Origin of the sequence: Corynebacterium aurimucosum (assembly GCF_030408555.1) — a bacterium.
Lineage (GTDB): Bacteria > Actinomycetota > Actinomycetes > Mycobacteriales > Mycobacteriaceae > Corynebacterium > Corynebacterium aurimucosum.
In genome coordinates this window covers 227,246-284,916 of record NZ_CP047048.1, presented here as the reverse complement: position 1 = coordinate 284,916, position 57,671 = coordinate 227,246, and the positions used below count along the sequence as shown (strand labels likewise).

Sequence of the window (57,671 nt, the reverse complement as noted above, 5' to 3'; positions counted from 1 at the left end):
TCAACGTTACGGGACACGCCGCAACCCCAGTAGAGGATGTCACCCAGCTGGCGGTGGTAGTACGCCGGGCCGTGCGGGTCCTGGCCCTGGATGGACATGAGGCGGTCGATGCGAGCCTGAGCGCGAGCGACAGTCTCGTTGGCCTCAGCAGAATCCTCAGCCAGCTTGGCCTCACCCAGGTGGTGTGCCAGGTAGTTCGGGATGGTGAACGGAAGGGTGAACCAGCCATCGACGGAAGCGGACAGCAGGGAGTTAGCACCCAGGCGGTTTGCACCGTGGTAGGTCCAGGAGCACTCACCGGCGGCGAAGAGACCGTCGATGGTGGTCATCTCGTTGAAGTCCGTCCACAGACCACCCATGGTGAAGTGGCAGGTCGGAGCGATACGCATTGGGGTCTCATAAGCGGACTCACCAATGGCCTCTTCGTACATTTCGATGAGGTTGGAGTAACGCTCGCGGATCTTGTCCTTGCCCAGACGCTCGATGGCGTCGCGGAAGTCCAGGTACACAGAGTTGTGCAGCGGTCCAACACCCAGGCCCTTGTTGATCTGCTGGGAGATGGCACGGGACGCCACGTCACGCGGGACGAGGTTACCGAAGGCCGGGTAGCGGCGCTCCAGGAAGTAGTCGCGCTCCTCTTCCGGAATCTCGTTGGCAGGACGGTCATCCTTCTCCTTGATCGGAGACCAAATGCGGCCGTCGTTACGCAGCGACTCGGACATGAGGATGGTCTTGGACTGCCACTCGGAGTTCACCGGCAGGCCAGTCGGGTGGAACTGGATGAATGCCGGGGAAGCTAGGTAAGCACCGTTCTCGTACGCACGCATCATGGCGCCGGCGTTAGAGTTCTTAGCCAGCGTGGACATGTGGTAGACGTTGCCGTAACCACCAGTACCGAGGATGACTGCGTGGCCGGTGAAAGCCTTCAGCTCGCCGGTGATGAGGTTACGGGTCACGATGCCGCCGGCGCGCTTCTTGCCACCGTCGGTGTAGGTGATGATGTCCTGCAGGTCGTGGTGAGCGAAGAGCTCCACGTTGCCCAGACCAATCTGGCGGTAGAGCGCAGACGTGGTGGACAGCTGCAGCTGCTGGCCTGTTTGGCCACGGGTGTAGTAGGTGCGGGAGACCTGCACGCCACCGAAGGAACGGGTAGCCAGGGTGCCGCCGTACTCGCGAGCGAACGGAGCGCCGATGGCGTTCATGTGGTCGATGACGCGGATGGACTCATAAGCCAAGCGCCAGCAGTCGGACTCGCGGCAGCGGTAGTCGCCACCCTTGACGGTGTCCTTGGTGTGGCGGTAAGCGGAGTCGTTATCCACCTTCTTGTGGCGGGAAGAGTTAACACCACCCTGCGCAGCAATGGAGTGCGCACGGCGCGGGGAGTCGTGGTAGGTGAAGACCTTTACCTTGTAGCCCAGCTCGCCGAGGGCAGCCGCAGCGGAACCAGCAGCCAGGCCGGTACCGACGACGATGATTTCAAACTTGCGGCGGTTCAGCGGGGAGACCAGCTCCATGTGGTCCTTCTGGTAGCTCCACATGTCCTTCATCGGGACGCCGTGCGGCTCGTGGGACTCCAGAATGCGGCCCGGCTTAACACCCGGGACGACGGACTGCGGGTGCGAGAAGTTCGGGTGCTCGCGCTTGAGTTCAGTGTTCGCGTTCGACACAGGATTCGCGTTAGTCATGGGTTCAAAACTCCTTTAGCTGACCCAGCCCAGGGCGACGGACAACGGCATGACGATGTTTGCCAGGCACACGACGGCCGGGACAACGTACGCCAGGATGACAAATACCTCGCGCCACTTAGCACCGGTAATACCCAGGTCGGAAGCCGCAAGGCGGATGCCGTGGGTCAGGTGCAGGAAGAGGCAGAGCATGGCGACGATGTAAATGATGGTCACCGGCCAGCGGGAGAAGGTAGCGATCATGTTGGCCTTCACGGCACCATGAGCGAAAGCCTCCGGAGCGATTGGCTGAACACCCATCGTCAGATCCAGGATGTGGAAGACGATGAACAGGAGCAGCACGACGCCGGTCACCAGCATGGTCTTCGTCGCGAAGGAATCCATACCGCCCATCAGGTTGGTGCGCTTGAACTTACCGCGGGACGCCTTGGAGCGAGCGGTCAGCGCGAAGGCACCGTAAATGTGGGCGATCACGCACGCCAGCAAAACGATGCGGATGATCCACAGAAGGTGACCGCTCGGAATCAGCGGATCACCCATGCTGCGCAGGAATGCGCCGTAGGCATCGAGGGCTTCCTGGCCGTCATGAGCCGGCAGGTAAAGCTTCAAGTTTCCGGCCATGTGTCCCACAACGAAGAGTGCGAAGAACAGACCGGTAATTGCCATCGTCAGTTTCAAAGCCCAGGACGGAATTCCTGGCTTAGGACGAATCGTTTCATTAGTAATACGGCCGTGAGCGAGGGCTTCACGGTCAGGATTTTTTACAGACATGACACCTCCATAGTCGTCCTTACCTTACGCAGAACTTCACGCTGACCACTAGTTATCTCTTTGCTTTGCAGGCCCCTTGCCCCTCCTCCAGCCCACCGAAAGATTTAAGATAAGGCAAGGGTTGCCTTAAGTACCCTACCCCTTTTGCCGCTCTACCTTGATCACTTCCCTTTACGCAATATTGACCTTGCGAAAACATTTCACGGATGAGACTTTTGTCACAGGGTGTGGCGCGAGTGACGACCCTACCCCTTTAGGCGTCAAACTTTCGCTTGGTATCCACCCCCTCATTGCCCGCCCAGCACCTTGCCAACACCCCCACTTCACAGCGGAGTTAAAATACTTCACACATTCCTTGCAAAAATATTGTTACGAGTGAAAGGCACTAGGTAACCTAGCTCACATGAGCAAGACATACGTGGGTTCGCGCCTGCGCCAGCTGCGCCGCGAACGTGATCTCAGCCAAGCCTCCCTCGCCGCTACGCTGGGGCTTTCAGCGAGCTACGTCAACCAGATTGAGCATGACGTGCGCCCGCTTACCGTCCCGGTCTTGCTGAAAATCACTGAAGCATTTGGCGTTGATGCCACGTTCTTCTCCCGCGATGACGACTCACGCCTGCTGGCAGAAATCCAGGATGTCGTACAAGACCAGGAAATCTGCCCCTCCCCCGTGGAGCTTCAGGAATTGTCCGAGTTGGTTTATAACCACCCCACCGTTGCCCGCACGCTCGTGGATATCCACCGTCGCTACCGCAACATTCGCGACAAGCTTTCGCTTGCCACCGATACCCGCCGCTCGGATGGCAGCCAGGCGCTATCCATGCCTCACGACGAGGTGCGGGACTTCTTCTATGCCCGGCAGAATTACCTCGATGAATTGGAGATTCATGCGGAGGGAATCGCCGCGGAGCTCGGCGTCACCCCCTTCCACATCCGCGATATCGAGCAGGCTCTAAATGACAGGCTCACATCCCAGCACGGCGTGGAGATTCTCACCACCGATCGCATGGATGGCACACTGCATCGCTTTGACAAGAACACCGGCACCCTTCGCCTAGCCAGCCGCCTGAGCGTGGGCCAGCGCGCCTTCCGCATGGCGGCGGAGCTGGGGTTCCTGGAAGCGGGTGAGCTTATTAACCGCCTCGTGGACGAAGAACCCTTCACCTCGGATGCCTCGATCAACTTGGCCAAGCGGGGAATCGCCAACTACTACGCTGCAGCCACCCTTTTGCCCTATAACCTCATCCATAGTGAGGCCGAGCAATCCGGGTATGACGTGGAGTACCTTTGCAATGTTTTCGGCGTGGGCTATGAAACCATTGCTTCCCGCCTTTCCACGCTGCAGCGGCCCAACAAGCGCGGCATCCCCTTTACCTTTGTACGGGTGGACCGCGCCGGCAACATGTCCAAGCGCCAATCAGCCACGGGCGTGCACTTTTCCAACTCCGGCGGCACCTGCCCGCTGTGGAATGTCTACGAGTCCTTCTCACGCCCCAACACCATTTCCCGGCAGCTGGCGCAGATGCCGGATGGGCGCAATTACCTCTGGGTTTCGCGCACGGTGAGCTACCCGCAAGGCCGTTTCGGGGATACCAACAAGCTCTTCTCCATCGGCTTGGGCTGCGAGGCCCGCCACGCCAACCGCACTGTCTACGCCCAGGGCCTGAACCTCGATGCCCTTTCTTCCGCGACCCCGATTGGCGCTGGCTGCCGCACCTGCCCACGCCAGAACTGTTCGCAGCGAGCTTTCCCCGCTATCAACGAGCAGTTAGTCATTGATGCCCACCGCTCCGCGGTTGCGCCGTACTAACCAGATCTCGCGACACGTGCAGTAGGGACTAGCCAAAAGGAACGCTTTTACACCACAAATAACGTTTTATTGTCTTTTATGGGGAGCGCTCTCCAGAGTCGGGATGAATTTTTCCGGGGACAGATCCGCCCCCAGGAATCCTGTTATACATCTTGAACTGCCAATTTAAGCTTCCGCCAGCCCATATACATTTCCCTTAAACAGCTTTCTCATGATTTTGCCTATCAAAATACATAGATTTTCCGGGGTCGAATTTCTTATAATGGAACATGACCGATATCCCCTATCGAAAGGATCACTATCATGAGCAGCTTTGCTAACGGTTTCCTTGGCCAGATTCAGGGCCTTCTCGTAACCATCGTTAATGCACCGTTCGTTCTGTCCTCCAAGCTCTTCGGCTAAAGGCAGGCGCGCTACGGCGCTAAAACCAACTCTCCCCCTCAAACCCTTTCTGGGTTTGAGGGGGAGAGTTCTTGCTTTGGCTTCTTGCCGTGACCTTAGAGGTTGATCATGTGGCCGCCGATACCCTCGGCTGCTTCCTTCATAGCCTCAGACAGAGTCGGGTGTGTGTGAACGTTACGTCCGATCTCCTCAGCGGTGAGATCAAAGCGCTGCGCTAGGGTCAGCTCCGGCAGCAGCTCGGAAACGTTGGAGCCCACCATGTGGCCACCGATGAGCTCACCGAACTCGCTGTCAGCGACGAGCTTGACGAAGCCCGCGGTCTCGTTCAGACCAGCTGCCTTACCGTTAGCGGAGAACGGGAAGGTAGCAACCTTGATGTCGCGGTCAGCGAACTTCTCACGAGCCTGCTCCTCAGTGTAACCGAAGGAGGCAACCTGCGGGTTGCAGAAGGTAGCGCGCGGCATATTCATGTAGTCACCCAGCAGCTGGGTCTCAGCGCCGGCGATGACCTCAGCGGCCACGACACCCTGCGCCTCAGCCACGTGTGCAAGCTGCAGCTTCGCGGTGACGTCACCGATGGCGTAAATGCCCTCAACGTTGGTGCGCATGTAATCATCGATAGCGATGGCGCCGCGCTCGGTGAGCTCGACACCGGTGTTCTCCAGGCCGTAGCCCTCGGTGCGCGGGGCAAAGCCGATGGAGACCATGCAGCGGTCCACGGTCAGCGTATCGGTCTTGGAGCCGTCCTTGGACTCGACCTCAACGGTGACATTGTCGCCGTTGTCCTTGATGGCGGTGGTCTTGTAACCGGTCAGGAGCTTCACTCCAAGCTTCTTGTATTCCTTGGCAATAGCCTTGGAAACATCCTTATCCTCGTTTGGCAGGACGCGGTCCATAAACTCCACGATGGTCACGTCCACGCCGTAGTTGGCCAGAACGTAAGCAAACTCCATACCGATGGCGCCTGCGCCAACGATCACCATGGAATCCGGGGCATCATCGTTAAGGATCTGCTCCTCGTAGGACACGATGTTGCCGCCGATTTCCACGCCCGGAAGGGAACGGACAACGGAGCCGGTGGCGATAATGCAGTTATCAAAGGTAACGGTCTTACCCTTGTCATCGCCCTCGGTAATCTCGATGGTCTTGGCGTCCTTGAAGGAGCCGAGACCATTGATCTCCGTAATCTTGTTCTTCTTCATCAGGTAGTGCACACCCTTGACGATGCCCTCCGAAACCTTGCGGGAGCGCTTGTGCGCAACACCGAAGTCGAAAGAAACATCGCCGGAAATACCAAAGGCCTTTGCCTCATGGTTGAAGGTGTGTGCAACCTCAGCGTTCTTAAGAAGAGCCTTGGACGGGATGCAGCCCACGTTGAGGCAGACACCGCCCCAGTACTGCTTCTCAATAACGGCAACCTTCTTGCCCAGCTGGGCAGCGCGGATGGCGGACACGTAGCCGCCGGGGCCCGCGCCGAGTACTACAACGTCAAAATGTTCATTAGTCACGCTCTATAGGATACGTAACTTTAGGCTCGCTGTCCCACCACCCCCGAGCATGTACCCACTGGACGTTCATAGCCGTCCCGATGCAGGCCTAACGCGCGGGATGCAAACTGGCACAAATAAACCCCCAACCCCCAATGAAGGGGATTAGGGGAAGGAAAGCGGGGCACTACCCCCTGCAGATTTCTTAGAACAGACCCCAGTCCAGGGCAGCCTTCGAGGACGTGGAGGAGCCGAAGTGAGCGATCTGGCCCAGCACCTGGTTGATGGAAACGAGGATGGTGTCAAAAAAGTTCATTCTTCTTCTTTCTGTTGGTATTTGAGCGGCGTGCGCGACTTTACGCGGCACCCCTCCCGCGAGGTCACAGCGATGCAGGCGGCCGCCGCCGGAGGCGGTCTCGGTACCTAGCTCCACTAACGAACGAGACTGTCGTTGCGTTACATAACCCAGGAATAGGCGCGGAAAGATTATGACACGGTTTCAACTTCAATACCACCATTCACTCTAATAACTTGGTATGTTTAATCTCGCTACCCTTATCTTCGGGGGTACTGAATCACCCGTCTATCAGTACTTTTGCCCATTTCAAGGGTGGTTTGTCCGGAGCATCTTTTAAACTTGCCCCTACACTTCCGCTCATCATCAAGAAAGCGAGATTCCATGAAGATTGCGCGCTCTCTCACGACGCTGGCAGCGGCATCAGCCTTAGCCCTCGGCGCCGTTGTATCCCCTATCGCCAGCGCATCCGACATTGACCCGGATGAAATCCGCGGTAACGCTGAAAAATCCCAGATTTCCGATATCGACCTTTACGACGAGCTCGAGGAGTACCTGCCCAAGGATGAGGCCGGCAACCCGTCGCCGTCTCGAGAGGAATATGAGGCTGCCCTTAACGACAGAAACACCAATTTCAGCGAGCCCAAGATCAACAAGCTTCCGGAAAAAAAGAAGTGGATGGGCTACGTCTTCAGGTACGGGGAATACCGTCAATTGGTGAAGCCCCTTAAGGCCACCGCACCCGCAATGGACCGCGACGTCCCCCTTGCAGTACTCACCCCAGACGGCACCTTTGATGCCTCCCGCCCCACCATTTACTTGCTCAACGGTGCCGGCGGCGCCGAGCAAGGAATGGACTGGATTAGTTCCACCTTTGGCAAGGATCTCGATCCGAAGGCAAAAGGTGTGCAGCACCTGCCGTACTTCTACGCCAACCGCAACGTGAACGTTGTCATCCCGCAGGCGGGCGCTTTCTCCTACTACACCGACTGGCTGAGCACCCCGGACCGCGGCTACCTCAAGGGCCCACAGAAGTGGGAGACCTTCCTGACCAAGGAGCTGCCGGGACCGCTGGAGAAGCGCATTAACGGCAACGGCAAGCGCGGCATCGCCGGCATGTCCATGTCCGCAACCTCCTCGCTCGTGCTGGCCCAGCACAACCCGAACTTCTACGATGCCATCGGCTCCTACTCCGGTTGCGCTGCTACCTCGACCCCGCTGCCGAACTTCTACGCGCAGCTCACCGTGAACCGCGGTGGCGGAAGCACCGAGCAGATGTGGGGCGCGAAGGGCGGAGACTACAACCGCTACAACGATGGCCTCATCAACGCCACCAAGAACAACATGGGCAATTCCAAGGTCTATGTTTCCGCCAACTCCGGTTTGGCTGGGGCAACAGACTTGGGCTCGTCCAAGATTGATGCCTCGGGCTCATCCCAGGCCTTCAAGTCTTCCTCCACCCTCGTGGTTGAGGGCGGCGTCATCGAGGCAGCCATGAACGCCTGCACGCATGACCTGAAGGCAAAGATGGAGCGCGAGGGCGTTAAAGACGCAGTCTTCAACCTGCGCAACACCGGTACCCACTCTTGGCCGGGTTGGTATGACGACATCAACTCCTCGTGGCCGACATTCGCCAGCGCCTTCTTTCCCGAGGATCCTTCCGCGCCGGTAGCGGCAACTTATGCAGCAAATGAGGACGCGAGCGCTAACGAAATGGATGCCGAGGCCGATAGTCAGGATGCGAAACTGGATGAGGCAGAGGCAGACACCGAGGCCCCCGCTGATTCCCTGCCAGTAGATACTGAGGCGACCGAGCACTAAGCTCTATTCGCCGTACCAATTATTGAATAAGGAACGTTATGAAGCGTCTTAGCTCTCTCCTCACCGCCGGCGCGCTGTGTGCCGCCGCGCTGGTCAGCCCCGTTGCGGGTGCTGCCACCCTCACCGCGCAGCAGGTTGCGGGTGACACTGCCCTATCCACCATCTCGGACCTGCAGGTCACCCCGGAGGTGGAGAGCCAGAAGTGGTATGACCACTACAAGGATGACGCCCGCGTTCTCAAGCTGCAGGCTACCTCGCCGGCGATGAACGGCCGCGCCATTCCGCTTGCTGTCATCCCGGCCAAGAACCCGGACCGCCCGACGGTCTACCTGCTCAACGGCGCTGGTTCCGCCGAGCAGGATTCCGACTGGTTGTACATGTCGGATGTCGTGGACTTCTACGCTGAGAAGGACGTCAACGTGGTGGTTCCGCAGGCAGGCGCTTTCTCCTACTACACCGACTGGCTGGAGGAGCCCAACGGCAAGTACCTCAAGGGCCCGCAGAAGTGGGAGACCTTCCTGACCAAGGAGCTGCCGGGACCGCTGGAGGAGCGTCTGAACGCAAGCAATAAGCGCGCCGTCGCCGGCATGTCCATGTCCGCGACGTCGTCATTGCTGTTTGCTCAGCACAACCAAGGCTTCTATGACGCAGTTGGTTCCTTCGCCGGCTGTGCTGCGACCGCCTACCCCACCGAGTACGAGTTCCTGCGCCTCACTGTGAACCGCGGTGGCGGCCAGCCGGAGCAGATGTGGGGACCGATGGGCTCTGCCTACAACCGCTACAACGACGCCCTGATGAACTCTGAGAAGCTGCGCGGCACCAAGCTGTACATCTCCTCCGCATCGGGCTTCGCCGGTGAGCAGGATACCCCGTCCTACTACATCAACAAGGGTTACAGCCCGTTGACGGCCTACCTGGGCTCGGCGCAGCTGCAGGTGGAAGGCGGCGTCATCGAGGCTGCCGTTAACCACTGCACCCACATGCTCAAGGCAAAGCTGGATAAGCAGAACATTCCGGCAACTTACAACCTCCGCAATGTGGGCACGCACTCCTGGCCGGGCTGGCGCGAGGACCTGGTGAAGTCCTGGCCTACCTTTGAGGAAGCCTTCAACTCCTAAACAGTGGGCTAAGCATGTCGTGGTTCGGCATGCCTGCTCCCCTGGCTTCGGATAAGTCAAACAGGGCGGTAGGATAGCGGCATTATGAAGCTGCTTTCTACCGCCCTTTCGCATATCTCGTCCGCCCGCGGCCACGCCGCACCTACTCGGGATAGCTATACCGGGGTGGATTTCAACCTCGGCTTCGAAATCACCCACTATGACTTGGACCTGGCCTACCGCGTGGAACCCAACATGCTCCAAGGCGAAGCTGTGCTCCATATTCGCGCGTTGGGGGACTTGGACAAGCTCACCCTCGACCTCGGCGGCGCCATGGTCGCTCGTCGCATCACGGCGAAGCATGCACCGCGCGTGGCCAAGTTCCGCCTATCCGGTGGGAAGCTGCGCTTGAACTTCGCCGACACAATCGTGGAAGGCCAAGAGTTTGAACTGCTGATCCGCTATGGCGGCTCACCCCGCCCGCTGCGCACGCCATGGGGTGAGATCGGCTGGGAGGAGACGGATTCTGGCTCTTTGGTAGCTAGCCAGCCCAATGGCGCGCCCAGTTGGTTCCCGTGCGATGACACCCCGTCCGCAAAGGCCACCTACGATATTCGAATTACCGCCGACGATCCTTTCGTGGTCATCTCCAACGGCAAGCTGGTCTCCCGCCGCAGCGCGGGTGGTTCCATGACGCGCTGGCACTACCGCGTCAAGCACCCCATGGCCACCTACCTCGCCACGGTCCAAGTTGGTGAGTACATCGAGATCCCACTTGGGGCCAACGTCCGCGCGTGGGCACCGGCCCGCCTCAAGCCGGTGGTGCTCGAAGAATTTGCCCAGCAGCAGGAGATGGTGGACTTCTACTCCACACTCTTTGGCCACTATCCTTTCGCCGATTACCAGGTAGTCATCACCGATGATGAGCTAGAAATCCCGCTCGAAGCCCAGGGCCTGTCTATCTTTGGCTCCAACCACGTCAAGGGTGATCATGTCTTCGAGCGGCTCATCGCGCACGAGCTCTCCCACCAGTGGTTCGGCAACTCCGTGGGCCTGATGGAGTGGAAGGATATCTGGCTCAACGAAGGTTTTGCCTGCTACTGCGAGTGGCTGTGGTTTGAGCACGCACATGGCCGCCCGGCACATGAATCAGCGCGCTCGCATTATCAGGTGCTGGCCCGCAAGAAGCAGGACATTCTGCTCAGCGATCCTGGTACGCGCGATATGTTCGATGACCGCGTCTACAAGCGCGGTGCGCTGACCGTCCACTCGCTGCGCCGCCTCGTGGGTGATGAGGCCTTCTTCCGCACGGTGCGGGAGTACCTCACCGCAGCGCAGCACTCGGTGGTGACCCCGGAGGATCTCATCAGCCGCATGCGCGAGGCAGCGGAGAACCCGGGTGACGTCGACCAGCTCCTAGCCCAGTGGTTGGATAAGCCGGAGCTGCCGCGCTTCCCGCTATAAAAATCGGCCGCTTCATCCCGGCAGTACCATGAGCAATACATGCTCTAAACTGGGAAACCATGCGCAAACTGCTTGTTACCGGCGGCGCCGGCTTTATTGGTGCAAACTTCGTGCGGCTCGTGGCCGAGCAGCGCCCGGAGGTGGAAATCACCGTCCTGGACAAACTCACCTACGCGGGCAATCGCGCCAATCTCGACGGCGTGGACGCCGAGCTCGTGGTGGGGGACGTGGCGGATGAGGGGGTCGTCGACAAGCTCGTGTCCCAGGCGGATACCGTGGTGCACTTCGCAGCGGAATCCCACAATGACAACTCTTTGCGGGATCCTTCGCCCTTCCTCCACACCAACATCATGGGCACCTTCGTGCTGCTGGAGGCCTGCCGCCGCCACGATGTGCGCCTCCACCACGTCTCCACCGATGAGGTCTTTGGTGATTTGGACATTGGCGCCGATACCTACTTCACGGAGTCGACTCCTTATAACCCTTCTTCGCCCTATTCGGCCACGAAAGCCGGCTCGGATCACCTGGTGCGCGCGTGGGTGCGCAGTTTTGGGCTGCGGGCAACCATTTCGAATTGCTCCAATAACTACGGCCCCTACCAACACATTGAGAAGTTCATTCCGCGACAGATCACCAACCTGCTTCTAGGCCAGCCCGCCAAGCTTTATGGCACCGGCGAACAGGTGCGGGATTGGATTCACGTGGATGATCACAATGAGGCCGTACTCGCCATCCTGGACCGCGGGCGCATCGGTGAGACCTATAACATCGGCGCCGATCAGGAGGATACGAATAACCGCCAGGTCATCGAGATGATCTGTGAGCTCATGGGCGCGACAGATGACGGCCAGGCGCGTTTCGAGCACGTGGCGGACCGCCCAGGCCATGACCAGCGCTATGCCATGGATGCCAACAAACTGCGCCGCGAGCTGGGCTGGAGCCCGCGCTACACGGATCTGCGCGAAGGCCTGGCCGCCACCATTGAGTGGTACCGCGCACACGAGGACTGGTGGCGTGCGGGCAAGGAAGAAGTTGAAGCCAACTACGCGAAGCAAGGACAGTAAAGAAACCATGAAGGTGCAGTCAACGGCCATTGAGGGCCTGCTCATTGTGGAGCTCGACGTCCACGGGGATAACCGCGGCTGGTTCAAAGAGAACTGGCAGCGTGAGAAGATGGTGGCGGCAGGTTTGCCTGACTTCCAACCGGTGCAAAACAACGTTTCCTTCAATGCGGAGAAGGGGGTTACGCGCGGGTTGCACGCGGAGCCCTGGGACAAGCTGGTCTCGGTGGCCTCCGGCCGGGCCTTCGGCGCGTGGTGCGATCTGCGTGAGGGCTCTTCTACCTTTGGCCAACTGGTAACCCACGAGCTGCGCGAGGACGTGGCGGTCTTCGTGCCGCGCGGTGTGGCCAACGGTTTCCAGGCGCTGGAGGCCTGCGCCTACTCCTACCTGGTCAATGACCACTGGTCCCCGGATGCGGAGTACACCTGCGTCAACCTGGACATGGTGGACTGGCCGCTGGAACCGACGGAGATCTCCGACAAAGACAAGGAGCACCCCGCGCTTGCCGCCGTTACCCCCATGCCACCTCGCCGCATCCTAGTCACCGGCGCCAACGGGCAGCTGGGTCGCGCATTAAAGAAGTTCTTGCCCTCCGCTGGCTTGGGCGCGGTGGAGTTCTGTGGGCACTTAGACTTCGACATCACCACCCCGCCTGCCCGCCCGTGGAAGCAGTACTCCGCCATCATCAACTGCGCGGCCTATAACGATGTCAACGGCGCGGAGGACGATCGCGCCGCAGCCTGGGCCGTCAACGCTTCCGCCCCGGCGAAGCTCGCGCGCATTGCGGCGGAGAATAGCCTGACCTTAGTGCACGTTTCCAGCGACTATATCTTCGACGGCTCTAACGAGGTTCACTCCGAGGAGGAAATGCCTTCCCCACTGTCGGCCTACGGGGCGTCGAAAGCCGCGGGCGATACCGCCGCGCAAACCGCGCCGCGCCACTATGTCATCCGTACCTCGTGGGTATTCGGCGACGGTGCCAACTTCATGGCCACGATGCGCTCGCTGGCGACTAAGGGAGTCAAGCCCTCCGTCATCCACGATCAACGCGGACGCCCCACCTTTGCCGAGGATCTGGCCAAGGGCATCATCCACCTGCTCAAGACCGAATCCGACTACGGCGTGTACAACATCTCTAACTCGGGCGATGTGGTGGGCCGCGATGAGATCGCCATGGCCGTCTTCACCGGTGTGGGCCAGGATCCCGCCGATGTCACGCCGGTCAGCACCGAGCAGTACCGCGAAATTGCCGGGCCCGAGGCTCCTCGCCCGAAGGAGTCCACCTTCGACCTGTCCAAGATTGAAGCCACCGGCTTCAAACCCATGAATTGGCGGGCCGCGTTGGCGCTTTACCTGGGCCTTTATCCGGCATAACACTTAACTTCCCACTTAACATAACACCTGGGAAGTTAAGTGGTATGTTGAGTGTTATGTTAGGGCGCACCAAGAGAAAGGCCTGCTCATGACCCCTACAACACTCTCCGAACTGATCGCACAGCTCCGCGTCATTGGAAGCGATAAACAGTCTGTAGAGGTCAAATCTTCTGTCGGCAAAGAAGTACTCTCCACCCTCAGCGCCTTCGCAAACGGAAACGGCGGGACCCTTATCATCGGCCTGTCAGAGCAGGACGGCTTCACTCCGATTAAGAAATTCTCCGCCTCCACCGCCCAAGACCAATTGGAAACACGCTGCCAACAGCTCATCCCTCCGGTCCGCCCGCGGATCGACGTCATCGAGTTTGAAAGCAGCCACATACTCGTCGCAGAGATCGATGAGTTTCCCGCACGCGATAAGCCCTGCTATATGGCCGAAAGGGGACTATACAAAGGGAGCTACATTCGCACCGGTGATGGTGATACACGTCTGTCCCAGTACGAGGTTAATCGACTCGTTGAAGAGCACGCACAACCGACCTGGGATGAAGATGCCATCCCGGATGCCACATTGGAAGACATTGAGGGCGCCACTCTTGATGACTTCCTCCAAGTGCAGAAAGAGCGCCGCCCCAAGACCTTTGCGAATGGACAGGACACGGCACTCAAACGCCTGCGAGTCCTCAAGGACGGCCATCCCACGTTGGCCTCACTTCTTGTCATGGGTGACTATCCGCAGGAATTCTTCCCCCGATTAACGGTCACCTTCGCTCTCTTCCCTGGTACGTCGAAAGGTGATGTCACCACGGGTATTCGTCTCCTCGACAGCGCTACCCTTCACGGGACGATTCCGGAACTAGTGAGCGAAGGCATCGATATTGTAAAGAAGAACATGCGCACCGCCGGCTTTATCGGCGACAAATCCCGGACCGCGCTTCCAGATTACCCCCTCGTCGCTGTCCGTGAAGCATTAGTGAATGCGCTCATGCACCGCGACTACTCCCCGACAGCTCGCGGCAGCCAAGTTCAGATCAACATGTTTGTTGACCGCTTGGAAATCACTAACCCCGGCGGCCTTTATGGCGGGGTTACGCTCCGTAATCTTGGAGAAGCTGGCGTCAGCTCTACCCGCAATCAGCGCCTTGCCACGTTTCTCGAGGACATTCCCTTGCCTGAAGGCGGCGTTGCCGCAGAGAACCGCGGCACGGGCATCGCCACCATCCACCAGGCCTTGGCTGATGCACTCATGCCTAAGCCAGAAATGATCAATCGGCTCGACAGCTTTACCATCATTTTCCACCGGCGCAGGGTAGCCAGCCAGGAACGCTATGGCACCGCCCGCGATCACGTGGAACACCTACTCCACGGCAGTCCGTCCGTATCCACAACGGAGCTAGTTGAGGCTACAAAGCTCAGCCGCACAGCAGTCCAGAACGCACTGAATGAGCTCATTCGCGATAACATCGCAGAGAAGACGGAGCCCGGACGCAGCCCCAAACAGCGTTACAGGCTGCGCAAATAGAACATAACACTCGACATAACACTTAACTTCCCAGGTGTTATGTTAAGTGGGAAGTTAAGTGTTATGTTCACCAGTCCGCGCCGCCGTACGCCAGCGCGGGCATCTCCTCCGTTAAGCTTGAAGCCCATGAAGGGCATCATCCTCGCTGGCGGTTCTGGGACCCGCCTCTACCCCATCACCAAGGGCATCTCGAAGCAGCTCATGCCCATCTATGACAAGCCGATGGTCTACTATCCCCTGACCACCCTGATCCAGGCCGGTATCCGCGAGATCCTCATCATCACTACCCCGGAGGACCAAGCAGCCTTCCAGCGCCTCCTCGGTGATGGCTCGCAGCTCGGCCTCATGCTGCACTACGCGGTCCAGCCCCGGCCCGAAGGTTTGGCGCAGGCCTTCCTCATCGCCGAAGACTTCATCGGTGACGACGACGTAGCCCTCGTTTTGGGCGACAACATCTTTGATGGCCACGGCTTTTCCACTGCACTGAATGAGTGCAGCCACCCCGGCGGGGGCATCATCTTTGCCTACGAGGTCTCCGATCCGCAGCGCTATGGCGTCGTGGACTTTGATGACTCCGGCCAAGCCCTGTCCATCGAGGAAAAGCCCGCCGCCCCCAAATCCAACCATGCGGTGGTGGGCTTATACTTCTATGACAATTCCGTGGTGGAGATTGCCAAGTCGATCACGCCCAGCGCACGCGGGGAGTTAGAAATCACCGCCGTCAACGAGGAATACCTGCGCCGCGGGCAGCTGCGCGTCAAGCGCATGCAGCGCGGTGACGTCTGGCTGGATACCGGCACGGTGGACTCCATGAGTGAGGCCTCGGCCTACGTCGAGGTGATGCAAAAACGCACCGGCACCGTCATTGGTTCGCCGGAGGTGGCTGCCTTCGAAGAGGGCTTCATCGATGCCGTAGCACTCACCGAGCTGGCCGAGCCCCTTCTGAAGTCCGGCTATGGCCGTTATCTCCTCGCCGCCGCCCACGAAGATTGAGCCCGAGGTACCGATCGATCAAATAAGTGCCGAAACCTGCCGGCGGTATCTGAGCCCTTAATTGATCGATCCGTACGCGCCTAAGCGTCCCTCGCTCTGTGTCAGGAGCCGCCATCACCCAAACGGGCCTAGACGCGTTAAGGTAATCGCATGCCTAGTTCATCCTCTCGCCCCACCAGTGATTCGAAGAAATCAGCGCTATCCACCATCAGCCCCGTGGCGTGGGGATTGTTGGTGATCATTGTAATTCTGGCCATCATCATTGGTTTCCTGCTGGCGGAACGTGCTTCTTCCAACGATGAAGGAACACACGCAGCGCAGGAGACCGCGACGAGCACGGCACCCACCGAAGACCTGGCGAAGGACGCTGACAAGGCCACACCCGGCACGAAATTCTCCGATGGGAAGGGGGATCCGATGATGTTCGGGCCCGGCGGTGACACCAAGAGCGGGGATATCACGGTGGTGCACCGCAAGAAGGAGAACGATCCTTTCGCCGTGGGCGCGGTGGATGCGCCTGTGGTGATTTCGGAGTTCTCCGATTTCGAGTGCCCATTCTGCTCCCGCCACGCCAATGTCACCGAGCCGGATATCCTTAAAAAGTACGTGGAGAAGGGCTTAGTGCGCATCGAGTGGAATGACTTCCCCGTGAACGGCCCCGCCGCCATCGAGGCTGCCAAGGCTGGGCGCGCTGCCGCGGCACAGGGTAAGTTCCAGGAGTTCAAGCACGAGCTCTACACCGCTAGCAAGGACATCAGTGGTCACCCCGAGTTCGGCATCGAGGACTTCATGAAGTTTGCTGAGAAGGCCGGCGTTGCGGACTTGGATAAGTTCCGCCAGCAGGCCACGGACGATACCTACACCGAAGTCATCGAGACAGCCACCAGCTACGCTTCCCAGATCGGTATTACGGGCACCCCGGCCTTCGTGGTGGGAGATCAGTTCGTCAGTGGTGCTCAGCCCCTAGAGGTTTTTGAGCAGGTCATCCAGGAGCAGCTGGGAAAGGCGGCCAATGCCTAAACCACCACTGATTGTGTGGGTCTTCATCGCACTGGTTATCTTGACCGCATTCTTAGGCGGTTATGCACTAGGGGTGAGCGTATGAGCATCGGAATTTTTGGCGCCGTCATCGCCGGTGTGCTGACCTTGATCAGCCCCTGTTCAGCGCTGTTGGTGCCGGCCTTCTTTGCCTATGCCTTTGAGTCGCAGCGCCAGCTGCTGCTAAAGACTGTGGTGTTTTTCTTAGGCCTGTGCACCACGCTCGTGCCCATCGGCATGGGGCTGGCTGCCTTGCTTGCACAATACCGCGGCCAGGTCATCACAGTGGCGGGCTGGATCATCATTGCGCTGGGAATCTTTACCGCCTTGGGAGGCGGTTTCCGCATCCCCGGCATGGATGCCCTGTCCGGTAAGGCGCGGGGAAGGGTATTTCTACTCGGCGCGGTCTATGGCTTCGCGGGCTTTTGCGCGGGCCCACTCTTGGGTGCTGTTCTCACCACGGCCGCTGCGTCCGGCAGCGCGCTCTACGGCGGGCTCATTATGGTGGCTTATGCCGCCGGCATGGCCGCACCGCTCTTTGTGCTCGCCGCACTGTGGGAACGCTTCGATGTAGGTTCGTGGTCCTGGCTGCGCGGGCGCGAGGTGGTACTCGGCCCCGTACGCACGAATACCCTGTCCATTGTGTCGGGCGCATTCTTCGTGCTCATCGGCGTGCTGTTCATTGTGAGCTATGGCAGCGCGACCCTGCCCGCGGTCTTAAGCACGGATGCGCAGTTCGCGGTGCAAGAAAAAGCCCGCGCCTTCAGCGCGGGCGTAGCGGATGCGTGGGTCTGGTTTGGACTCTCACTCGCTGCCACAGTAGCCGTGGGAGTGAAAGCAGCCCGCACGCCGGCCTAGGGCCGGCCGAGGACGGCCTAGAGCTTAGCTCTAGGCCAAGGTTTAAGGGTTAGTAACCGCGCTCGATGTACTCGTCGATGCGCGCCGCCTCCGCACCAATGGTGGTTTCATCGCCGTGGCCCGGCAGAACACGGGTCTCCGGCGGGAGGTTCAGCACGCGGTTGCGCAGCGACTCAATGATGACATCGAAGTCGGAGTACTTGCGGCCGGTGGCACCCGGCCCGCCATTGAAGAGGGTATCTCCCGACAGCAGCGTGGCCTCATCCGCGAGGTAGAGCACTACGCACCCCGGCGAGTGACCCGGTGTGTGGAAGACCACGAAGTCACTATCACCCACGGTGAAGAGCTGGTTATCCTCCAGGGGCACGAAGGTGGCATCCTCATGCGTTTCCTCCCACAGGGGACGATCATCCGGGTGCAGGTAGACGGACACACCGAAGTGCTCAGCCACCTGGGGTGCGAGCTCGCAGTGGTCGTTGTGCGCGTGGGTGAGGATAACGCCCTTGACGGTGCGCTGTCCTACCTCTTCGATGACGCGCTCGGCGTCGTGGGAAGGATCGATGATGTAGCACTCGGCGTCGCTTGACGCGCCACCAGCGGCCAGGATGTAGACGTTATTGTCCACGTCCCACTCACCGCCATCCAGGCGGAACTTTCCTGAGGTTACAAACTGTTCGATAATCATTTACAGCTCCACTACGGATCGAAGTACCTTGCCAGCCTTCATGGTAGCGAAGGCTTCCTCGACGTCGTCCAGGCCAACGCGCTCAGTGACGAAGTCCTGCAGCGGGAAGCGGCCCTGCAGGGAGAGGTCGACGTACATGGGGAAGTCACGCTCCGGCAGGCAATCGCCGTACCAGGAGGACTTCAGCGATCCGCCGCGGCCGAAGAAATCGATAGCCGGGACGTCGAAGCGGCTGGTGAGGTTCGGCACGCCCACCATGACCATGCGGCCAGCCAGGTCGCGGGAGTAGAAAGCCTGGCGGGTGGTAACAGGAATGCCCACGGCGTCGATTGCCACGTCGGTACCGAAACCATCGGTAAGCTCACGGACTGCCTCGATGACCTCGTCCTCAGACTTGTCCTTCGACGCAATGGTGTGGGTTGCACCGAACTTCTTAGCCAGCTCTAGCTTGTCTGGGTCGAGGTCCACGGCGATGACCTTGGAGGCACCCGCCAGCACCGCGCCGGCGATAGCCGCCATGCCGACACCACCGCAGCCAAAGACCACGACGGACTCGCCGCGCTGGACATCCGCAGTATTGACCGCAGCGCCCAAGCCTGCCATCACGCCACAGCCCAGCAGGCCCGCGGCCGCCGGATCTGCCTCCGGGTTGACCTTGGTGCACTGGCCTTCGTGGACCAGGGTCTTCTCGGCGAAGGAGCCGATGCCGAGCGCCGGGGTGAGCTCGGTGCCGGCGTCCTTATCCTCGTCCGCGAGCGTCATCTTCGCGGAGGCGTTGTGGGTGTTGAAGCAGTACTTCGGCTCACCCTTCTTACAAGCGCGGCACTCGCCGCACACCGCACGCCAGTTCAAGACCACGAAGTCACCGACCTCGACGTGGGTGACGGCATCGCCCACGCGCTCGACGACGCCCGCCGCCTCATGCCCGAGCAGGAAGGGGAAGGCATCCTCGATATCACCATCGCGATAAGCCAGGTCCGTGTGGCAGACGCCGCAGGCCTGAATCTTGACCACGACATCGTGCTCGCCTGGAGCGGGCACGACGATGTTAACGGTCTCGACAGGCTCTCCCTTGGCGCGCGCAATCACGCCGCGGACAACCTCCGAGCCTTGCTGAGAATTATTTTCATTTAGATTTTCATTAACAGTCATGTCCGCGAGGGTACGCGAAAGGCCCAGGCAATGTAGCCCGGGCCTAAAAGTCAGAAGAACACGTTTCTAGAAGCTAGCGAGGTGGTTGGCCACAAACTCGTGACCGCGCGCATTAATGTGCAGCGGCAGGTTGCCCGGCCCCGCAGAGAAGTCCACCAGACCCGCCCACTGGCGCTTGTCGGCGTCGGCACACATACCGCGATCCCAGGTCATCGGCTTCATGTCCACGAACTCAACTCCGGTAGCGCGCGCCAGGTCCACCTGCATCCACTGCGCGACGTTTTCATAGCGCTGCACCATCGGCAGGGCCGTGGCGTCGGCCGGCTTCGGGCCGAAGTGAAGGAGGCAGTAGCGGTCGCCCGAGCCAATGGTCGGGTAGCCGACAATCTGGATGCGGGCATTAGGTGCCGCCGCGCGAATCTTATGGATCAGCGGCGCATTGGCGCCGACCCAGCGGGCGCGCAGGTCGCCGCCGGAAAGCCCGGCGTTGTTATACGTATCGTTGAACCCGCTGGAGAAGAGCACGCGCTGGGTGTCCGCACTGAGCGCGCCACGGCGAATGGCATCATCGATCTGCGCATTCACCTGCGGACCCTGGGACATGGACACAGCACCGGAGCAGGAGAAGTCCGCCACCGGCATGCCCAGCTTGGCGGCGGTGCGCTTGGCATAGTTATTGCCGGACGGGCAGTCCAGGCTCGGGTTGCGCTGAGAAGAGCCCAATCGCGAGGACAGATACACATCCAGTTGCGGATCCGCCAGCACGGAATCACCGAAGGCAACGAGATTACGCTCGCCGGCAACAGCCTGGGGAGCTTGGGCCAATCCAACCGCCACGAGGAGGGCGGCGCAGAGGGTGGCAATGCGCTGAGTAGACTTCACGTGACTAATGTCCTTCCAAGAGAGTATGTTCTAGACCGAAACCATAATAGACTACGCTAGCGGTTGCAGCTTATGTAACAATAGCAACACCTGTAACAGGTTGTCGTTTTTATTGCGGCTCCCCCGCCGCCCCGTAACCTCTTTTCCCCTCTTATCGATGAGAACCTTATGAAGCTTTCTGATGTAACCTTTCACGCCGCTGCCCTCGGGCGTTTTATCCCCTCGCTGTTCCGCGCAGGCCTCATTAGCCCCGCCGGCGGCCCGCGGGCGGTGGCCTTGACCGCACCGGTTCTCGCGCGCTACCGCTTCACCACCGCCCGCGAAGTAGAGCAGGCATACATGACCTGCCCAGAACGCCTAGCGCTTATCGACGATGACGGGGCACTCACCTACCGCCAACTGCGCGATCATTCCCAGACCTTCGCGCGCTGGCTGCTTTCTTTGAGGCTCGATGAGATCCGCCTCGGTGTTATGGCACGCAATGGCCGCGGCATCATCACCCCGCTGGCCGCCAAAGGCTATGCGGGGGCACACATCTTTTTGCTCAACGTTGGATCTTCCCCCGAACAGCTCGCCGGATGCATCGAGGAAAACCGCATCAACGTGCTCGTTATCGACGATGAATTCATCGACCGTCTCGCCCCCGCCGACGGTCCTAATCCCACCAATAGCGCTAGCCCCATTGATGGCCTGCACGTCGTCATTGGCCACGAGTCCGGTGCGGAAATTCCCGCTGAGCTGGCGCAAGCGGCATCGCTGCGCAAGATCGTGGAGAACCCGCGGGACGTCGAGAAGCACAAGCTTCCCACCTGGCCCAAGCACGGGCATATCGTGCTGATGTCCTCCGGCACCACGGGTATTCCCAAGGGAATCATGCGCCCGGAGCCCACGCTGCCAGTGGTGGTTGCCTCCATCGTGGATGCGGTGCCGTGGCGCGGGGACCAAAAGGTGCAGATGACCGCCTCCATCTTCCACACGTGGGGCTGGGCCTGCCTTAACATCGCTCTGGGCCTGCGCAATACCATTGTCACCCGCCGTGTCTTTGACCCGGCGGCCGCACTCGATGATATCCAGCGCTACCAGCTCGATGGCCTGCTCTCCTCCCCCGTCTTCTTCCGCCAGATGGTTGAGGTTGACCCGGATTCGGCGTATGACACCTCAAGCCTGAAGTTCATTGCCTCCGCCGGGCACGCGCTGACCCCGGAGATTGTCAAGGAAACCCACGAGCGCTTCGGCCCGATTCTCTGCAATGTTTATGGCTCCACGGAGCTAGCACTGGCATCGACGGCCACCATGGAAGAGGTGGCTAAGGACCCGACCATCGGCGGCAAGATTGCCTCCGGCACCAAGCTGCGCATCCTCGATGAGGAAGGCAATGAGGTCCCGCGCGGCGAGGTCGGCGAGATTTACCTGACTAATTCCACCGCGCTCATTGGCTATACGAACCCGAAGATTCCGCTCAACAAGGTTGATGGCCTCATCTCCATCGGGGACTTGGGCTATATCGACCCCGACGGCTACCTGCACGTGGTGGGCCGCGCCGATGACATGATCATCGTCGGTGGTGAGAACGTGCACCCGCAGTCGGTGACGGAGGTTCTTGAGGCCATGCCGGGCATCGCGGAGGTGCACGCCGGCGGCGTGGAGGATGAGACCACCTTCCAGCGCATCGCCGTGTGGGCAGTAACCACGCGCGATGCCCTGGGCAACACCGTGACTGCCGATAGCATCCGCACCTGGGTTCGCGAGAACCTCGCCGACCACTCCGTGCCGCGCGACGTCCACTTCCTAGACAAGCTGCCGCGCAACGCCACGGGCAAAGTGGTGCCGCGCCTGCTGCACGACACCGACTAGCCCACGCTTTTAGACCCCCCAAGCCAAAACTGCCCTAGTTGCCAAAACCTTCGCTCCTCACCGCATGAAGCAGCATGGGTTTTGTCAACTAGGGCAGTTTTATGTCTGGGCTGAACCGAATCAGATTAGTTGCTGCGCTTGACGGTTGCGGCGACCTCGCCTGGCAGGGCATGGCCCTCGCGAGCAATGTCGACTCCGGCAACCTGCTTGGCCGTCGGGCACACCACCGGGGTGATGAGGTTGACGCCGCGCTCGCGCAGCTTGCTTGCCTCCACCGCGATGATCGGCGTGCCGGCAGTGACGGTATCACCCTTCTTAGCCAAGGCCGTGAAGCCTTCACCCTTCAACTCCACGGTGTCGATACCGATGTGGATGAGCAGGTCCAGCCCGTCTGCTGTCTTCATGCCAAAAGCATGGCGCGTCTTGAAGACCATGGTGATGGTGCCGTCTACTGGGGCGCAGACGTCGAAGGCATCGACAGCATCAGGCATAACCGCGAAGCCTTCGCCCACCATGCCCTGGGCAAAGGAGGCATCCGGAACCTGGGAGAGCTCAACGACGTCACCCGCGAACGGGGCGCGCACGTCGACATCCGCGTCATCGCTGCTGACGCGATTAGCGGAAGCGGCACCGGCGCTGGCTGGCACGCTGGCTGCAGCCCCCGCAGCTCCAGCCGCGCTCGCTGCACCAGTCGTGGCCAGGGCCGGGGAACCGTGGCGCAGCTGGTGGCTGACCTCGTCATACATGAACTGTACGGCCGGGCCCACGATGACCTGAACACTCTTCTCGGAGGGGTGGATGACACCGGAGACGGCGGCGCGTTTGATCAGGGAGTCGTCGACAAGCGCGCGGTCCTTCACACCCACGCGCAGACGCGTGGTGCAGTAGTCCAGTGAGTCGATGTTGTCTTTGCCGCCGAGGCCCTCGATGATGCGGGCGGCATCGGCTGCGGTCTTGTCATCGCCGGTAGCAGAATCCTCCACGTTGTCGGCTTCGTCCTCGCCGCGGCCCGGGGTCTTGAGGTTAAGCCAGCCGATGAGGAAGTAGAAGATGATGAAGTAGAGGAAGAAGAAGCCCACGCCCATCACCAGCAGCATGTACCACTTGTTGGCCAGCGGGTTCTGCGAAGAAAGCAGCATGTCCACAAAGCCGGCGGAGAAGCCGAAGCCAGCGGTCCACTCCATGGTGGAAGCGATGAAGACGGACAGGCCCATCAGCAGCGCGTGCACCACATAGAGCAGCGGGGCAACGAACATGAAGGAGAACTCCAGCGGCTCGGTCACACCGGTGAAGAAGGAAGCCAGGGCACCAGCAGCCATCAAGGAGCCGACCACCTTGCGCTTCTTCTTATCCGCACGCAGGTACATCGCGAGTGCCGCGCCCGGCAGACCGAACATCATGACCGGGAAGAAGCCCGCCTGGTAGCGGCCCACAACGCCCTCGACCGTGCACTGTCCATTCGCCCAGATGCCCGGGCAGTCCGCGGCGGAGGTGGCGGCTGCGGCTGCTTCGATGGTCTTTTGGCCCGCCTGGAAGTTGCCAATGTCGTTGATACCGATGACGTCGAACCAGAAGACGGAGTTCAACGCGTGGTGCAGGCCAGTCGGGATGAGCAGGCGGTTAGCCACACCATAGATACCGGCGCCCGCAGCACCCAGGCCCTGGATGGAGGTACCGAAGTTGAAGAGCGCGTTGTAGATGAACGGCCACACGAAGTAGAGGACGCCGGAAATCACCATGGCGATGATGGCGGTAAGAATCGGCACGAGGCGCCGGCCTGAGAAGAAGGCCAAAAAGTCCGGCAGCTTGGTGCCGTGGAAGCGGTTATAGACCCAGGCCGCCATGATGCCGGCGAGGATGCCAAAGAGGACGTTTCCGCCGCCCACGGCGTTCCAGCCCTCCGATGCCCAGTGCAGAGCCTCATCGCCGGTCAGCGCGGTGGGGTCTTCGATGCCGCGATAACCAGCCACGGCGTCGGGGCCGAGCAGCTTCATGAAGGTGGCAAAGGCCAAGAAACCAGAGAGTGCCGCAGCACCGTTGGAATCCTTGGCCAGGCCGAAAGCAATGGCGATGGCGAAGATCCAGCCCAGGTTGGCCAGGACCGCGTCACCGGAGCTAATCAGCAGCTGGGCGGCGAGGTTATCCGGGCCGGCGGCGCTGGAAATCCAGTAGCCAAGGCCACTGAGGATCGCCGCGACGGGCAGCACCGCCACGGCGCCCATGAGGGCTTTTCCGAGCCGCTGCAGCGGCCCCATGACATCTATTTTCATGTCTGAAACGTCCTTTCGAGAAGGGAAGTTATCGAATTAGAAAAAGGAGCTTTAACGCAGGCGATTCTGGTCCGCAAAGAGGTAGTACTCGCGGTCCTCCAAGAGGGCGGCAGCGGCTTCATCAACGATCACGGTTGCGTGCGGGTGCAGCTGCAGCACCGAACCAGGGCAGCGCGCTGAGAGCGGGCCCTCGACCATCGCTTGCACCGCGTTGGCTTTGTTGCTGCCGGTGGCGATGAGGAGCAGGTGGCGGGCCTCGCTAATCGTGCCCAAGCCCTGCGTCAACGCGTGGCGCGGAACCTCCTCTAGGTTGTCGAAGAAGCGGGAGTTATCTTGCACAGTCTGCGGGTGCAGGGCCACCACGCGAGTGCGCGAGGTCAGGGAGCTCGAGGGCTCGTTAAAGCCGATGTGGCCATTCGCACCGATGCCGAGCAACTGGATATCGATGCCACCGGCATTCCGGATGGCCTGGTCATAGGCGGCGGTGGCTGCCACGGGGTCGGCAGCGCTGCCCTCTGGGCTCTTGACCAAGGCATCATCGAAATCGACGTGGCTGGTGAAGTCACGGCGGATGGTGGCGTAGTAGGACTGCTCGTGTTCGGGGTTAAGGCCAAGGTACTCGTCGAGAAGAAATGCGTGGCTGCCCGCGAAGCTGACCTCGCCGCGCTCGTGGCGGGCGATGAGCTCCTTGTACGTGGCCACCGGGGTGGAACCGGTGGCCAGCCCCAGGGTGGCGGAATTGTTGGCGTAGCTTGCGAGGATATCGGCGGCCGCGGCGGCGACCTCGGCGGGGGTGGAGCGAATGAGGATGTCCATAATCTGCCTTCCTGATGTGAGTGAGAGTCTTGTTTAAAAGTTTATAAATTCAGTGCCACCGACCATGACGCGCACCGGTTCCAGCTGGGCATTGAGGCCCACCAGATTGGCGCGTGCGCCAACCGCGATGCGGCCTAGATCTTTGCGTCCCAGCACATCGGCGGCCGTGGTGGAGGTAAAACGCACCGCTTCGCCCAGACCATGGCGTGCGGCGAAGCTGGCGAATTGCTGGGCCAAGGTGGACGTACCACCCGCGATGGCGCCGCTGGGCACGCGCGCGACTCCCCCGCTCACGGTGACGGGGAGGGAGCCCAATTCATAGTCACCATCGGCCATACCGGCGGCCGCCATGGCATCCGTCACCGCGAAGGCGCGGGGGTTGTGAGCCATGTCCACGGTGCCGTCCACAAGATGCACGCCATCGGCGATGAGCTCGACAGCCACGTCCCCCGCCTTCGCCGCGGTGAGCAAAGCCGCGACCGTGCCCGGCGCGCGGTGGTGGATGGGCGGCATGGCGTTAAACAGGTGCGTGCCAGTCACGGTGACGCCGAGCTCCTTGGCCTGGGCGATAACCTTCAGCGTGGTGTCGTAATCGGCCTCGGTGTGGCCCAGGCTGGCAATGATGCTGTGCTCCGCGCAGACTTCGAGCAGCTTGTCGACGTTCTCCGTTTCCGGCGCAAAGGTAATCGAACGCAGGTGGCCGCGGGCCGCGGCGATGACCGCGCGGAAGAAGTCCGGGTCACCGGGCACGATGCGCGAAGGGTCCTGCGCGCCGCACTTGGCCGCCGCGATGAAGGGACCCTCCATGTGGATGCCGGCGATCTCGCCTTCTTCGGCCAGCTGAGCCAAAAGCTCCGCCCGAGCGCACAGTTCTTCTTGCGTCCCGGAGACCATACTGGCCAGCAGCGTCGTCGTCCCCTGCGCACGGTGGAAGCGGGCGGCGGCCAGGCACTGCTCATAATCGCCGTTGGGGAATCCCCCGCCGTTGCCGCCGTGGTTGTGCAGATCCACGAAGCCGGGCACCCACAGCAACGCATCCGGGTCCCCGGCGCGCCAGGCGGCCTCGGCTGCGGGAGCGTCGCCAAGCGCTATGCCCTCAATGTTCTCCCCGACCGTGATGCTCCCGGCGCGCAGCTCGAAGCGCTCATCGATGTAGAGGCCCTCGACGTGGCCTTTCGCCTCTGTCTGCATGACTCATTCGATTCTGCTTGTACGGGCTGGCGTGGCGCAGCCCGGTTGACAATTCACTTGAAATTTATCAGGGCTGCTGATTTTTGTGAATCACGCCTCCGCCGAAGGGGGTGTGTGAGCGCAGGTGACTTATAGTGTGCTCAAGAACCGAAGTCTGGGACTCTCCTCATCCCACAACGGTAGAGTTGACCACATTTAGCCCACCTGACCGTCCACCCAAATGGAGCTATCCTCATGGCCCACTTTTCTGCACGTCAGCTCAAGCTCTTCATGGGATTCTGGCCGCCCTTTCTGGGCGCTGGCATAAAGATCAAGGAATTCGCTGATGACGGCACGCGTGTCGTGGTCAGCCACAAGCCAAACATGTTGACCAAGAACGCCATGGGCGTTGCCTTCGGCGGCACGCTCTCCGCCATGACGGATCCCTTCTTCATGCTCGCCTCGATGCACCGTCTAGGCAAGGAGTACCGCATCTGGGATGCCGCTGGTGAGATTAAGTACCTCAAGCCCGGCCGTGGCACGGTCACCGCCGACATGCGCATTCCGGAGGAGACCTACGCGCTCATCGAAGAAAAGACGGCCAACGGTCAGAAGTACCTGCATTGGTTCGACGTCAACATCATCGATGAGGAAGGCGATGTCGTCGCTCATGTGCGCCGGCAGGTGTATTACCGACGCAAGCAGAAATAAGCAGCGAGTACGAAAGCCTGCGCGTCGTCGCAGACGCTGGGGTTACCGGAGTATTTCCCAAAAATTCTGGCGCCGAGTTTACCTGGTAGTTTGATTCCATTTTGTCCACACCGGGAAGTTATGTGTTGTGGAAGGCCTCGCGCCCAATTATCCTTGAGTCACAACGTCAACCCGAGAAGGATAAAGCTGGGTTCCCGAATGGGAGTAGGGCTTCGGCCTGAGAATTCCTTTGCTCCGAGGGTTGGCGTTTTTACTTTGTTCTCACCTTGGCGGCCTAAACGACAAAACGTGTTGTTTAGGCCGAACACTGTTCTAGCTGGGGCTTAATGGAGCCGCCTGCGAGAATCGAACTCGCGACCTTCTCATTACGAGTGAGATGCTCTACCGACTGAGCTAAGGCGGCACGATGCAGTGTGTATATGCACCGCGTGAGAGTCTAGCCTAGGCCAGGGCTGAGAAAGAAATCGGGCTGCTTGATGTGGGGCACGCACAGCAAATGCTGCAAGTTAGCGCGCACCGCAGGCTAGGCGCAGGCGGCCCACCATGCCGTCGAAAGCCACCTGCGGGGTGACGTTCTGCGGTAGCTGCTCGCGGCAGGTGCGGATGGCGGACTGGGCGGCCAGCAAGCCATCTTCGCTCACACGCTGGGCAAGTTCGCCGGCCAGGCCGGCGAAATCCGGGTGGGTCATCTCCACCTCGGCACCAACTTTGAGCATGAGTGCATCACGGTAGATGCCGGCGAGATCCACGAGGGCGATGTCGAGGCCGTCGGCGATGCGGCGCTTAGCGCGCTTCTTGTGAAGCTCCTCCATATCCTTCAGGGCACTGCGGGCGTCGCGCTGCGCCTTCGTCGCGCCCTTACCCTTGGCACCAACGCCGAAGGATTGTTCAATCTTGGATCGCTCCGCCTCCTCCGCCGCCGCGTGGGAGTCCTTGGCCTCCTTCTCAATGAATTTCAGCAGCGCTGTGACGGATTGAAAGGCCTGGGAGCCGTGAAAGACATCCTCGGCCAGGTTGATGGCCATGGCGCGGCGCTTCTGCGCGGCGGGTTCGTTGACCAGGTGTCGCGCGCGGCCCACATGACGCAGGGTGGTCACGGCGGCCAGGCGCGCGTCATCTTCACTAGCCCCCTCGGCGACGAGCTGCTTGACCACACCCTCCACGCTCGGCGCCGGGATATAAAGGTGGCGGCAGCGGGAACGCAGAGTGACCGAGAAGTCCTCCGGATCCTCCGAGGGCGCGACCATAATGATGACGGTGCGCTCCGGGGGTTCCTCTACGGTCTTCAATAGTGCGTTGGCGGCCTCGTTGCGGAGGCGATCTGCCTTGTTGAAGATGACCACGCGCCAGGGTGCAACACTCGGCAGGCTGGCCGCGCGCCCAATGACCTCGCGGGCCTCGCCGACCGTAATGAACTGCTCCTGCGGGTCCACGTAGACCAAGTCGGTGTGCTCTTGATTGTCCAGGACGCTTTGGCAGGAGGGACAGCGCCCGCATCCGGGGTTGCCGTTCTCGTCGGCAGAAGTGCACATGAGTGCTGCGGCGAAACACTGCGCCGCCAGCGAGCGGCCGGCACCGGGAGGACCGGTAAAGAGCCAGGAATGGCTCATCGCCCGCGGGTCACCTTCGCCCCGTGCCGCGCGGGCAGCACTGAGGATGGTGTGGGCGACGGAGGGGGCGTCGGCAAGCCTTTCTGCAACGCTTGATGTATTCACTCGCCCTAGCCTACTGGGATAACTAAAGTGAGTAACCATGAATAGACTGATGCGTGGCGCCCGCTGGTTATGGGGTACTCAATGGCCGATGTACGCCGCGCTCGTCCTTGGCTCCAACATCATCGGTGCCATTGCGATCATGACCTTCGTGGTCTTCTTTCTCCCCATGCCGGAGATCTCCGACTTCATCGCCCACACGCCCCACCTGTGGACCTATGGCACATTGTTCGTAACCTTCGCCGTCATCATCGGCATCGCGGTGACCCTGCGACTGTTCCGGCCGGTGCTGGACTGGCAGCGCAACCCCGATGACCATGATCCCAACATGGTGCGCAACTTGGTCCTGCGCATCCCGCTCTACCAATCTGGCGTGGCCGCAGGTGTCTGGCTGCTGGGCATTCTTTTGGCGGTGATATTAGCGGGCCAGCACTCGGCACGGCTGGCCGTGGTCGTCGGTGTTTCTGCTGCACTGGCCGGCGGCCTCATCGTTCTCCTGACATACCTGCAGGCGGAGCGCCTCGTGCGCCCCGTGGCGGCGGAGGCCGTTGCCCGCCGCTTTGAGGATTCCACCCTGGAGCCGCCGATTAAGTACCGTCTGCTTTCCACGTGGCTCATGACCTCCGGCATCCCGCTCATCGGCATCATCCTGGTGCACCTGGGACAGAAAATGGGGATGTTCACCGCCGATACCGCCGATATCATCCCCGCCATCATCGCGCTGAGCATCACGGCGCTGGGTACGGGGCTTATCGGCACCATGTTCGCCATGATGAGCGTGGTGGACCCCATCCTGGAGCTACAGGACGCCATCAACCGCGTGCGCCGCGGCGAGAACGACGTCCAGGTAGACATCTACGACGGCTCTGAGCTCGGTGTTCTTCAAGCTGGTTTCAACGAAATGATGCGCGGCCTGCGTGAGCGCCAGCGCGTGCGCGACATCTTCGGCCGCTATGTCGGCACTGAGGTGGCACAGCGCGCCTTGGAGGAGCGCCCGGAGCTGGGCGGTGAGGACCGCAAGGTGGCCGTGCTGTTTATCGACGTCATCGGCTCCACCACCTTCGCCGTCAACCACACCCCGGAGGAGGTCGTGGAGGAGCTCAACAAGTTCTTCGAGCACGTCGTTGAGGTGGTACACCGCAATAAGGGCATCATCAACAAGTTCCAGGGTGATGCTGCTCTGGCCGTGTTCGGTGCCCCACTGACGGTCTACGATGCCAACTCCATGGCCCTGCAGGCTGCCCGCGAACTGCGCCAGGAACTGCGCGGGCTGCGACTGCAGGCAGGCATCGGTGTGGCCGCGGGCCACGTGGTGGCCGGCCACATTGGTGGTGCGGACCGCTTCGAGTACACCGTTATTGGTGATGCCGTCAATGAGGCCGCACGCCTTACCGAGCTGGCCAAGGACACGCCCGGCCAAGTGCTCACCAACTCCGCCACGCTGCGCGGCGCTAACGAGGCCGAGCAAGCGCGCTGGACACTGATGAAGTCTATCGAGCTGCGCGGGCGTCGCCGCATGACGCAACTGGCGCGCCCTATCCGCCCGACGCTGGCGGAGCGCGCCCTCGGATAAATAAGTCTTTGTGATTCTGGTAGTTTCGGGGCCATGCCCCATCAGCCACACCAACCCCATCCGCCACGCCAGAATTCGAGTCCTCGCCTTCTCGTCCCCGACGTCGCCCGCGGCATGGCTCTGCTAGGCATTGCGCTGGCAAACGTCTGCACCGCGTGGATTATGAACGACGGCAATGGCCCCGATGCTTATTTCGGCGGCGTCGACTCCCTCGCAGACAAAATCTACGTGGTCTTTGCCGCGATGTTCATTCACGTGCGCGGCCTGCCGATGTTCTCCACGCTCTTAGGTTTCGGCGTGGGGCTTATCGCAATGAGCTTATGGCGGCGCGGCTTCCCGCTTCTCCGCGCACAAGCCGTGCTGGCAAAACGCTATGGCTTTCTCGCCCTGTTCGGCGTCTTGCACTGCCTCTTTCTCTTTTCCGGCGACATCATGATCCTCTATGGCGCGATGGGCATGCTCATCGCACTGCTGCTTTCTTTAACTGACAAGCTCCTCATGCGCGTGGCCTACGGGCTTTGTTCGCTGCTGGTTGTGTCGGGCATCGGAATGGGTATTGGGGCCGCATTCATCGATACTTCAGATTTCGATTTCAGCGGCTTTACTGCCGCCGACTCCTATTGGGAGCTGCTGGGTGAGCAGGCCATCATGGTCAGCGCCCAACTGATGTCCATCCCCCTAACCGGCGCCATGGTCCTGCCTGTCATGCTCGTGGGCTTCGTGTGGGCGCGCCGCGGCACTCTGGCCGGGGGCCATCATCGCGAGCTATGGGCGTGGACACTGGTGGCTGTAGCCATCATTCTCTTCCTCGGCCTGCCTTGGGGCTTGTCGACGATTGGGGTGCTGGATCCAGCGCTGGCAGATCCCCTCAACGCAGCAAATAGCTGCATCGGAATGCTCACCGGGCCGGGCATCGTGGCGGCGGCGACACTTGCCCTGGAACCCCTGCAGCGCCGTGGTGCGCGCCCGTGGTTCCTGTGGCCGCTCATCGCACTCGGCAAGCGTTCCATGACCGGCTATGTACTGCAGTCCGTGTTCTTCCTGGCGCTGGTCTACCCCTTCACCCTCAACATTGGACCGGAGTTCAGCGCCGCAGGCCAAGCAACGTTGGCCGCCGGGGTATGGCTAGCAACGCTTATCATCGCCTGCGCGCTCGAGGCCGCAGGCAAGCCTGGGCCCTTCGAGTGGGTGCACCGCCGCTTGTCCTACGGCAAGACAATGCGCCCGGAATTAGGTGCGGCGTCTAATCCCGGCCCTTCCGCGCCAACCCATCCACCAGCAGTACCAGGCCTACCGTCTGCGCCGCATCCAGGGCTCGGCCACGCAGGCCCGCATCCTGGCGCTGCTCAACCGGGTTCAGGACCGTCAGCGCCTCAGAGGCCAGAAGCAGGTTAGCGCCATGGCTCAGCCCTTGCGTGGCTTCGTCGGCGCGGAACTTCTCATCACCGGCTAGCGCGGAGAGAGCGGCCGCCGGGATTCCGGCGACGGCCGTGGCGAGGCGCTCACTCCGGGTGCGCGAGAGCGCAATGCCTGCGGCCCACGCTCCGGCGCGCAGACCCCAGCCCACCGCATCATTGCGCGCGCCGCGCAGCGCCCACGCGAAGGATGCGTATTGTGCGCTCACACACGTCACGCTGAACGTCGTTGGTGCACCGCGCTTGGCGGCCTGCCCCAGGGATGCGGCGATGAGCCCCACGCGGGTCTCCGGTGCGCAGTCCGGGCGCAGGGCCAGCAGCACGGGTACAGCGGCCGTCGTGGCCACACCGAGCGTGCGCCACTTAAACAGGCGTGACCAGACAGCAGTCTCCCCCGCAGCAAGCGCGCCGAGGGTGAAGTGATCGCGGCCAGTAAAGGCCGGGCCCGCCGCGCGCAGGAGAGCCTCGGTGCCTTCCTGGGTGCGGGCCACCATATCGCGGGCGAAGCTGGTCTTCATGTCCTGCTACTTCCTGCGCGATCCAGCCTTGACCACGTTCTTGGTGCCCGGCGAAGGCTTCTTCGTGGCCTTCTTGGTCGACTTCTTCGTGGCCTTCTTCGTCGATTTCTTAGTCGATTTCTTGGTGCTCTTCTTCGTCGATTTCTTCGCACCACCGTTCGCGGCGTCCTTGGCGCGGCGCTCGGAGAGGAGCTCGTTGGCGCGGGCGTCGGTAAGCTGCTCCGGGTCGTCACCACGGCGCAGCGAGGCATTCGTCGTGCCGTCGGTGACGTACGGGCCAAAGCGACCGTCCTTGACCGTCATCGGCTTACCGGACACGTCGTTATCACCCAGCTGCTTAATCGGCGGCTGCGCGGCCGCACGGCCGCGGCGCTTCGGCTCCGCGTAGATGCGGCGCGCCTCATCCAAGGTGATGGAAAAGATCTGCTCCTCCTTGGCCAAGGAACGGGAGTCCTTGCCCTTCTTTAGGTACGGGCCATAGCGGCCGTTCTGCGCGGTGATGACCTCGCCATCCGAGGGGTCCACGCCCACCTCACGCGGCAGACTCAGCAGCTTCAGTGCTTCCTCGAGGGTGACGCTGGCCGGCTCCATCGAGGCAAAAAGCGAGGCCGTGCCTGGCTTGAGCTTCTCCTCGACGTACTCAGCAATGCGCTTTTCCTTCTGCTTCGCCGCGGTCTTGGTCTCCCAGTTCTTCGCGCGCTTGCCCTCGGCGGCGCGCTGGGCGTCCTCCGCGGCGCGCTCTTCTTTGACGATCTCCTCGGCTTCGGCCTCGGCCTTCTCGCGCTCGTCGTCACGCACCTGCTCGGTCACGTACGGTCCGAAGCGGCCCTCCTTGGCCACGATGGTGCGGCCATTCTCCGGGTTCTGGCCCAGCTCGCGCCCGCCCTGCGGGGTGGCAAAGAGCTTCTCCGCCAAAGCCTCATTGAGCTCATCCGGGGTGACCGTCTCCGAGAGGTTAGCGCGCTGGTACTCCACCGTGCCATCCTCGTTGGTACCCACGGCGCGCTCAATATACGGCCCGTAACGGCCCACGCGCACGAAGACATCGCGGCCCTCAGCGTCGGTGTAAAGACGCAGCGAGTTGACCTGGCGGGCATCGATAGCCTCCAGGTTGATGTCCACCAGGGACTTCAGGCCGCCGTGGCGGGCAATGGATGCGGCCTTCCGCTCGCCGGCCTCCGTGTTGCCGAAATAGAAGTTAGTCAGCCAGTCCGTACCGTTCTCCGAACCGGCAGCAATGGCATCGAGCTCGTCCTCCATGGAGGAGGTGAAATCATAATCCACCAGCTCGGTGAAATTATTCTCCAGCAGGCCCACCACCGCGAAGGCAACCCACGAAGGCACCAGCGCGTTGCCGCGGGAGAGCACGTAGCCGCGGTCCTGGATGGTCTTGATGATGGAGGCGTACGTCGACGGGCGCCCAATGCCCAGGTCTTCCATCTTCTTGACCAAGCTGGCCTCGGTATAGCGCGCCGGCGGGTTGGTGGAGTGGCCGTCGGCAGTCACCGCAGCGGTCTTCAGCGTGTCGCCCTCGTTGAGGTGCGGCAGGCGCGACTCTTCCTTCGAGCCCTTCGCCGCCACGTCCTCATAGGCCTTGAGGAAGCCCGGGAAGGTAATCGTGCGGCCGGTCGCAGAAAAGTCCGCGTCGTGACCACCAGCGCTCACGGCCGCGGTCACCTTCATCGAGGTTCCCTTGGCATCGGCCATCTGGGAGGCCACGGTGCGCTTCCAGATTAGCTCGTAGAGCTTGTATTCCTCGGCGTCGAGCTGCCCGGCCAGCTGGCCCGGGGTGGCGAAACGTTCGCCGGCGGGGCGGATGGCCTCGTGGGCCTCCTGGGAGTTCTTCACCTTGCGGTCATACGTGCGCGGCCCATCCGAAACAAACTCCGCACCGAAGATGGAGGTGGCGGCCTCACGCGCGGCGCCTAGGCCCTGCTTGGACAGGGAGGTCGAGTCGGTACGCATATAGGTAATGTGACCGTTTTCGTAAAGACGCTGCGCAATGCGCATCGTGCGCTCCGAGGTGTAGTGCAGGCGGCGGCCTGCCTCTTGCTGCAGCGTCGAGGTCATAAACGGTGCGGAAGGTTTGCGCGAATAAGGCTTGTGCTCAACGCTGGCCACCGTCATGGTGGAGCCTTTCAGCGCGCTGGCCAGCTGCTCCGCCTGGGCCTGCTTGACGACGACCACCTCGTCGCTCTTCAGCTGCCCCCTATCGTTGAAGTCGCGGCCCGCGGCCACGCGCTTGCCGTCAAGGGCGCTCAAGCGTGCATCGAAATCTGGGGTGGACGTCAACGTTGCTGTGAGATCCCAGTACTCAGCAGGGATGAACGCCATGCGCTCACGCTCGCGCTCGACGATGACGCGGGTAGCCACCGACTGCACGCGGCCAGCCGACAGGCGCGGCATGACCTTCTTCCACAGCACCGGGGAGACCTCGTAGCCGTAGAGGCGGTCGAGGATGCGGCGGGTTTCCTGGGCGTCGATGAGGTTCTCATCGAGCTCACGAGTATTTTCCGCCGCCTCCAGGATCGCGGACTTGGTGATCTCGTTGAAGACCATGCGGCGCACCGGCACCTTGGGCTTGAGCACCTCGAGCAGGTGCCATGCAATGGCCTCGCCCTCGCGGTCGGGGTCTGTTGCGAGATACAGCTGGTCGCATTCCTTCAGCTTGGCTTTAAGGTCGGCGACCTTCTTCTTCTTGTCCTGGCTGATGACGTACAGCGGGGTGAAGTTATCCTCCGGGTTAACACCGAGGCGCGCCCAGGATTCCTTCTTATACTTAGCGGGGACGTCGGCAGCGCCGCGGGGAAGGTCCCGGATGTGGCCGACGGAGGCCTCAACAATGTACTTATCGCCGAGATAAGGCTGAATCTTCTTCGCCTTGGTTGCTGACTCGACGATGACCAGGGTCTTCCCCGGGCCGGTAGCTTCTGCCACTTCGACTTCATCCCTTCCGATGGTTAGTCCTCTGCTGGGCAATTGCCCCTAGAGTACACAGATAGAGGTTCACTCTAGTTATTCAGGCCAGTACGCGTCCACACAACAGGGGGTCTATACTGGCCGTCCGAGGATTCGCCTCACAGTACACAACCGGGAGACAGCGTGATTGCGTCTATTACTGCATGGTTCGAGGTCATCATGGCCACCCAGTGGATTTATCCGCTGGTGGGTTCGCTGATTTTCCTCGACTGCTTCTTCCCCGTGTTGCCTTCAGAGGTTCCCCTCAACATGGTTGGCGCTTGGTCTGGTTCCCAAGGTTTTCCCCACCTTCCCACCATGTTTTTCGTCGCGCTGGTTGCCGCCATTGTGGGGGATAACTTGTGCTTCTTTCTGGGAACGCGGCTCATTGGCCTTATAAATAGAGCCCAAAAAGGCACGAAGGCCTACGATGCCTTAACGTGGGTTAAACGCAACATTCGGCGCAGCGGCGGCGCGGCGATCATCATTGCGCGTTTCATCCCCTCGGCCCGGCTCTTCATGACGATTCTGCTCGGCTCGATGCGCTACCCGTGGCCGCTGTTTTTCTTCTTCGACACCTTCGGGGTGCTGCTGTGGGTAGCGCAGGCGCTAGCCATTGGTTACCTCGGCGGCGTGGCCTTCTCCGGCTCGCCCGCGATAGCCATGCTCATTTCCATCATCGCCGCGGTCATCATCGGCTTCGGCCTGCAAAAGGGGCAGAATAAGCTGCTGGAATGGTGGGATACCCGGCGCGGCTATGCCGAGTCCCCCTAAACCACCTCGACGTTGGTGGCCTGCTGGCCCTTAGCGTCTTCCCCAATCTCAAAGGAGACGCGCTGGTTATCTTCGAGAGTGCGGAAGCCGGTTCCTTGGATCTCGGTGTAGTGCACGAAGATATCGCCGGAGCCGTCCTCCTGCTCAATGAAGCCGTAGCCTTTTTCGGCGTTGAAGAACTTGACGGTACCGTATGCCATGATGAGTTGTCCTTTGCGGAAATAAAGTAGTGCAAACTAGTGCACCAGTGTGCCACGTTTGGACACCTACAGCAGATTAGTGGAGGCAAGCGTGAGTGAGAACCCTCTGGGTGAGGAGCTCGTCGAGCACCTTGTTGAGCGTTTCCCCGAGTCCGAGCTAACGCACTCCACCACCCTGCCCGCCCAGCCAGCGCGCTATGCCGAGTGGCCGGAGTGGGTCCTGCCGGAGTTGCGGGCGGCGTTGGAGGAGCAGGGTGTGGCCAAGCTCTATGCCCACCAGGTCGCCGTGGCACAGGCCGCGTGGGAGGGGCGCGACGTGGTGGTGTCCACCGGGACGAGTTCCGGAAAGTCGCTGGGCTACCGTTTGCCCATCCTGTCCCGCCTGGCGCAGGATTCGACCGCGTGCGCGCTCTACATCACGCCGACGAAGGCGCTGGGTTCGGACCAGCTGCGCGCGGTGCTGGAGCTCACGCAGGATATCGCCGTGCTTCGCGACGTCCACCCCGCCCCCTACGACGGCGACACCCCCACCGAAGCGCGCGCCGGCATCCGGGATCAAGCGCGGTTCATCTTTTCCAACCCGGACATGATTCATTCTTCTCTGCTGGGGGCGCATCAGCGGTGGGCGCGGGTGCTGAGGCACTTGAAATTCATCGTCATCGATGAGGCGCATGCCTACCGCGGGGTTTTCGGGGCGAACGTGGCGCTGGTGGTGCGGCGTTTGCTGCGGCTGTGCGAGCACTATGGCTCGCGGCCAGTCATTATTGCGGCTTCGGCGACCATGCGGGATCCGGCGCGGCATACCGCGCGGCTGACGGGGCGCGAGGTGCTCGCGGTGACCGAGGATGGCGCGCCGACGGGTGCGCGGACGGTCGCGCTGTGGGAGCCGGGCTTCATGGAAGGCATCGAAGGGCAGAACGGTGCCCCGGTGCGTCGCGCCGCTACGACGGAGGCAGCGTGGATGATGGCCGCGCTGGTGGCGCAAGGCGCGCGGACGTTGACCTTTGTGCGCTCGCGGCGCGCGGCAGAGACCACCGCGCTACGGGCAGCGGAGGAGCTCTCCGGGAGGCTGGGCAGGCCGGATTTTGCGCGCCGGATTGCGGCCTACCGTGCGGGGTACTTGGCTGAAGACCGCCGCGCGCTGGAGCAGGCACTGGATGATGGTTCACTGCTCGGTGTGTCCACTACCTCGGCTTTGGAACTGGGCATTGACGTCGGCGGGCTGGATGCCGTGGTCACCGCTGGGTTCCCGGGTACGGTCGCCAGCTTTTGGCAACAGGCAGGACGCGCGGGCCGCCGCGGGCAGGGCTCTCTGGTGGTGTTGGTAGCCCGCGATGAACCGATGGATACCTACCTGGTTCACCACCCGGAAGCGCTGTTGGGCCGGCCGGTCGAGGCCAGCGTGTTCAACCCCGCTAACCCTTATATCCTGGGCGGACACGTGTACTGCGCGGCGGTAGAAAAGCCGCTGAGCGACGCCGACGTGACCGCCTTCCACGCCGAGGACGTGGTCCACGACCTAGCCCAGCAGGGCCTGCTGCGCCGGCGTCCGCAGGGCTGGTTTGCCGCTCCCCTGCCCGCTGGCTCCAGCGAGCTCACCCCGGAGACCGCGCACACGGCCGTCTCGCTGCGCGGCGGCTCAGGCGAGGAGGTCATGATTGTCGATTCTTCCGACGGCCGCCTGCTCGGCACCATCGATGCAGCCCGCGCGGTCAGCCAGGTACATCCCGGCGCGGTGTACCTGCACCGCGGTGAAAGTTTCGTGATCGAGGAACTTCACCTCGGCGGAGGCGATGGTGGCGCAGCTCCCGCCGAGCCAGGCGTAGCCCTCGCCGTACCGAAGACGCCGGACTACACCACGCAGCCGAAGTCCACGACGGATATCCGCATCCTGCGCGAGGCCGATGACTTGGTGAACTACGCCCCCGGCCTGTGGGTGGCCAGCTTGGAGGTGGAGGTGACCGACAAGGTCACCGGCTACCAGGTTCAGCTTCCCGATGGCTCCGTGGGCGAGGATATCCCCCTTGACCTGCCGGAGCAGCGCCTGGTGACCCGGGCGGTGGCCTACACCATCGATCCGCTGGCACTCGCAGCGATGGGAGTCACCGCCGGGCGCACGCCAGGCACCCTCCATGCGGCCGAACACGCCGCCATTGGGCTGCTGCCGCTCATTGCCACCTGCGACCGCTGGGACATTGGTGGTGTGTCCACCGCCCAACACGCCGATACGGGCTTGCCCACGGTTTTCGTTTACGACGGCCATCCCGGCGGCGCCGGCTTCGCCGAGGAAGGCTTCCGGCGTTTCCCCGAGTGGATCAAGGCTACCTTTGAGGCCGTGCGCTCCTGCCCCTGCGAGTCCGGGTGTCCGTCGTGCGTGCAATCCCCCAAGTGCGGCAACGGCAATAACCCTCTGGACAAGGCGGGCGCGGTAGCGCTGCTCGGCGCGCTGGTCACCATGACCTCCTAGACCGGACCAGCGCGGGCGATGGCGCTGCGCCCGCGCAGCCGGGCAGTCACCTCCACGTCGCGCCCCTCGATATCGCAGGAGTCGAGTTCCGCGCCATTGAGCGCGGCAACCTCCTCAGCTTTCGTGCAGGCGTCCCTGCCCTTGGCCACCTCCCACGCCCCCGATACCGCAGCGAGATCCGCCGCCACCTGCGCTTCGTGCCGCGCCACAACGAGTGAGGCAATGGCCGCGACCGCCAACAACAAAGAAGCTACCGCGGCGATGATCCCGGCGGCAACGACGGTGGCATAGCCCTCCTCGCCCGCCAGGATCCGCGCCCAGCTGCGCTGATGACGACTCATGGCTGCGCCCCTGCGGCCCCACCGGCTGCCATCTCCGCGGGAAACACCGCCTGCGCGCGCATGGTTCCCAGGGGTGCGGGCACGGCGGCCTCAGCGGTCATGAGGCCGGAGCCTTCGCTCACGGTCACCGTCACTCCTTCGCGCTGAAAGTCCACGCCGATGGCGGCGGAGCGAGCTGCAGCGCCCGCGGCGTCAACGGCAGCGAGGTGGGCCGACAGCGTGGCGATGCCACCCACGATTCCCGCCGCAACGATGACGAGCGCGGACAGCGACAGGGCCGCCTCGATGGTGACGGAGCCGGCGTCATCCAGCGCGCGCATTAGCCCGGGGTGTTAGACAGCGCGTCGGTGATGATGGAGGTAATGGCGCTGGTTACTTCACCGCCATTGACCACGGCATAGAGCACCGCGGCAAGCGCTGCAGCCGCGAGCGAACCCATAGCGTACTCAATCGTAGACATACCATCATCATTTCCTAATAGTGACTGGTAGTTTAACTTTTTCTGCATGTTTTACCTAGCTTTCTTTCCTGTGTTTGTGTAGGTTGCGTTTACTGAATTGGTGAGTGGTTAGTTGAGCGATTATTGGTATGAACGGGCCTAGAAAAGTTGCTGCCCCAAGCTGATAAGGACAGGTATCAACCCAAGGACCAGGAAGGCGGGAAGGAAACACACCGCCAGCGGTGCTGCAATGAACACGCCAGCGCGCTCCGCCCGCGCGGTAGCTTGTGCCGAGGCTTCGGCACGCAGCTGCGCCACCAACCGGTGGCACCCAGTTGCCATGGCAGCGCCCGATTCACCAGACAGCTGCGTAAGCCGCACCAGTTCTTCCAAATGCGGCTGGCTGGCCAACGCCGACCACGCAGTGTTCATGGGAACCCCTACCCCAATGAGTGCTGCCGCCTCCGACCACTGCGACGAGGCTTCGGCGACGGCCACCACGGCGCTTCGCGTGGAGAGTCCGGCCTCCAAACAAGCAGCGAAGAGCTCGAGGTCGCTGGCTGCTTCGAGCGCACTATAGTCCGCCGCTGGACCATCGCGCGGCGTCTTCGGGCGCGGCGTGCGCGACCCCGACTCGGCAATCCGCCCAGCTGGTGCGGAAGCGGTAACAGCGAGTGCCGCGGCCATTAATGCAGTGGAGATATAAGTCAAGACCATCACTGCGCCGCCTTCCGCAGAATGAGGCGCGACCAGGCAAAGCCGGCGCAGACGAGTGCCACGCCGACGTCGAGAAGCATGCCCCCTAAGCCACCGCCCAACAGGAACCCCAGGGAATCCGCACCCATCGCCCCACCCATGAGAATGCCCGCCAGCGGCAAGCACGCCAGGATAACCGCGGTGGCCTGCGGCCCCTGCAAAGAGGCGGCGGTCTCACCGGCGTGGCGGCGCGCGGTATCCAGCTGGCTTTGGGCCTGCTCAATGAGACTCGCCAGTGCCACGCCATGGCGCCCGGACAGTGTAAGTAGCGCTGCATAGCGCGCAACCTCCGGTGCCGTGAGGGCCACCGCGGGTGAGCCGCCTTGCGCCGCGAGACCCGCTGCCGTGCTCAACGCGGTACGGAGACGCTCCGGAGTGGAGTCAGGAAGGGCATCTGCACCCCGACGCAGCGCGCCCGCCGTTGTCGAGCCCGCCCGCAGCTCAGCGGCAATAGATCCAAAATAGGAGGCGAGTGCCTCAGCACCGCGGCGCTGGCGCCGGGCGGCTGCCAGGTCATTGGCAAACCACAGCGCACAGGCCACAATGCAGCCCACCGCCACCACAACAGTGGGCCGACCGAAAAAGACACAGCACCCAACCCCGAGAAACACCGCCGCAGGCGCCAGCGAACGTGGTTTCGGCGATTCCAGCCGCGTCACCGAAGGCGGCTGCGAGAGCAAACACGCCGCCGCGAAGAATAGCCACATCATGGTTCCACCCCCAGCCGCGAACACAGCTGCGCAAACCCGGGAAGCGGACCATCTTCAGCCGTCCATACCAGCTGAGGCGTGACCGGGTTTCCCTCCAACACACCGAGGTGCGCGAGACGCCGCCCCTGTGGCGTGCGTTCCATCCCAAGAACCACGTGCACGGCGGCCGCTAGCTGCGAATGCAGCGCTACGCGGTCGAGCCCGCCGAGAGCTGCGAGGGCCTCCATGCGGGCGGGCACTTCATCAACAGAGTTGGCATGCACGGTGCCCGCGCCACCATCGTGCCCAGTGTTGAGCGCGGCAAGCAATTCCACTACCTCTGCGCCGCGGATTTCACCGACCACGATGCGGTCTGGGCGCATGCGCAGCGCTTGGCGGAGCAGGAGCGACATAGAAATCTCACCGCGCCCTTCCGCGTTGGCCCGGCGCGATACCAAGGTCACCACGTGCGGGTGATTCGGGGAAAGCTCCGGGGTGTCCTCGATGATGAGCAAGCGCTCGGTGACGGGCACGCACCCCAACAAGGCAGCGAGCAACGTCGTTTTGCCTGAGCCCGTCCCTCCCGTAACCAGGAAGGATGCCCGGCGCTCAACCACGGCGCGCAAAACATGTTCCAGGCTGGATTCAATGCTGCCATTGGTTATTAACTCCTCTAGGCTGGTTTGCGCCTGGCGCAACACACGAAGGCTGATGCAGGTTCCACTTACCGAAGGAGGCGCAAGCAACGCGTGAAGTCGGATCCTCGTTCCATCGGGGCGGGTCAGGCGCCCATCGGCAAAAGGTTGCGCATCATCTAGCCGCACGCCCGCCACCGCAGCCAGCCGGGTAGCAAGCTGGCGTACTTCGGCGTCATCGGCAAAGCCGATATCACGCGGCTGCAGGCCCTGCCCGCAATCGACGAAACAGGAATCGGGGCCATTAACAACAACATCGGTCAGCCCCGGCATCGATAGGACCGGTTCCAATAATCCTAAGCCCACGGAATCGTGGCGCAAGCGCTGCAGAAGGTCGAGCACATCGACATCGCTGATGACTCCGGCCTCCTGGCGAATGCGCCGCGCCAAGGCCGGTGCATCGTGGGCCAGCTGCGGCTCGGCGGCCACGATAGTGCGCATCGTATCGATCAGGTTCATGCCACGGCCTCCCACATCTGGCGCGCGGCACGCACAAGGGCTCGGGGCAGCTGACGCGGCAGCCCACTGGTTTCCACCGTGCGGGTCAAACCACGGATCGTCGGCAACTCAGCGATGGGTTCTGCATGAGTCACCGTGGCAATATCGCTGGCGTCCAGACCCGCCCACTGACGGTTGCGCACGACGACGGAGCACTCCTGCGGCCGGGCGCGAAGCTCTGCCACCAGCTGCGCGCAGGCGGCGGCCGCCCGCACCTCAGCGGCGGTCAGCACCACCACGTGATCCGCCGCGTCGGGGATATCCCACGGCGGGCAATCCACCACCACGGTCCCCGGGTATAAACACGCAGCTTGCATAATGGCCGCGCGCCGGGTGGCACTCATCTCAACCACCTCCGCGTTGGCAGACCTCGCCGCTGAGAGAACCGCGATGCCATCCGGAGTGGTGGGCAGAGCACGGACAAGGTCTGCTGCATCAACCGAACCGGTCCCCGCAGCGAGATCCGGCCACCGCGCGCCGGGCTTGTTCTCAATGCCGGTGAGCAAGTCGAGGCCGCCGGAATAAGGGCACGCATCAACCAGGAGATCCGCGCCTGCCTCGCGGGCCAGCGCCACCGCCACGGTCGAGGTACCTAAGCCCCCAGCGGAGCCGGTCACCGCCAGGGTTAAACCTGTGGACACGGTGGTCTCAGGAGTAGCGTCCGCAGCTAATGCGCCCAGGAGTTCTTTCGATTGGGCTGGCACGATGAAGGCGGCAGTCGCACGGCAACAGAGTGCGGCCTCATAATCGATCGGCCCCGGATCCAGCGCCAGGAAATACACACGCGGATGCCCCGCCACGAGACGGGCCGTCAGCGAATCAGCTAAGACAGCATCCGCCTTCGGCAGGTGGCGGGAAAAGTCCCGCGGATCCTCGACGGTGCTCACTTCCGCAGTACTGGCAGCAGCCGCGGAAGCTGCTTCTGCTCGCAGTGCGGCATCCCCAACGGCGATAACTAGGTGAAACGTGCTCATGCCTGAAGCATGCGCGAGCACCCCAACCGCGCGCTAGGGCTTCCTAGCCGCCTGTGGATAACTCCGCAGTTTTCATCTATAGACGCCGGTTTTGATGACGTTTAAACAAATTTAACGGGGTTTAAAGCCTACAATTCACAGGGAACCCGCCACGTCGTGTCCTAAGAAAAACTCACAAGCCATACAACGGGCTTAGGCTTAGGGAAAGCCAAAAACAGGCTTAAGGGACATTTCGTGTGGATAAACCGATACGGATTCCTGGGGCAGCCTGGGATAATGCGGTGATCTTGATTTTGGATCGGTTCCAACGGCCCGATCTGTGAAATCAACACTGGATAGTCCTAGGTCTGTGATAGGAGGACTGCTGCTGGTGCGGTAAGGCCAATTCCTATGGCTAATAGGAATCGGCCGTCGTGTGACGTGTGCGGCCATGGACTGGTTAAGAACGGCAAGACCGCGGCAGGAACCCAACGCTGGCTATGTCCTAAATGCAACGTTTCATCGATTAATACCCGCGCACACGCCAGCGAGATTCGGCATTTCAAAATCTTTATTGACTGGATTCTCTCCGGCGAATCTGCAGACCATTTAGCCAAGCGCCTTGGGGTAACAAGGCGGACTTTGACCCGGTGGTTTAAGCTGCTGTGGTTTATCACCGTGCCCACTTCTTCTGACCCCTATCGTGTTTACGATCAGGTCTTTATCGACGGCACCTACTTTCACAAGAAATGCCTGTTGGTAGCCTGCACCAATACACACGTCATCGCCTGGCATTGGTGCCTGCGTGAAAGCTCATACGAGTACCTGAAACTGCTCGACAAAATCGCGCAACCACTCATCGTCACCACCGACGGGGCAGGCGGAGCGCTCAAGGCACTGCGCACTAAATGGCCCGACGTTGCCATTCAGCGCTGCCTAGTTCACGTCCAGCGCAACACTTTTGCTGATATCAGCCGCAACCCGATTCACCCAGCGCATAAAGCAATCCGGAAACTGGGCTACATGCTTGTCCAAGTACGCAACCGTGAAGATGCTGCGCGGTTTACAGCTGCAGTCCACCACACCCGCATTACCTTTGCTGATTGGCTTAAAGAGCGAACCTACCGCAGTGCTATACCGGCAGGCCAAGTACCGAAATGGGTCAGCCCCAACCAGAAATGGTGGTACACCCACCGCAACGCCCGCAGGGCTCTAAAACGGCTAGAAAAGCTCATCCACGCCGGACAATTATTTACCTTCCTTGACCCGCCTGAAGGTGTCACGCAAGACTTAAAAGCCACCACGAACCTGCTGGAAGGCGGCATCAACAAACAACTCAAAGACTTAGCCGGAAACCATCGTGGCATGTTCGATGAGCATCAGCGCATCACCATGGACTGGTGGCTCTACACCCACACCGAAGACCCTGTAGCGCCACTGGAGTTAGCCAAGCAACAAGACTTCGGACGCCAAGGAGAAAAAGCAGCACGCGCAGCCTGGGCAAGAGAAGAACTCACACGACGCGGCCACCCAGACGGGCGACCAGCCACATACGACATCCACATCGACAGCGAATGGAACCCCAGCTTAGGCATAAGAAAAGGCTGGGCCGGACGCTCCTAAATCCACACGAAATGTCCCTTAGTGCGACACGCCGCAAATCCACACGAAATGTCCCTTAAGCCCAAAAACATCAATAACCCCGGCGATTTACTCCTACTTTTGTAGTGCAGGGATCGTTCCGAGGCTTTCAACAGAAAAACTAGCATATCCATAATGAATAATCCAGAATCCGCCCTACTACCACTATCTCAGTGGTTTTCATCTGCACGTATGAGCCGTTACGCTGCCCATCCAACTCCAGAAGCGCTATACCTTTGGAATACTCACCTTACAAAGACCTATCTCGCCGACATTGAGCATCTCGAAGTGCTCCTCCGCAATTGCATCCACACCGCCCTAACGCGCAGATACGACGAACGGTGGTTTGACAACCATCGAATAAATTTCAGCAGTGAAGCAGCCAAGAGCATCCACAAAGCAATGAAGAGAGCCGGAGGGAGGAAAGCACCACCAGGAAAAATCATCGCTGAACTCAGTTTTGATTTCTGGCGCTTCCTCTTAAGTAGCCACTATCAGGCGAGCATCTGGCCGCAGATAGAAAAGGCATTGAAGGTAAAACCCGACGACAGACAGCAATTCGAAGAACTTGTAGTCATTATTTACAAAATGAGAAACAGGTGCTCTCACCACGAATCAATCGTCCAACAACACAATATCCCTGGTGAAATCGCACATCTTGACTCTGTTGATAACGCTATCCACATGGTAGCGAAATTCATTGATCCCGAAGCCGCGACGTGGATCAAGGATAATTCCAGAGTGCCAGCTCTACGAGTGCAACGACCTTAGTCACATATCTGAATGCCACGGCAACACTGGGACTGGGGGCATGTTGGCTTAAAAGAAAAAGGTGATGGCCCGCGCCTCGGGGGGGGTGTGCGCGGGCCATCGGTAACCCGGCATCGGGGGGTGCGCCGGGGCAGGCCGCACTGTATATCGGGGCCTTGCACATGACATTATGGCACGCGAACCAAGAGATGACAACAGCGAAATCCAACATTCCGTGAGTTTTCTGGCAATATGTTTGCGCACTCCCGATTCTGCCTGCTAAGAGGCTACGATGAGCAGGGTAACTCGCACACAGACGGCAGGCCTTCCTCGATGACCGGTACCTCTTTTCCCACTGACGGCGCCACCCGCGCGGCCGCGTTCTTCGACTTGGATAAAACGATCATCGCCACATCCTCTGCCTATGCCTTCGGCCGCGAATTCATGCACAACGGTCTCATCACCCATGCCGAGGCGCTCCAGCTGTCTTTAGCCAAAGCCAGCTATATGCTCGCCGGGCACAGCAGTGAGCATATGGACACCACCCGGGATCAGCTCGCCGCCATGGCCGCCGGTTGGTCCGTTCAGGAAGTCCACGACATCGCGGTGGAGACCATGCATTCAGTAGTCACCCCCGCCATTTATGCGGAGGCACGCGCGCTTATCGACGCCCACCGCACCGCCGGCCACGATGTGGTGATCATCTCGGCGTCGGCAAGCGTGCTGGTCGAGCCCATCGCGCAGGAACTGGGCATCGAGCACGTCGTGGCCACCGAGCTCGCCGAGAAAGACGGCCGGTTCACCGGAGAGATTCTGTTTTATTGCAAAGGCGCCGCAAAAGCTGAGGCCTTAGCCCGCATGGCTAAACAGCTCAACGTCGACCCCGACGTATCTTTTGCTTATTCCGATTCCGCCACGGATATCCCGATGTTAGAGCAGGTTGGCCACCCCGTTGCCGTGAATCCAGACCGCTTGTTAAAGAAGCATGCCCTTGCCCATGACTGGGAAATCCGCACGTTTAAGCACCCCGTTCCGCTCTTCACCGCGCCCAGCGCCCGCGAGTTCGGTATCGGCTCAGCGGTCGTGGCCGGCATAGCGGCCCTCGTGGTCGGCGGTGTTTTCTTTGCGCGGCAGCAGCTGCGTGATTAGGCCGCTTGCGCGATGCCGTCGGCTTCGCGGGCGCCGGCTTCCCAGGCGTCGAAAAGCAGCGTGATAAGTGCCGCCGGATCTTCCTCGTAAGTATCCAGTGCCGCACGGTAGTCCGCGCGATGCCGGTTGAGGTAGGTCTCAGGCACGGCAAAGCCCCGCGGATCGAAACCGGTATGGATGGCTGCGGTGCGCGCGGCAACGAGCGCCACGACTGTGCTGCGCGCACCGAAAAACGAGCGCGCGGCAATCTCCGCGTGCAGCACCACCGGTAACAAGCGGTCAAAATCCACACCGGCCCCGCGCGTGATGAGCTGTGCTAGCGCCTGCGCCACCGCCGGATTCTGATCAGGGTGGCCCGCGCCACCCGCCGCAACATCAATGCTGGCCAGGATCTGCAGCGGAGCCCGCGCGAAGGTGCGCACGGTAGCAGCCTGTTTTTCGGGGGCAAGGAGGGAATAAGCGCTGACCGCGGGCGGGATACCGTCAGCCTCAAGCGGCGCACCGTCGATCGCCGCGGCCGCCCGCGCACCGCGCAAGAGCGACTCTGAAGAAATGACGTCGAACTTGCGCAAGCCCGCGGGCCGGCGGTGCACGCGCGCTAACGCTGAGGCGGCAGAAGCAGCTTTATCCTTCACCCCAGAAAGGGCCATCAGCGGGGTCAGCGGGTCAGAATGCGGCATACCCATTACAATAACGCCGTACCCACTTTGCGGGCCGCACCACATGAACGCTGGAAAGTTCATTACTATGGCCGATATAGATTGCGACAAAACAGTAGGAGTATTTAACCGTGAGCAACGACGGACTATTCACTGACGGGTCCAACAAGTTCGCCCCGAAGGTAGACAGCATTCCCTTGAGCGATGCGGATACCTCCCGCCGTGGCGAAGCATCCATCGGCCAGCTCGTATCCAACGCCACCGAGCAGATGTCCCAGCTGGTTCGATCCGAGGTCGAGCTAGCCAAGACAGAGCTCGCTGCTTCTGCCAAGAAGGGCGGCATCGGCGCGGGCATGTTCGGCGTGGCCGGCACCGTGGCGCTGTACAGCTCCTTCTTCTTTTTCTTCTTCCTGGCGGAGCTGCTCGCCGTGTGGCTCGACCGCTGGGCTGCCTTCCTGATTGTCTTCCTCATCATGGTCGTCCTAGCCGCCGTCGTGGCCTTCATCGGCTTCAAGCAGGTCAAGCAGGTCAAGGACCCGGAGAAGACCATCGAGTCCACGAAGGAACTCAAGAAGCTGGTACCGGGTAAGGCTGAGAAGTCCATCGAGCGTGGCCTCTACACCTAAACCTTTAAGGTCCTTTTCAATCTCCCGCCCCGAGCACATGCGTTCGGGGCGGATTTCTTCTGTGCACCCTTCCCACGAAAGGCCCGCCCATGAATCCCCTACCGCCCTCCGTAGTGGAGCTTGACGGCCCCTTTGAGCACGAGTTCCTGCACACGCGCGGCATCCGCCTGCACGCCGCTACCGCTGGCGACCCGGATAACCCGCTGGTGCTGCTGCTCCATAGTTCCTTTGGTGGGTGGTTCGACTTCCGGAATGTCATTGCCCCGCTTGCCGCCGCAGGCTTCCACGTCGCCGCCCTCGATATGCGTGGTTTTGGCATGTCCGATAAACCACCGCTCGAACCCGGCCAGGATATCCGCGTGGCGGTTGGTGATGTCAGCGGTGCCATCCGCGCACTGGGTCACGACGATGCCTACCTAGTCGGCGCGGATACCGGCGGTGCGGTGGCATGGGCGCTGGCCACCGAGCGGCCCGAACGGGTACGCGGGCTGGTCTCCGTATCGGCAGCGCACCCGGCAGATTTACGCCGCGCCGTCGCCGCACGCCCCTGGGACTTCGGGTGGGTCCTCCTGCGCGCAGCGTTGTGCCGCATGGGAAAAATTGGCGCCCCGAGACTCCTACTGCGGGAGTCCACCTACCTTCGGGAGATGGATCTCGACGCCCTCGGATCCTTCAACGGCGCCGAGCGCGAGGAGGCCCTGCGCCTGCGCGTGACGTCGTCACGCATAGGAAACGTCCGCCGGGGAATCATCTGGAACCACCGACTGCGTACCGCTGTGGTTCCGCTGAGTTGGCTCGAGCTCACCGTGCAGTGCCCGACGCTGTTCATTCATGCCGATCAGATGCTGTGGCGGCCGGTGGCGCGGCGGGCTGCGCGGCGCTGCCGTGGAGACTTCACCGCCACCACTATCCCCAATGCAAAGAACCTGCCCTATCTTGAGAACCCGCATGGTTTCGCCCAAACCATCATCCAATGGCTGCGAGATAGGTAACATTCAGCACCTCTCCGTGTCCCACCCCTCTCAGGGGGGTGGGACTTTTTTAATTCTTTGACAAAAGCGCAGGTTAAAGACAAATACCTACCAATCTATAGCTTTTATCACCGGACATATTTTTCAATTCCTTGTATATGAGACGCGCCACGCGGTAGCTTCATATAAAACCAACATCACAGGTTTTCTACATCTTTCGCACCACGGAGGTCTAAGCCCCACATGACGCTCAAGAAGACGCTCGCTGCTCTCTCTGTCGCTACCCTGCCGCTCACCCTCGCGGCCTGTGGTGGCGACAACTCCGGTTCGGATTCTGCTTCCGGCTCCGGTGATGGCATCATCACTGTCAACGGCTCCGAGCCGCAGAACCCGCTCATTCCGGCCAACACCAACGAGGTTGGCGGCGGACGCATCGTCGATTCCATCTACGCCGGCTTGGTCTACTACGACGGCGATGGCGAAGCCCAGAACGAGCTGGCTGAATCCATCGAGCCGAACGACGACAACACCGAGTTCACCGTCAAGCTCAAGGAGTCGAAGTTCTCCGACGGCTCCCCGGTGACCGCGAAGAATTTCGTGGATGCGTGGAACTACGCCGTGGCTAACGATCAGCTCAATGCTTCCTTCTTCTCCAACATCAAGGGATTTGAGGAAGGCGTCAAGGAGATGGAGGGCCTCAAGGTCGTCGATGACCTCACCTTCACCATCGCTCTGAACAGCCCGGAGCAGGACTTCCCGGCACAGTTGGGTTACTCCGCGTTCTACCCGCTGCACGAGTCGGCCCTGGAAGACATGGATGCCTTCGGCCAGATGCCGATTGGCAACGGCCCGTACAAGCTGACTGAGTGGAACCACAACCAGGACGCCACTGTGGTGCCAAATGAGGAATACAAGGGCGACCAGGCCCCGCAGAACGACGGCATCAAGTTCGTCTTCTACGCCAGCCAGGATGCAGCCTACGCCGACCTGCTGGCAGGCAACCTGGACGTCCTCGACGCCGTCCCAGACTCCGCGTTCGACGTCTACGAGGCCGACCTCGGTGACCGCGCTGTAAACCAGCCGACCGCCGTGTTCCAGTCCTTCACCCTGGGTGAGAACCTCGAACACTACTCCGGCGAGGAAGGCGTGCTGCGCCGCCAGGCCATCTCCCACGCCATCAACCGCGAGGAGATCACCGACACCATCTTCAAGGGCACCCGCACCCCGGCCAAGGACTTCACCTCCCCGGTTATGCCGGGCTACTCCGAGGACATCAAGGGCAACGAGGTCCTGAAGTATGACCCGGAGAAGGCCAAGGAACTGTGGGCCGAGGCCGACAAGATCAACAAGTGGGACAACCCGACTCTGGAGATTGCTTACAACTCCGACGGCGGCCACAAGAGCTGGGTGGACGCGACCACCAACTCCATCAAGAACACCCTCGGCATCGAGGCTGTCGGCGCTCCATACCCGGACTTCAAGTCCCTGCGCGATGAGGTGACTAACCGCACCATCAAAACCGCCTTCCGCACCGGCTGGCAGGCGGACTACCCGAGCCAGGCCAACTTCCTCACCCCGCTCTACAAGACCGACGGCTCTTCTAACGACGGTGACTACAGCAACCCGGAGTTTGACAAGCTTCTCGACGAAGCCCTGACCTCCTCCTCCGAGGAAGACGCCATCAAGAAGTACACCGAGGCCCAGGAAGTCCTGTTCAAGGACCTGCCGGCTATCCCGCTGTGGTACTCCAACGCCACCGGTGGCTACTCCGAGAACGTCGACAACGTTGCCTTCTCTTGGAAGTCCCAGCCGGTGTACTACAACATCACCAAGAAGTAACGCCATCCCTGGCCACTTCGCACGACCCCCGCAACCTCCGTGGAGCGGGGGTCGCCCCACGTTTTCACCCATAAGTGTGATTAGAAACGCGCTATAGATTTCTCGAAGCGTGGGATCACACATTAGAATTCTCGTAAGCTATGCCCCGCGTCCCGACGCTGGCAAGCACCTGCCCCACAACGAGTAAAGGACCACACTATGCTGCGCTATATCGGGCGCCGAGTGCTCCAGATGATTCCGGTGTTCTTCGGAGCTACCTTGCTCATCTACGCGCTCGTCTTCTTGATGCCCGGCGATCCTGTCGAAGCCCTTGGCGGTGACCGCGGCCTCACCGAGGCCGCCCGTGCCCGCATCGAGGCGGAATACAACCTCGACAAGCCGTTCATCATTCAGTATCTGCTCTATATCAAGGGCATCTTCATGCTGGACTTCGGTACGACCTTCTCCGGGGTTCCCGTAACCCAGGTGATGGCTAACGCCTTCCCGGTTACTGTGAAGCTGACCGTCATGGCCATTATCTTTGAGTCCGCCTTCGGCATCCTCTTCGGTGTCTTCGCCGGCATGCGCCGCGGGGGCTTCTTCGATTCCACCGTGCTGGTCATCTCCCTGCTCGTCATCGCGGTGCCTTCCTTCGTCATCGGCTTTGTCTTCCAGTACCTCGTGGGCATTAAGTGGGGCGTCTTGCCGGTTACCGTCGGCGCTAACGCCACAGTGAAGTCTCTCCTCATGCCGGCCATGGTGCTCGGCGCGCTCTCCTTGGCGTACGTCATCCGCCTGACCCGCCAGTCCGTGGCGGAGAACCTGCGCGCCGATTACGTGCGCACCGCCCGCGCCAAGGGGCTGTCCAACGGCGCGGTGACCCGCCGCCACGTGCTGCGTAATTCGCTGATTCCCGTGGCCACCTTCATCGGCGCCGACATCGGTGCGCTCATGACCGGCGCCATCGTGACCGAGGGCATCTTTGGCATCAACGGCGTCGGCGGCACCATGTACCAGGCCATTCTGCGTGGTGAGCCGACCACAATCGTCTCCTTCACCACGGTGTTGGTGATCATCTACATCATCGCCAACCTGCTCGTTGACCTCCTGTACGCCGTACTTGATCCGAGGATCCGCTATGCCTAATTTCGAGAAAACCACTCCCCACCCGGGCCAAGAGCACTTCGTCTCGGAAACCGATGAAACGGGTCTCGGCGCGGTCGATGCCGTCAAGGACGAGTCCGCGCCTTCCTCCCAGTGGGGGGAGGCATGGCGCTACCTGCGCCGTCGCCCACTGTTCTGGATTGCGGCCGTGATGATCCTCATGGCCATCCTCCTGGCCATCGCACCAAACCTCTTCACTAGCACCGACCCGCGCCTGTGCGAGCTGTCCAAGTCCCTCGCCCCCGCCGAGCCAGGCCACCCCTTCGGCTTCAACCGCCAAGGCTGTGACATCTACGCCCGCGTGATTTACGGTGCGCGCGCGTCGGTAGCCGTCGGCGTCCTCACCACGCTGCTCGTCGTAGTGCTTGGTTCAATGATCGGTGCTATCGCCGGCTTCTTCGGCGGCTGGATCGACTCTGTTCTCTCCCGCATCACCGACATCTTCTTCGCCATCCCGCTGGTGCTCGCCGCCATCGTGGTCATGCAGATGTTCAAGGAGCACCGCACCATCGTCACGGTGGTCTTGGTGCTCGGCCTCTTCGGCTGGGTCTCCATTGCCCGCATCACGCGCGGCGCGGTGGTCTCCATCAAGAACGAGGAATTCGTGCAATCCGCGCGCTCCATCGGTGCGTCGAGCTGGCGCATCTTGTTCAGCCACATCCTGCCGAATGCGGCCGCGCCCATCATCTCCTACGCCACCGTGGCGCTGGGCACCTACATCGTCGCGGAAGCCACCTTGTCCTTCCTGGGCATCGGCCTGCCGCCGACGTTCGTGTCCTGGGGCGGAGACATCTCTGACGCGCAGGCTTCCCTCCGCGTCGCTCCGGCAGTCCTGTTCTACCCGGCGGGTGCTTTGGGCCTGACCGTGTTGAGCTTCATCATGATGGGTGACGTCGTCCGCGATGCACTCGATCCGAAGGCGAGGAAGCGTTAATGACTAAGCCACTTCTTGAAATGAAGGACGTCCATATCTCCTTCACCACCTCCACCGGTGTGGTTGAGGCAGTGCGTGGCGTCAACATGTCCATCTACCCTGGCCAGTCCGTGGCCATCGTGGGCGAGTCCGGTTCCGGTAAGTCCACCACCGCGATGTCCATCCTCGGCTTGCTACCGGGCACCGGCAAGGTTACCGGCGGCCAGATCCTTTTTGAGGGCGAGGACATCACTCACTACAACAACAAGCAATTCGAATCGCTGCGCGGTGACAAGATTGGCCTGGTCCCGCAGGATCCGATGTCCAACCTCAACCCAGTGTGGCGCATCGGCACGCAGGTTGAGGAGTCTCTCAAGGCCAACCACGTGGTGGAGGGTTCCAAGCGCCACGAACGCGTGGTGGAGCTTCTGGAGGAAGCCGGGCTTCCCGACGCCGAACGCCGCGCCAAGCAGTACCCCCACGAGTTCTCTGGTGGTATGCGCCAGCGCGCGCTCATCGCGATTGGCCTGGCCGCACGCCCGAAGTTGCTCATCGCCGACGAGCCCACCTCCGCGCTGGATGTAACTGTTCAGAAGACCATCCTGGATCACCTAGAGCACCTCACTGAGGAGCTGGGTAACGCGGTGCTCTTCATTACCCACGACCTCGGTCTGGCGGCCGAGCGCGCGGAGCACCTCATCGTGATGCACCGCGGCCGGATCGTCGAGTCGGGCCCCTCGCGAGAGATTCTGCGCTCCCCGCAGCACCCCTACACGCGCCGGCTTGTCGACGCCGCCCCCTCCCTCGCCTCCTCCCGCATCCGCGCGGCCAAGGAAGCTGGTGTGGAAGCCAAGGAGCTGAAGTCGGGTGAGGCGATCGGCGCCGCCTCCGAGTCTGGTTCCACCGCTGCAGATTCCGCTGCAGGTTCATCTTCCGCGGCTCAGGCCCCGGTCATCTCGGTTCGTAACCTCACCAAGGAATTCGATATCCGCGGCCAGCGCGGCGGCAAGAAGCTGCTGAAGGCCGTCGATGATGTCTCCTTCGACATCCGCCGCGGCACCACCCTTGCGCTGGTGGGCGAGTCCGGTTCCGGCAAGTCCACGGTGGCCAACATGGTGTTGGGTCTTTTGGAGCCAACCTCCGGCACCATCGAGTTTGAAGGCCGCGATACCTCGACGCTGTCGAAGAAGGAGCTCTTCAAACTCCGCCGCAAGATGCAGGTGGTCTTCCAGAATCCCTATGGTTCGCTGGATCCGATGTACTCGATTTATAAGTGCATCGAGGAACCTATGGCCCTGCACAAGGTGGGCTCGCGCAAGGAACGTGAGGCCCGCGTGGCCGAGCTTCTCGACATGGTCTCCATGCCCCGCTCCGCCATGCGCCGCTACCCCAACGAGCTTTCCGGCGGCCAGCGCCAGCGTATCGCCATTGCCCGCGCGCTGGCTCTTCGCCCGGAGGTCATCGTCCTCGATGAGGCTGTCTCCGCCCTCGACGTGCTGGTGCAGAACCAGATCATCCAGCTCCTCGCGGAGCTGCAGTCGGAGCTCAGCCTGTCGTATCTCTTCATCACTCACGACCTCGCGGTGGTCCGCCAGACCGCCGACGACGTAGTGGTCATGAAGAAGGGACAGGCCGTCGAACAGGGCACCGCCGACGATATCTTCGAAAACGCCCAGCAGGAGTACACCCGCAACCTCATCAACTCGGTTCCGGGCATGCACCTAGAAATCGGCACCGGCCACTAGCTCACGCACCACCCACGCCGACTGACCCGTCAACCGTCTTCCGGTTGGCGGGTCTCATCCTTTAAGGGCTTAAACCCGGCCTTACTGTCACTGCCGTTGCATCTGGGTGGCGGGTTTCTCCTTTAAGGGCTTAAGAATCCCCATTGCTCCTGCTGCTTCCGGTAGCACGTGAAGCCGGACTTGGGGTCGCCGGATTGCCCGTCAGTCTGGCTTTGGATGATGGGTAGCGCTGGCATAAGGCTCGCCGATTTTCCTGCGTACCTTGTTGTGTTTTGTGGGTGGTGTTGTCTTGAAGGATCGCCGATGTGCCCGCGAACCTTCCCTCGGTTGGCGGGTGGCGGTATTGGTGCAGGTGGTAAGCCGTTTCCTTTCAGTCGTTGCTGTGCGTGGTGGCTGAGGTTAACTGCTGTCGGGTGGTTCCTCTGGTGGCTGTCCTGCTTTTTCGGTGTTGAGTCTGGCGAGTGCTTCTTGGTATTCCGGCATTGCGGTTATCGGGGCACCCCAGGGTGGGATGAAGGACACTCCGGTGTTGAGTCGGTACATGTAGCCGCGGCCGGTAGGCCTTGAAGGGTCATCGTCGTTAATACCGTTGTGGTAGGCACACAGGAAGGTCAGGTTCTTGATGTTGGTAAAGCCACCTGCTTGCCAGGGGATGAGGTGGTGGACTTGGCAGTAATCGGCTGGTTTGTTGCAGCCTGGTCTTGAGCAGGTGTGGAATTCCGCGTGCAGGCTAAGGCGTTGGTTGAGGTTTGCTCCGCGCGATAGTCGCCAGGTGTTGATGGGCCCGTCAAGAGGGTGGACGATGGTGGCGTAGCCTATTTCGGCAAACGTGTGGGTTAAGAATTCTGCCCCGGTCATGCGCGCGCCGTTAGTCAGGTTGAGCTCGATCTCATCACCGTCGCCGTTGATGATTTGGTCGAGCTCGTTGAGGGTGAGGGCCTGACCCCCGGAAAGTAGACACGTCGGGGGTTAGCTATGCTGCTTGGGTCAGTGTAGCTGATGTGAGTGCTTCGAAGTCATCGGGGGCTAGAAGGTTGCACCAGGAGTGCCGTCTGCGCGTGTTGTAGCGCATGCACCATCGGAAGACTTCTTGGCGGCAGATGATGGGATTGTCAAAAACTTTCCTATCTCGCAGAACTTCACGCTTTAAAGTGGCGTTAAACGATTCTGCCAGGGCATTATCGGCACTCGTTCCCACTGCTCCCATGGATTGGCGAACACCAAGTTGGGTGCAGTGGTCTTGAAAAGCCTGTGAGGTGTACACACTGCCATGATCAGAATGGAAAATTACCCCTTTAAGGCTTCCGCGAACCTTGCTGGCATGGGACAAAGCTTCGATAACCAGCGATACCCGCATGTGATCGGCGAGCGCATGACCGACAAGTTTGCGCGAGTAGACGTCGATGACTGTGGCAAGGTACATGTTCTTGCCTCCCTTACACGGCAGGTAGGTGATATCGCCTACATACACCTGGTTCGGCTTATCAGCGGTGAATTTGCGGCCTACTAAATCTGGCATGACTCGATGACCAGGCTTGCGCCTGGTAGTGACACATCGACGTTGTTTAGTAAAGCCTTTTAGCCCCATGGATTTCATAATGCGTGCGACCTTCTTGTGATTGATCGGAGGAAAGTCCGTATCGGCTTTAAGGCTTGCAGCGATGCGTTTAGCACCATAAAGCCCGTGCTCATCATCGAAGATGCTCTTGATTCGTGCACCAATAAGAGCATCCGAACACATCTTTAACCTGCGTTTTTCGCGGGTGTTGACCCATTTGTAGAACGAGGAGCGATTGAGCTTTAACACGTGGCACATCCGCTTGACCGAGTACTCGGTTCGATGGTCATAGACAAACTGGAAGCGGATTACCAGCGTGTCTCTTCGGCAAAATATTTCGCGGCCTTACGCAGGATATCGCGTTCTTCACGAAGCTTAGAGACTTCTTTTGTCTCACTGGCGGATCCGCTCAGAATCAGTCGTCGCCTGTGCCTTGTCGCGCATGCTTTTTGTGCGGACACGCTTGCCGGTGCCGTACTGCTTAAGCCAGGAATAAAGTGAGGAACGATTGATTCCTAGCTCTGCTGAAGCCGCGTGAAGTGAGAGGTCCTCATTGTTTTCGTAGAGGGCCACAGCATCACGTTTGAACTGTTCGGAGTACCTAGGCATGGTGGTAGATTACCTTTCTTCCCAACCCAACAGGGCTGGATATCAGGTGTCTACCTAACAGGGGTCAGGTCCTGATGATGACTTGGGTGCGCACGGCCGGCTTTGTACCGCTTGCTTGGTTGAAGAAGACGTCGTTGGCGGCTTGAAGAAGGTCGGTGGTGTTGGTGGATTCTAAGACGGCGCGCATGTTGGCAATCGTGGTGGCGTCATCAGTAATGGAGAGCGTGTTGGGCCCTTCGGATCTGTAGGTGATGCGCACGCCTGGTTTGGCGGTTCTTTTAGCACGCAGTTCTTTAAGCCGTGCGGCGGCCACAGTGGGGATGCGGTGTGCGGGTGTGGCGGCGAGTTTTGCGCGGAGGTTCCAGGCATCCAGGGTCTTTTTCACGCGTGCGGTGTAGGTTTCAATCAGTGTGAGGGTGCCAAGGCTGTGTTTCTGGGCGAGTGCTGCGTGGCGGGCTTTGCGTTGTTTGCCACTAAAGCGGGTGGGACCGAAGTAGACCTGGTGTAGGCCGGCAAGCTCGGTGGCATCAGAGGCATCCGCGCCGAGCACGCGGAGCTCATCGGGTGAGCCAGGTGCATGCTCCACCAGTGCAATCCCCGAGTTGCGAAGGTGGAGGTAGGTTTCGATATCCCCCATGAGCACAGAGACTAAAACAGCACTAGCCACCCCGCAACCGGAGGAACATAATTCCTGCTTAGAAGGGGGCGGGAAGAAAGTGTCTCACAGGTGGGGTTAATGCCGACCAAGGGGAAGAAAAGCGCACGCGAGAACTAGCCGACGCAGGAGCCGGTTGGGATGGCGTCGACAAGCTGCGTGACGTCACCCACGTGGCCGCGCACCTCGTCCGCAGTGAGCGCATA

At 61.1% G+C, this 57,671-nt stretch carries 47 protein-coding genes, 1 tRNA gene and 2 pseudogenes (2 of these 50 running past the window's edge); 25 read left to right on the top strand and 25 right to left on the bottom strand.

The window, feature by feature from the left end; genetic code table 11:
- Both CAURIM_RS01325 and CAURIM_RS01320 read right to left on the bottom strand, forming a co-directional pair.
- Nucleotides 1-1,685: the 5' portion of a fumarate reductase/succinate dehydrogenase flavoprotein subunit gene (locus CAURIM_RS01325; protein WP_070731326.1), read on the bottom strand. The gene continues 355 nt to the left of window position 1, outside the view; the window shows 1,685 of its 2,040 coding nt (coding positions 1-1,685); it begins with the start codon at nucleotides 1,683-1,685; its stop codon lies off the left edge, out of view.
- A 15-nt stretch (nucleotides 1,686-1,700) separates the two neighbouring features.
- Nucleotides 1,701-2,456 (bottom strand): succinate dehydrogenase cytochrome b subunit, encoded by a 756-nt coding sequence (locus CAURIM_RS01320; RefSeq protein WP_070444033.1) that lies wholly within the window; start codon nucleotides 2,454-2,456, stop codon nucleotides 1,701-1,703.
- Between the two features lie 403 nt (nucleotides 2,457-2,859).
- On the opposite strand from CAURIM_RS01320, the gene ramB reads away from it, so the two are divergent.
- A complete protein-coding gene (ramB, locus tag CAURIM_RS01315) occupies nucleotides 2,860-4,266 on the top strand; it encodes an acetate metabolism transcriptional regulator RamB (protein WP_201828759.1) in 1,407 nt (468 codons plus the stop codon).
- Between the two features lie 497 nt (nucleotides 4,267-4,763).
- Here the strand turns inward: ramB and lpdA are convergent, their stop codons facing one another.
- On the bottom strand, nucleotides 4,764-6,176 hold the full coding sequence (gene lpdA / locus CAURIM_RS01310) for a dihydrolipoyl dehydrogenase (RefSeq protein WP_070645735.1): 1,413 nt from the start codon (nucleotides 6,174-6,176) through the stop codon (nucleotides 4,764-4,766).
- A gap of 658 nt (nucleotides 6,177-6,834) precedes the next feature.
- Between lpdA and CAURIM_RS01305 the strand changes: the two genes are divergently transcribed.
- The 9 genes from CAURIM_RS01305 (at nucleotide 6,835) to CAURIM_RS01265 (ending at nucleotide 17,679) form a co-directional block, all read left to right on the top strand.
- Nucleotides 6,835-8,271 carry an alpha/beta hydrolase gene (locus CAURIM_RS01305; protein ID WP_201828760.1) on the top strand — a complete coding sequence of 479 codons (1,437 nt, stop codon included), beginning with the start codon at nucleotides 6,835-6,837 and terminating at the stop codon, nucleotides 8,269-8,271.
- A gap of 38 nt (nucleotides 8,272-8,309) precedes the next feature.
- Complete coding sequence (locus tag CAURIM_RS01300) at nucleotides 8,310-9,389, top strand: alpha/beta hydrolase (RefSeq protein WP_201828761.1); 1,080 nt, start codon at nucleotides 8,310-8,312, stop codon at nucleotides 9,387-9,389.
- A gap of 84 nt (nucleotides 9,390-9,473) precedes the next feature.
- Nucleotides 9,474-10,832, top strand: coding sequence for a M1 family metallopeptidase (locus tag CAURIM_RS01295; RefSeq protein ID WP_201828762.1), 1,359 nt, complete (start codon nucleotides 9,474-9,476; stop codon nucleotides 10,830-10,832).
- A 59-nt stretch (nucleotides 10,833-10,891) separates the two neighbouring features.
- Nucleotides 10,892-11,896, top strand: a complete 1,005-nt coding sequence (gene rfbB / locus CAURIM_RS01290) for a dTDP-glucose 4,6-dehydratase (protein WP_201828763.1) — start codon at nucleotides 10,892-10,894, stop codon at nucleotides 11,894-11,896.
- Between the two features lie 7 nt (nucleotides 11,897-11,903).
- On the top strand, nucleotides 11,904-13,268 hold the full coding sequence (locus tag CAURIM_RS01285) for a sugar nucleotide-binding protein (RefSeq protein ID WP_201828764.1): 1,365 nt from the start codon (nucleotides 11,904-11,906) through the stop codon (nucleotides 13,266-13,268).
- A gap of 88 nt (nucleotides 13,269-13,356) precedes the next feature.
- Nucleotides 13,357-14,790: an ATP-binding protein gene (locus CAURIM_RS01280; RefSeq protein WP_201828765.1), complete on the top strand. Its 1,434-nt coding sequence runs from the start codon at nucleotides 13,357-13,359 to the stop codon at nucleotides 14,788-14,790.
- A gap of 126 nt (nucleotides 14,791-14,916) precedes the next feature.
- Nucleotides 14,917-15,783, top strand: a complete 867-nt coding sequence (rfbA, locus tag CAURIM_RS01275) for a glucose-1-phosphate thymidylyltransferase RfbA (protein ID WP_201828766.1) — start codon at nucleotides 14,917-14,919, stop codon at nucleotides 15,781-15,783.
- Between the two features lie 150 nt (nucleotides 15,784-15,933).
- Nucleotides 15,934-16,803 (top strand): DsbA family protein, encoded by an 870-nt coding sequence (locus tag CAURIM_RS01270; RefSeq protein ID WP_236659339.1) that lies wholly within the window; start codon nucleotides 15,934-15,936, stop codon nucleotides 16,801-16,803.
- An 81-nt stretch (nucleotides 16,804-16,884) separates the two neighbouring features.
- Nucleotides 16,885-17,679, top strand: a complete 795-nt coding sequence (locus CAURIM_RS01265; RefSeq protein WP_201828767.1) for a cytochrome c biogenesis CcdA family protein — start codon at nucleotides 16,885-16,887, stop codon at nucleotides 17,677-17,679.
- Between the two features lie 49 nt (nucleotides 17,680-17,728).
- On the opposite strand, the gene CAURIM_RS01260 is transcribed toward CAURIM_RS01265, so the two are convergent.
- The 3 genes from CAURIM_RS01260 to CAURIM_RS01250 all read right to left on the bottom strand — a co-directional run bounded on the left by CAURIM_RS01260 (nucleotide 17,729) and on the right by CAURIM_RS01250 (nucleotide 20,398).
- The gene (locus CAURIM_RS01260) at nucleotides 17,729-18,364 is read right to left on the bottom strand and encodes an MBL fold metallo-hydrolase (RefSeq protein WP_201828768.1); all 636 of its coding nucleotides are present in this window, start codon (nucleotides 18,362-18,364) and stop codon (nucleotides 17,729-17,731) included.
- Nucleotides 18,365-19,516, bottom strand: a complete 1,152-nt coding sequence (locus CAURIM_RS01255; RefSeq protein WP_201828769.1) for an S-(hydroxymethyl)mycothiol dehydrogenase — start codon at nucleotides 19,514-19,516, stop codon at nucleotides 18,365-18,367.
- A 66-nt stretch (nucleotides 19,517-19,582) separates the two neighbouring features.
- A complete protein-coding gene (locus tag CAURIM_RS01250) occupies nucleotides 19,583-20,398 on the bottom strand; it encodes a GDSL-type esterase/lipase family protein (protein WP_201828770.1) in 816 nt (271 codons plus the stop codon).
- Nucleotides 20,399-20,566: 168 nt separating this feature from the next.
- Here CAURIM_RS01250 and CAURIM_RS01245 point away from each other — a divergent pair, with 168 nt between their 5' ends.
- Nucleotides 20,567-22,252, top strand: a complete 1,686-nt coding sequence (locus CAURIM_RS01245) for an acyl-CoA synthetase (RefSeq protein ID WP_201828771.1) — start codon at nucleotides 20,567-20,569, stop codon at nucleotides 22,250-22,252.
- A 125-nt stretch (nucleotides 22,253-22,377) separates the two neighbouring features.
- On the opposite strand, the gene nagE is transcribed toward CAURIM_RS01245, so the two are convergent.
- The 3 genes from nagE to CAURIM_RS01230 are packed head-to-tail and all read right to left on the bottom strand — an operon-like array spanning nucleotide 22,378 to nucleotide 26,529.
- Nucleotides 22,378-24,522, bottom strand: coding sequence for an N-acetylglucosamine-specific PTS transporter subunit IIBC (gene nagE / locus CAURIM_RS01240; RefSeq protein WP_201828772.1), 2,145 nt, complete (start codon nucleotides 24,520-24,522; stop codon nucleotides 22,378-22,380).
- 51 nt (nucleotides 24,523-24,573) lie between these two features.
- A complete protein-coding gene (gene nagB / locus CAURIM_RS01235; RefSeq protein ID WP_201828773.1) occupies nucleotides 24,574-25,338 on the bottom strand; it encodes a glucosamine-6-phosphate deaminase in 765 nt (254 codons plus the stop codon).
- A gap of 33 nt (nucleotides 25,339-25,371) precedes the next feature.
- Nucleotides 25,372-26,529 (bottom strand): N-acetylglucosamine-6-phosphate deacetylase, encoded by a 1,158-nt coding sequence (locus tag CAURIM_RS01230; protein WP_201828774.1) that lies wholly within the window; start codon nucleotides 26,527-26,529, stop codon nucleotides 25,372-25,374.
- Between the two features lie 234 nt (nucleotides 26,530-26,763).
- Here CAURIM_RS01230 and CAURIM_RS01225 point away from each other — a divergent pair, with 234 nt between their 5' ends.
- On the top strand, nucleotides 26,764-27,219 hold the full coding sequence (locus CAURIM_RS01225) for a DUF4442 domain-containing protein (RefSeq protein WP_201828775.1): 456 nt from the start codon (nucleotides 26,764-26,766) through the stop codon (nucleotides 27,217-27,219).
- Nucleotides 27,220-27,546: 327 nt separating this feature from the next.
- On the opposite strand, the gene CAURIM_RS01220 is transcribed toward CAURIM_RS01225, so the two are convergent.
- Both CAURIM_RS01220 and CAURIM_RS01215 read right to left on the bottom strand, forming a co-directional pair.
- A tRNA-Thr gene (locus CAURIM_RS01220) sits at nucleotides 27,547-27,622 on the bottom strand.
- 103 nt (nucleotides 27,623-27,725) lie between these two features.
- Nucleotides 27,726-28,973 (bottom strand): DNA polymerase III subunit delta', encoded by a 1,248-nt coding sequence (locus CAURIM_RS01215; protein ID WP_083276410.1) that lies wholly within the window; start codon nucleotides 28,971-28,973, stop codon nucleotides 27,726-27,728.
- On the opposite strand from CAURIM_RS01215, the gene CAURIM_RS01210 reads away from it, so the two are divergent.
- Both CAURIM_RS01210 and CAURIM_RS01205 read left to right on the top strand, forming a co-directional pair.
- The gene (locus tag CAURIM_RS01210; protein ID WP_201828776.1) at nucleotides 28,972-30,504 is read left to right on the top strand and encodes an adenylate/guanylate cyclase domain-containing protein; all 1,533 of its coding nucleotides are present in this window, start codon (nucleotides 28,972-28,974) and stop codon (nucleotides 30,502-30,504) included. The genes CAURIM_RS01215 and CAURIM_RS01210 overlap by 2 nt on opposite strands.
- A 33-nt stretch (nucleotides 30,505-30,537) precedes the next feature.
- Complete coding sequence (locus tag CAURIM_RS01205; protein WP_201828777.1) at nucleotides 30,538-31,899, top strand: DUF418 domain-containing protein; 1,362 nt, start codon at nucleotides 30,538-30,540, stop codon at nucleotides 31,897-31,899.
- Between the two features lie 544 nt (nucleotides 31,900-32,443).
- On the opposite strand, the gene topA is transcribed toward CAURIM_RS01205, so the two are convergent.
- Nucleotides 32,444-35,374 carry a type I DNA topoisomerase gene (gene topA / locus CAURIM_RS01200; RefSeq protein ID WP_201828778.1) on the bottom strand — a complete coding sequence of 977 codons (2,931 nt, stop codon included), beginning with the start codon at nucleotides 35,372-35,374 and terminating at the stop codon, nucleotides 32,444-32,446.
- A 201-nt stretch (nucleotides 35,375-35,575) separates the two neighbouring features.
- Between topA and CAURIM_RS01195 the strand changes: the two genes are divergently transcribed.
- Nucleotides 35,576-36,169, top strand: coding sequence for a DedA family protein (locus CAURIM_RS01195; RefSeq protein WP_371325890.1), 594 nt, complete (start codon nucleotides 35,576-35,578; stop codon nucleotides 36,167-36,169).
- On the opposite strand, the gene CAURIM_RS01190 is transcribed toward CAURIM_RS01195, so the two are convergent.
- Entirely contained in the window at nucleotides 36,166-36,369 is a 204-nt protein-coding gene (locus CAURIM_RS01190) for a cold-shock protein (protein WP_010189920.1), read from the bottom strand. The two genes, CAURIM_RS01195 and CAURIM_RS01190, sit on opposite strands and share 4 nt — an antisense overlap.
- A gap of 91 nt (nucleotides 36,370-36,460) precedes the next feature.
- Here CAURIM_RS01190 and CAURIM_RS01185 point away from each other — a divergent pair, with 91 nt between their 5' ends.
- Nucleotides 36,461-38,836, top strand: a complete 2,376-nt coding sequence (locus CAURIM_RS01185; RefSeq protein WP_201828779.1) for a DEAD/DEAH box helicase — start codon at nucleotides 36,461-36,463, stop codon at nucleotides 38,834-38,836.
- Here the strand turns inward: CAURIM_RS01185 and CAURIM_RS01180 are convergent.
- The 7 genes from CAURIM_RS01180 to ssd all read right to left on the bottom strand — a co-directional run bounded on the left by CAURIM_RS01180 (nucleotide 38,833) and on the right by ssd (nucleotide 43,228).
- Complete coding sequence (locus tag CAURIM_RS01180) at nucleotides 38,833-39,177, bottom strand: Rv3654c family TadE-like protein (RefSeq protein ID WP_201828780.1); 345 nt, start codon at nucleotides 39,175-39,177, stop codon at nucleotides 38,833-38,835. The genes CAURIM_RS01185 and CAURIM_RS01180 overlap by 4 nt on opposite strands.
- Complete coding sequence (locus tag CAURIM_RS01175; protein WP_070645699.1) at nucleotides 39,174-39,497, bottom strand: hypothetical protein; 324 nt, start codon at nucleotides 39,495-39,497, stop codon at nucleotides 39,174-39,176. The genes CAURIM_RS01180 and CAURIM_RS01175 overlap by 4 nt, the downstream gene beginning before the upstream one ends.
- Entirely contained in the window at nucleotides 39,497-39,685 is a 189-nt protein-coding gene (locus CAURIM_RS01170) for a DUF4244 domain-containing protein (protein WP_070645697.1), read from the bottom strand. Before CAURIM_RS01170 ends, CAURIM_RS01175 begins: the two co-directional genes overlap by 1 nt.
- Before the next feature lie 90 nt (nucleotides 39,686-39,775).
- On the bottom strand, nucleotides 39,776-40,333 hold the full coding sequence (locus CAURIM_RS01165) for a type II secretion system F family protein (RefSeq protein ID WP_201829457.1): 558 nt from the start codon (nucleotides 40,331-40,333) through the stop codon (nucleotides 39,776-39,778).
- Nucleotides 40,333-41,082 carry a type II secretion system F family protein gene (locus CAURIM_RS01160; RefSeq protein ID WP_201828781.1) on the bottom strand — a complete coding sequence of 250 codons (750 nt, stop codon included), beginning with the start codon at nucleotides 41,080-41,082 and terminating at the stop codon, nucleotides 40,333-40,335. The genes CAURIM_RS01165 and CAURIM_RS01160 overlap by 1 nt, the downstream gene beginning before the upstream one ends.
- Nucleotides 41,079-42,215, bottom strand: coding sequence for a TadA family conjugal transfer-associated ATPase (locus CAURIM_RS01155; RefSeq protein ID WP_201828782.1), 1,137 nt, complete (start codon nucleotides 42,213-42,215; stop codon nucleotides 41,079-41,081). Before CAURIM_RS01155 ends, CAURIM_RS01160 begins: the two co-directional genes overlap by 4 nt.
- A complete protein-coding gene (gene ssd, locus CAURIM_RS01150; RefSeq protein ID WP_201828783.1) occupies nucleotides 42,212-43,228 on the bottom strand; it encodes a septum site-determining protein Ssd in 1,017 nt (338 codons plus the stop codon). The genes CAURIM_RS01155 and ssd overlap by 4 nt, the downstream gene beginning before the upstream one ends.
- Before the next feature lie 390 nt (nucleotides 43,229-43,618).
- Between ssd and CAURIM_RS01145 the strand changes: the two genes are divergently transcribed.
- The 3 genes from CAURIM_RS01145 to CAURIM_RS01135 all read left to right on the top strand — a co-directional run bounded on the left by CAURIM_RS01145 (nucleotide 43,619) and on the right by CAURIM_RS01135 (nucleotide 46,747).
- Nucleotides 43,619-44,830: an IS1249 family transposase gene (locus CAURIM_RS01145; protein WP_201828073.1), complete on the top strand. Its 1,212-nt coding sequence runs from the start codon at nucleotides 43,619-43,621 to the stop codon at nucleotides 44,828-44,830.
- 153 nt (nucleotides 44,831-44,983) lie between these two features.
- Entirely contained in the window at nucleotides 44,984-45,619 is a 636-nt protein-coding gene (locus tag CAURIM_RS01140) for an Abi family protein (RefSeq protein WP_070444124.1), read from the top strand.
- Between the two features lie 312 nt (nucleotides 45,620-45,931).
- Nucleotides 45,932-46,747, top strand: a complete 816-nt coding sequence (locus CAURIM_RS01135) for an HAD family hydrolase (protein ID WP_144657350.1) — start codon at nucleotides 45,932-45,934, stop codon at nucleotides 46,745-46,747.
- Here CAURIM_RS01135 and CAURIM_RS01130 read toward each other — a convergent pair.
- Entirely contained in the window at nucleotides 46,744-47,433 is a 690-nt protein-coding gene (locus CAURIM_RS01130) for an oxidoreductase (protein ID WP_070711069.1), read from the bottom strand. The genes CAURIM_RS01135 and CAURIM_RS01130 overlap by 4 nt on opposite strands.
- Before the next feature lie 104 nt (nucleotides 47,434-47,537).
- Between CAURIM_RS01130 and CAURIM_RS01125 the strand changes: the two genes are divergently transcribed.
- From CAURIM_RS01125 to CAURIM_RS01100, 6 genes are all read left to right on the top strand, one after another.
- The gene (locus tag CAURIM_RS01125; protein WP_201828785.1) at nucleotides 47,538-48,032 is read left to right on the top strand and encodes a phage holin family protein; all 495 of its coding nucleotides are present in this window, start codon (nucleotides 47,538-47,540) and stop codon (nucleotides 48,030-48,032) included.
- 89 nt (nucleotides 48,033-48,121) lie between these two features.
- Nucleotides 48,122-49,024 carry an alpha/beta fold hydrolase gene (locus tag CAURIM_RS01120; protein ID WP_201828786.1) on the top strand — a complete coding sequence of 301 codons (903 nt, stop codon included), beginning with the start codon at nucleotides 48,122-48,124 and terminating at the stop codon, nucleotides 49,022-49,024.
- Between the two features lie 222 nt (nucleotides 49,025-49,246).
- Entirely contained in the window at nucleotides 49,247-50,842 is a 1,596-nt protein-coding gene (locus CAURIM_RS01115; protein ID WP_201828787.1) for a peptide ABC transporter substrate-binding protein, read from the top strand.
- Between the two features lie 198 nt (nucleotides 50,843-51,040).
- Nucleotides 51,041-51,967, top strand: coding sequence for an ABC transporter permease (locus tag CAURIM_RS01110; protein ID WP_070444140.1), 927 nt, complete (start codon nucleotides 51,041-51,043; stop codon nucleotides 51,965-51,967).
- Nucleotides 51,960-52,919 carry an ABC transporter permease gene (locus CAURIM_RS01105; protein WP_201828788.1) on the top strand — a complete coding sequence of 320 codons (960 nt, stop codon included), beginning with the start codon at nucleotides 51,960-51,962 and terminating at the stop codon, nucleotides 52,917-52,919. The genes CAURIM_RS01110 and CAURIM_RS01105 overlap by 8 nt, the downstream gene beginning before the upstream one ends.
- Nucleotides 52,919-54,643 (top strand): dipeptide ABC transporter ATP-binding protein, encoded by a 1,725-nt coding sequence (locus CAURIM_RS01100; protein WP_070645669.1) that lies wholly within the window; start codon nucleotides 52,919-52,921, stop codon nucleotides 54,641-54,643. Before CAURIM_RS01105 ends, CAURIM_RS01100 begins: the two co-directional genes overlap by 1 nt.
- 399 nt (nucleotides 54,644-55,042) lie before the next feature.
- Here the strand turns inward: CAURIM_RS01100 and CAURIM_RS01095 are convergent.
- From CAURIM_RS01095 to CAURIM_RS01080, 4 genes and pseudogenes are all read right to left on the bottom strand, one after another.
- Nucleotides 55,043-55,579 (bottom strand): annotated as a pseudogene (locus tag CAURIM_RS01095) (HNH endonuclease signature motif containing protein); the annotation flags it as partial.
- Between the two features lie 37 nt (nucleotides 55,580-55,616).
- Nucleotides 55,617-56,810 (bottom strand): annotated as a pseudogene (locus tag CAURIM_RS01090) (IS3 family transposase).
- Nucleotides 56,811-56,874: 64 nt separating this feature from the next.
- On the bottom strand, nucleotides 56,875-57,447 hold the full coding sequence (locus CAURIM_RS01085) for a hypothetical protein (protein WP_236659340.1): 573 nt from the start codon (nucleotides 57,445-57,447) through the stop codon (nucleotides 56,875-56,877).
- Between the two features lie 134 nt (nucleotides 57,448-57,581).
- Nucleotides 57,582-57,671 carry the 3' portion of a MarP family serine protease gene (locus CAURIM_RS01080; protein ID WP_070645395.1) on the bottom strand. The gene runs 1,098 nt beyond the window's last position, so 90 of the gene's 1,188 nt are visible here — the last part of the coding sequence; the start codon falls outside the window, past its right edge — the gene reads right to left on this strand; it ends in the stop codon at nucleotides 57,582-57,584.

Coding starts and splice junctions, on each gene's coding strand:
- CAURIM_RS01320 (WP_070444033.1), bottom strand. CDS start 2,456: ATGTCTGTAAAAAATCCTGACCGTGAAGCCCTCGCTCACGGCCGTATT.
- ramB (WP_201828759.1), top strand. CDS start 2,860: ATGAGCAAGACATACGTGGGTTCGCGCCTGCGCCAGCTGCGCCGCGAA.
- CAURIM_RS01305 (WP_201828760.1), top strand. CDS start 6,835: ATGAAGATTGCGCGCTCTCTCACGACGCTGGCAGCGGCATCAGCCTTA.
- CAURIM_RS01300 (WP_201828761.1), top strand. CDS start 8,310: ATGAAGCGTCTTAGCTCTCTCCTCACCGCCGGCGCGCTGTGTGCCGCC.
- CAURIM_RS01295 (WP_201828762.1), top strand. CDS start 9,474: ATGAAGCTGCTTTCTACCGCCCTTTCGCATATCTCGTCCGCCCGCGGC.
- rfbB (WP_201828763.1), top strand. CDS start 10,892: ATGCGCAAACTGCTTGTTACCGGCGGCGCCGGCTTTATTGGTGCAAAC.
- CAURIM_RS01285 (WP_201828764.1), top strand. CDS start 11,904: ATGAAGGTGCAGTCAACGGCCATTGAGGGCCTGCTCATTGTGGAGCTC.
- CAURIM_RS01280 (WP_201828765.1), top strand. CDS start 13,357: ATGACCCCTACAACACTCTCCGAACTGATCGCACAGCTCCGCGTCATT.
- rfbA (WP_201828766.1), top strand. CDS start 14,917: ATGAAGGGCATCATCCTCGCTGGCGGTTCTGGGACCCGCCTCTACCCC.
- CAURIM_RS01270 (WP_236659339.1), top strand. CDS start 15,934: ATGCCTAGTTCATCCTCTCGCCCCACCAGTGATTCGAAGAAATCAGCG.
- CAURIM_RS01265 (WP_201828767.1), top strand. CDS start 16,885: ATGAGCATCGGAATTTTTGGCGCCGTCATCGCCGGTGTGCTGACCTTG.
- CAURIM_RS01260 (WP_201828768.1), bottom strand. CDS start 18,364: ATGATTATCGAACAGTTTGTAACCTCAGGAAAGTTCCGCCTGGATGGC.
- CAURIM_RS01255 (WP_201828769.1), bottom strand. CDS start 19,516: ATGACTGTTAATGAAAATCTAAATGAAAATAATTCTCAGCAAGGCTCG.
- CAURIM_RS01245 (WP_201828771.1), top strand. CDS start 20,567: ATGAAGCTTTCTGATGTAACCTTTCACGCCGCTGCCCTCGGGCGTTTT.
- nagE (WP_201828772.1), bottom strand. CDS start 24,522: ATGAAAATAGATGTCATGGGGCCGCTGCAGCGGCTCGGAAAAGCCCTC.
- nagB (WP_201828773.1), bottom strand. CDS start 25,338: ATGGACATCCTCATTCGCTCCACCCCCGCCGAGGTCGCCGCCGCGGCC.
- CAURIM_RS01230 (WP_201828774.1), bottom strand. CDS start 26,529: ATGCAGACAGAGGCGAAAGGCCACGTCGAGGGCCTCTACATCGATGAG.
- CAURIM_RS01225 (WP_201828775.1), top strand. CDS start 26,764: ATGGCCCACTTTTCTGCACGTCAGCTCAAGCTCTTCATGGGATTCTGG.
- CAURIM_RS01210 (WP_201828776.1), top strand. CDS start 28,972: ATGAATAGACTGATGCGTGGCGCCCGCTGGTTATGGGGTACTCAATGG.
- CAURIM_RS01215 (WP_083276410.1), bottom strand. CDS start 28,973: ATGGTTACTCACTTTAGTTATCCCAGTAGGCTAGGGCGAGTGAATACA.
- CAURIM_RS01205 (WP_201828777.1), top strand. CDS start 30,538: ATGCCCCATCAGCCACACCAACCCCATCCGCCACGCCAGAATTCGAGT.
- CAURIM_RS01195 (WP_371325890.1), top strand. CDS start 35,576: ATGGCCACCCAGTGGATTTATCCGCTGGTGGGTTCGCTGATTTTCCTC.
- CAURIM_RS01190 (WP_010189920.1), bottom strand. CDS start 36,369: ATGGCATACGGTACCGTCAAGTTCTTCAACGCCGAAAAAGGCTACGGC.
- CAURIM_RS01180 (WP_201828780.1), bottom strand. CDS start 39,177: ATGAGTCGTCATCAGCGCAGCTGGGCGCGGATCCTGGCGGGCGAGGAG.
- CAURIM_RS01175 (WP_070645699.1), bottom strand. CDS start 39,497: ATGCGCGCGCTGGATGACGCCGGCTCCGTCACCATCGAGGCGGCCCTG.
- CAURIM_RS01170 (WP_070645697.1), bottom strand. CDS start 39,685: ATGCAGAAAAAGTTAAACTACCAGTCACTATTAGGAAATGATGATGGT.
- CAURIM_RS01165 (WP_201829457.1), bottom strand. CDS start 40,333: ATGGTCTTGACTTATATCTCCACTGCATTAATGGCCGCGGCACTCGCT.
- CAURIM_RS01160 (WP_201828781.1), bottom strand. CDS start 41,082: ATGATGTGGCTATTCTTCGCGGCGGCGTGTTTGCTCTCGCAGCCGCCT.
- CAURIM_RS01155 (WP_201828782.1), bottom strand. CDS start 42,215: ATGAACCTGATCGATACGATGCGCACTATCGTGGCCGCCGAGCCGCAG.
- ssd (WP_201828783.1), bottom strand. CDS start 43,228: ATGAGCACGTTTCACCTAGTTATCGCCGTTGGGGATGCCGCACTGCGA.
- CAURIM_RS01145 (WP_201828073.1), top strand. CDS start 43,619: ATGGCTAATAGGAATCGGCCGTCGTGTGACGTGTGCGGCCATGGACTG.
- CAURIM_RS01140 (WP_070444124.1), top strand. CDS start 44,984: ATGAATAATCCAGAATCCGCCCTACTACCACTATCTCAGTGGTTTTCA.
- CAURIM_RS01135 (WP_144657350.1), top strand. CDS start 45,932: ATGACCGGTACCTCTTTTCCCACTGACGGCGCCACCCGCGCGGCCGCG.
- CAURIM_RS01130 (WP_070711069.1), bottom strand. CDS start 47,433: ATGGGTATGCCGCATTCTGACCCGCTGACCCCGCTGATGGCCCTTTCT.
- CAURIM_RS01120 (WP_201828786.1), top strand. CDS start 48,122: ATGAATCCCCTACCGCCCTCCGTAGTGGAGCTTGACGGCCCCTTTGAG.
- CAURIM_RS01115 (WP_201828787.1), top strand. CDS start 49,247: ATGACGCTCAAGAAGACGCTCGCTGCTCTCTCTGTCGCTACCCTGCCG.
- CAURIM_RS01110 (WP_070444140.1), top strand. CDS start 51,041: ATGCTGCGCTATATCGGGCGCCGAGTGCTCCAGATGATTCCGGTGTTC.
- CAURIM_RS01105 (WP_201828788.1), top strand. CDS start 51,960: ATGCCTAATTTCGAGAAAACCACTCCCCACCCGGGCCAAGAGCACTTC.
- CAURIM_RS01100 (WP_070645669.1), top strand. CDS start 52,919: ATGACTAAGCCACTTCTTGAAATGAAGGACGTCCATATCTCCTTCACC.
- CAURIM_RS01085 (WP_236659340.1), bottom strand. CDS start 57,447: ATGGGGGATATCGAAACCTACCTCCACCTTCGCAACTCGGGGATTGCA.